The sequence below is a fragment of the Marinobacter sp. L-13 genome, assembly GCF_056857715.1.
This window is the reverse complement of the sequence record NZ_JBSXNQ010000042.1, coordinates 56,921-112,582: the sequence shown is the minus strand read 5'-3', so window position 1 is coordinate 112,582 and position 55,662 is coordinate 56,921. Positions and strand designations below refer to the sequence as shown.

The 55,662-nt window shown below is 56.9% G+C and carries 56 protein-coding genes, 1 tRNA gene and 1 pseudogene (1 of these 58 running past the window's edge); 24 read left to right on the top strand and 34 right to left on the bottom strand.

Going from position 1 to position 55,662, the window contains the following annotated elements; translation table 11 throughout:
• The first annotated feature begins 474 nt into the window (after positions 1-474).
• A complete protein-coding gene (gene ltrA / locus AC13DD_RS05055) occupies positions 475-1,866 on the top strand; it encodes a group II intron reverse transcriptase/maturase (protein ID WP_127401912.1) in 1,392 nt (463 codons plus the stop codon).
• Between the two features lie 87 nt (positions 1,867-1,953).
• Here ltrA and AC13DD_RS05050 read toward each other — a convergent pair whose 3' ends face one another.
• The 7 genes from AC13DD_RS05050 to gloB form a co-directional block, all read right to left on the bottom strand.
• Positions 1,954-2,739: an enoyl-ACP reductase FabI gene (locus tag AC13DD_RS05050; RefSeq protein ID WP_008171720.1), complete on the bottom strand. Its 786-nt coding sequence runs from the start codon at positions 2,737-2,739 to the stop codon at positions 1,954-1,956.
• 65 nt (positions 2,740-2,804) lie between these two features.
• On the bottom strand, positions 2,805-4,409 hold the full coding sequence (locus tag AC13DD_RS05045) for an ABC transporter ATP-binding protein (protein WP_482930929.1): 1,605 nt from the start codon (positions 4,407-4,409) through the stop codon (positions 2,805-2,807).
• A 1-nt stretch (position 4,410) separates the two neighbouring features.
• A complete protein-coding gene (locus AC13DD_RS05040; protein WP_008171717.1) occupies positions 4,411-5,439 on the bottom strand; it encodes an ABC transporter permease in 1,029 nt (342 codons plus the stop codon).
• Positions 5,436-6,521 carry a microcin C ABC transporter permease YejB gene (locus AC13DD_RS05035; protein WP_482930928.1) on the bottom strand — a complete coding sequence of 362 codons (1,086 nt, stop codon included), beginning with the start codon at positions 6,519-6,521 and terminating at the stop codon, positions 5,436-5,438. The genes AC13DD_RS05040 and AC13DD_RS05035 overlap by 4 nt, the downstream gene beginning before the upstream one ends.
• Positions 6,522-6,536: 15 nt before the next feature.
• On the bottom strand, positions 6,537-8,360 hold the full coding sequence (locus tag AC13DD_RS05030) for an extracellular solute-binding protein (RefSeq protein ID WP_482930927.1): 1,824 nt from the start codon (positions 8,358-8,360) through the stop codon (positions 6,537-6,539).
• 12 nt (positions 8,361-8,372) lie between these two features.
• On the bottom strand, positions 8,373-10,073 hold the full coding sequence (locus tag AC13DD_RS05025) for a LysM peptidoglycan-binding domain-containing protein (RefSeq protein WP_482930926.1): 1,701 nt from the start codon (positions 10,071-10,073) through the stop codon (positions 8,373-8,375).
• 168 nt (positions 10,074-10,241) lie between these two features.
• Positions 10,242-11,036, bottom strand: coding sequence for a hydroxyacylglutathione hydrolase (gene gloB, locus AC13DD_RS05020; protein WP_482930925.1), 795 nt, complete (start codon positions 11,034-11,036; stop codon positions 10,242-10,244).
• A 96-nt stretch (positions 11,037-11,132) separates the two neighbouring features.
• On the opposite strand from gloB, the gene AC13DD_RS05015 reads away from it, so the two are divergent.
• From AC13DD_RS05015 to AC13DD_RS04995, 5 genes are all read left to right on the top strand, one after another.
• Positions 11,133-11,927 carry a class I SAM-dependent methyltransferase gene (locus AC13DD_RS05015; protein WP_014577168.1) on the top strand — a complete coding sequence of 265 codons (795 nt, stop codon included), beginning with the start codon at positions 11,133-11,135 and terminating at the stop codon, positions 11,925-11,927.
• Positions 11,928-11,955: 28 nt separating this feature from the next.
• Entirely contained in the window at positions 11,956-12,399 is a 444-nt protein-coding gene (gene rnhA / locus AC13DD_RS05010) for a ribonuclease HI (protein ID WP_008171705.1), read from the top strand.
• Between the two features lie 38 nt (positions 12,400-12,437).
• Complete coding sequence (gene dnaQ / locus AC13DD_RS05005; protein ID WP_482930924.1) at positions 12,438-13,148, top strand: DNA polymerase III subunit epsilon; 711 nt, start codon at positions 12,438-12,440, stop codon at positions 13,146-13,148.
• A 218-nt stretch (positions 13,149-13,366) separates the two neighbouring features.
• The gene (locus tag AC13DD_RS05000; RefSeq protein WP_008171700.1) at positions 13,367-15,073 is read left to right on the top strand and encodes a FimL-related protein; all 1,707 of its coding nucleotides are present in this window, start codon (positions 13,367-13,369) and stop codon (positions 15,071-15,073) included.
• Between the two features lie 4 nt (positions 15,074-15,077).
• Positions 15,078-15,725, top strand: coding sequence for a multidrug transporter (locus AC13DD_RS04995; RefSeq protein ID WP_405419867.1), 648 nt, complete (start codon positions 15,078-15,080; stop codon positions 15,723-15,725).
• Between the two features lie 63 nt (positions 15,726-15,788).
• Here AC13DD_RS04995 and AC13DD_RS04990 read toward each other — a convergent pair whose 3' ends face one another.
• Positions 15,789-16,103 (bottom strand): SCP2 sterol-binding domain-containing protein, encoded by a 315-nt coding sequence (locus tag AC13DD_RS04990; RefSeq protein WP_008171697.1) that lies wholly within the window; start codon positions 16,101-16,103, stop codon positions 15,789-15,791.
• 231 nt (positions 16,104-16,334) lie between these two features.
• Here AC13DD_RS04990 and sohB point away from each other — a divergent pair, with 231 nt between their 5' ends.
• Positions 16,335-17,396 carry a protease SohB gene (gene sohB / locus AC13DD_RS04985; RefSeq protein ID WP_008171694.1) on the top strand — a complete coding sequence of 354 codons (1,062 nt, stop codon included), beginning with the start codon at positions 16,335-16,337 and terminating at the stop codon, positions 17,394-17,396.
• Positions 17,397-17,419: 23 nt separating this feature from the next.
• The gene (locus tag AC13DD_RS04980; protein ID WP_482930923.1) at positions 17,420-18,418 is read left to right on the top strand and encodes a YhdH/YhfP family quinone oxidoreductase; all 999 of its coding nucleotides are present in this window, start codon (positions 17,420-17,422) and stop codon (positions 18,416-18,418) included.
• Positions 18,419-18,492: 74 nt separating this feature from the next.
• Here the strand turns inward: AC13DD_RS04980 and AC13DD_RS04975 are convergent, their stop codons facing one another.
• The 4 genes from AC13DD_RS04975 to metH all read right to left on the bottom strand — a co-directional run bounded on the left by AC13DD_RS04975 (position 18,493) and on the right by metH (position 24,973).
• A complete protein-coding gene (locus tag AC13DD_RS04975; RefSeq protein ID WP_008171689.1) occupies positions 18,493-18,999 on the bottom strand; it encodes a DUF934 domain-containing protein in 507 nt (168 codons plus the stop codon).
• The gene (locus AC13DD_RS04970; RefSeq protein WP_008171688.1) at positions 18,992-20,644 is read right to left on the bottom strand and encodes a nitrite/sulfite reductase; all 1,653 of its coding nucleotides are present in this window, start codon (positions 20,642-20,644) and stop codon (positions 18,992-18,994) included. Before AC13DD_RS04970 ends, AC13DD_RS04975 begins: the two co-directional genes overlap by 8 nt.
• A gap of 360 nt (positions 20,645-21,004) precedes the next feature.
• Positions 21,005-21,241, bottom strand: a complete 237-nt coding sequence (locus AC13DD_RS04965; RefSeq protein WP_008171686.1) for a DUF2970 domain-containing protein — start codon at positions 21,239-21,241, stop codon at positions 21,005-21,007.
• Positions 21,242-21,274: 33 nt separating this feature from the next.
• Positions 21,275-24,973, bottom strand: a complete 3,699-nt coding sequence (gene metH, locus AC13DD_RS04960; RefSeq protein WP_482930922.1) for a methionine synthase — start codon at positions 24,971-24,973, stop codon at positions 21,275-21,277.
• A 232-nt stretch (positions 24,974-25,205) separates the two neighbouring features.
• Between metH and nfuA the strand changes: the two genes are divergently transcribed.
• A complete protein-coding gene (nfuA, locus tag AC13DD_RS04955; RefSeq protein WP_459424424.1) occupies positions 25,206-25,793 on the top strand; it encodes a Fe-S biogenesis protein NfuA in 588 nt (195 codons plus the stop codon).
• Positions 25,794-26,013: 220 nt separating this feature from the next.
• Positions 26,014-27,207, top strand: a complete 1,194-nt coding sequence (locus AC13DD_RS04950; RefSeq protein ID WP_482930921.1) for a DUF445 domain-containing protein — start codon at positions 26,014-26,016, stop codon at positions 27,205-27,207.
• Between the two features lie 15 nt (positions 27,208-27,222).
• Here the strand turns inward: AC13DD_RS04950 and AC13DD_RS04945 are convergent, their stop codons facing one another.
• From AC13DD_RS04945 to AC13DD_RS04925, 5 genes are all read right to left on the bottom strand, one after another.
• Positions 27,223-27,549 carry a TusE/DsrC/DsvC family sulfur relay protein gene (locus AC13DD_RS04945; protein WP_482930920.1) on the bottom strand — a complete coding sequence of 109 codons (327 nt, stop codon included), beginning with the start codon at positions 27,547-27,549 and terminating at the stop codon, positions 27,223-27,225.
• Positions 27,550-27,552: 3 nt separating this feature from the next.
• Positions 27,553-27,834 (bottom strand): sulfurtransferase complex subunit TusB, encoded by a 282-nt coding sequence (gene tusB, locus AC13DD_RS04940; RefSeq protein WP_482930919.1) that lies wholly within the window; start codon positions 27,832-27,834, stop codon positions 27,553-27,555.
• A 5-nt stretch (positions 27,835-27,839) separates the two neighbouring features.
• Complete coding sequence (locus AC13DD_RS04935) at positions 27,840-28,190, bottom strand: DsrE family protein (protein WP_482930918.1); 351 nt, start codon at positions 28,188-28,190, stop codon at positions 27,840-27,842.
• Positions 28,191-28,192: 2 nt separating this feature from the next.
• Positions 28,193-28,609, bottom strand: a complete 417-nt coding sequence (gene tusD, locus AC13DD_RS04930) for a sulfurtransferase complex subunit TusD (RefSeq protein ID WP_482930917.1) — start codon at positions 28,607-28,609, stop codon at positions 28,193-28,195.
• A gap of 102 nt (positions 28,610-28,711) precedes the next feature.
• Positions 28,712-29,410 carry a Bax inhibitor-1/YccA family protein gene (locus AC13DD_RS04925; protein WP_482930916.1) on the bottom strand — a complete coding sequence of 233 codons (699 nt, stop codon included), beginning with the start codon at positions 29,408-29,410 and terminating at the stop codon, positions 28,712-28,714.
• A gap of 211 nt (positions 29,411-29,621) precedes the next feature.
• Between AC13DD_RS04925 and AC13DD_RS04920 the strand changes: the two genes are divergently transcribed.
• Positions 29,622-29,712, top strand: a tRNA-Ser gene (locus AC13DD_RS04920).
• A gap of 378 nt (positions 29,713-30,090) precedes the next feature.
• Here AC13DD_RS04920 and hemH read toward each other — a convergent pair.
• From hemH to AC13DD_RS04905, 3 genes and pseudogenes are all read right to left on the bottom strand, one after another.
• Complete coding sequence (gene hemH, locus AC13DD_RS04915) at positions 30,091-31,200, bottom strand: ferrochelatase (protein WP_482930915.1); 1,110 nt, start codon at positions 31,198-31,200, stop codon at positions 30,091-30,093.
• Positions 31,201-31,237: 37 nt separating this feature from the next.
• Positions 31,238-31,669, bottom strand: a complete 432-nt coding sequence (locus AC13DD_RS04910; RefSeq protein WP_482930914.1) for a protein tyrosine phosphatase family protein — start codon at positions 31,667-31,669, stop codon at positions 31,238-31,240.
• A gap of 97 nt (positions 31,670-31,766) precedes the next feature.
• A pseudogene (locus tag AC13DD_RS04905) lies at positions 31,767-32,248 on the bottom strand (YeeE/YedE family protein).
• A gap of 344 nt (positions 32,249-32,592) precedes the next feature.
• Here AC13DD_RS04905 and AC13DD_RS04900 point away from each other — a divergent pair.
• Complete coding sequence (locus AC13DD_RS04900) at positions 32,593-33,009, top strand: phasin family protein (protein ID WP_482930913.1); 417 nt, start codon at positions 32,593-32,595, stop codon at positions 33,007-33,009.
• 19 nt (positions 33,010-33,028) lie between these two features.
• Here AC13DD_RS04900 and AC13DD_RS04895 read toward each other — a convergent pair whose 3' ends face one another.
• The 10 genes from AC13DD_RS04895 to AC13DD_RS04850 form a co-directional block, all read right to left on the bottom strand.
• Positions 33,029-33,658 (bottom strand): TetR/AcrR family transcriptional regulator, encoded by a 630-nt coding sequence (locus AC13DD_RS04895; RefSeq protein WP_482930912.1) that lies wholly within the window; start codon positions 33,656-33,658, stop codon positions 33,029-33,031.
• 18 nt (positions 33,659-33,676) lie between these two features.
• Positions 33,677-34,489: an exodeoxyribonuclease III gene (xthA, locus tag AC13DD_RS04890; RefSeq protein WP_202347601.1), complete on the bottom strand. Its 813-nt coding sequence runs from the start codon at positions 34,487-34,489 to the stop codon at positions 33,677-33,679.
• Positions 34,490-34,570: 81 nt separating this feature from the next.
• Positions 34,571-35,311, bottom strand: a complete 741-nt coding sequence (locus AC13DD_RS04885) for a hypothetical protein (protein WP_482930911.1) — start codon at positions 35,309-35,311, stop codon at positions 34,571-34,573.
• On the bottom strand, positions 35,308-35,829 hold the full coding sequence (locus AC13DD_RS04880; protein WP_008171660.1) for a DUF2878 domain-containing protein: 522 nt from the start codon (positions 35,827-35,829) through the stop codon (positions 35,308-35,310). The genes AC13DD_RS04885 and AC13DD_RS04880 overlap by 4 nt, the downstream gene beginning before the upstream one ends.
• Positions 35,826-37,100 carry a class I SAM-dependent methyltransferase gene (locus AC13DD_RS04875; protein WP_482930910.1) on the bottom strand — a complete coding sequence of 425 codons (1,275 nt, stop codon included), beginning with the start codon at positions 37,098-37,100 and terminating at the stop codon, positions 35,826-35,828. Before AC13DD_RS04875 ends, AC13DD_RS04880 begins: the two co-directional genes overlap by 4 nt.
• The gene (locus tag AC13DD_RS04870; protein ID WP_482930909.1) at positions 37,088-37,972 is read right to left on the bottom strand and encodes a DUF1365 domain-containing protein; all 885 of its coding nucleotides are present in this window, start codon (positions 37,970-37,972) and stop codon (positions 37,088-37,090) included. Before AC13DD_RS04870 ends, AC13DD_RS04875 begins: the two co-directional genes overlap by 13 nt.
• A 2-nt stretch (positions 37,973-37,974) precedes the next feature.
• Positions 37,975-39,240: an NAD(P)/FAD-dependent oxidoreductase gene (locus AC13DD_RS04865; protein WP_482930908.1), complete on the bottom strand. Its 1,266-nt coding sequence runs from the start codon at positions 39,238-39,240 to the stop codon at positions 37,975-37,977.
• The gene (locus tag AC13DD_RS04860; protein WP_482930907.1) at positions 39,237-40,037 is read right to left on the bottom strand and encodes an SDR family NAD(P)-dependent oxidoreductase; all 801 of its coding nucleotides are present in this window, start codon (positions 40,035-40,037) and stop codon (positions 39,237-39,239) included. The genes AC13DD_RS04865 and AC13DD_RS04860 overlap by 4 nt, the downstream gene beginning before the upstream one ends.
• Entirely contained in the window at positions 40,034-40,501 is a 468-nt protein-coding gene (locus AC13DD_RS04855) for a nuclear transport factor 2 family protein (RefSeq protein ID WP_482930906.1), read from the bottom strand. The genes AC13DD_RS04860 and AC13DD_RS04855 overlap by 4 nt, the downstream gene beginning before the upstream one ends.
• Positions 40,498-41,454: an acyl-CoA desaturase gene (locus tag AC13DD_RS04850; RefSeq protein WP_008171652.1), complete on the bottom strand. Its 957-nt coding sequence runs from the start codon at positions 41,452-41,454 to the stop codon at positions 40,498-40,500. The genes AC13DD_RS04855 and AC13DD_RS04850 overlap by 4 nt, the downstream gene beginning before the upstream one ends.
• Positions 41,455-41,571: 117 nt before the next feature.
• On the opposite strand from AC13DD_RS04850, the gene AC13DD_RS04845 reads away from it, so the two are divergent.
• Entirely contained in the window at positions 41,572-42,600 is a 1,029-nt protein-coding gene (locus AC13DD_RS04845; RefSeq protein ID WP_482930905.1) for an NAD(P)/FAD-dependent oxidoreductase, read from the top strand.
• On the opposite strand, the gene AC13DD_RS04840 is transcribed toward AC13DD_RS04845, so the two are convergent.
• Complete coding sequence (locus tag AC13DD_RS04840; protein WP_482930904.1) at positions 42,590-44,074, bottom strand: HD domain-containing protein; 1,485 nt, start codon at positions 44,072-44,074, stop codon at positions 42,590-42,592. The genes AC13DD_RS04845 and AC13DD_RS04840 overlap by 11 nt on opposite strands.
• A gap of 114 nt (positions 44,075-44,188) precedes the next feature.
• Here AC13DD_RS04840 and AC13DD_RS04835 point away from each other — a divergent pair, with 114 nt between their 5' ends.
• The 7 genes from AC13DD_RS04835 to AC13DD_RS04805 all read left to right on the top strand — a co-directional run bounded on the left by AC13DD_RS04835 (position 44,189) and on the right by AC13DD_RS04805 (position 49,717).
• Positions 44,189-45,397 (top strand): PP2C family protein-serine/threonine phosphatase, encoded by a 1,209-nt coding sequence (locus tag AC13DD_RS04835; protein WP_482930903.1) that lies wholly within the window; start codon positions 44,189-44,191, stop codon positions 45,395-45,397.
• Between the two features lie 14 nt (positions 45,398-45,411).
• Positions 45,412-45,903 (top strand): STAS domain-containing protein, encoded by a 492-nt coding sequence (locus AC13DD_RS04830; RefSeq protein ID WP_459424450.1) that lies wholly within the window; start codon positions 45,412-45,414, stop codon positions 45,901-45,903.
• 60 nt (positions 45,904-45,963) lie between these two features.
• On the top strand, positions 45,964-47,031 hold the full coding sequence (locus AC13DD_RS04825; protein ID WP_008171642.1) for an NAD(P)H-dependent glycerol-3-phosphate dehydrogenase: 1,068 nt from the start codon (positions 45,964-45,966) through the stop codon (positions 47,029-47,031).
• A 42-nt stretch (positions 47,032-47,073) separates the two neighbouring features.
• Entirely contained in the window at positions 47,074-47,523 is a 450-nt protein-coding gene (locus tag AC13DD_RS04820) for a SixA phosphatase family protein (RefSeq protein ID WP_053115346.1), read from the top strand.
• A gap of 45 nt (positions 47,524-47,568) precedes the next feature.
• Positions 47,569-48,465, top strand: a complete 897-nt coding sequence (locus AC13DD_RS04815; protein WP_014577135.1) for a radical SAM protein — start codon at positions 47,569-47,571, stop codon at positions 48,463-48,465.
• A 24-nt stretch (positions 48,466-48,489) separates the two neighbouring features.
• Positions 48,490-49,056 (top strand): DUF1285 domain-containing protein, encoded by a 567-nt coding sequence (locus AC13DD_RS04810; RefSeq protein WP_008171634.1) that lies wholly within the window; start codon positions 48,490-48,492, stop codon positions 49,054-49,056.
• 199 nt (positions 49,057-49,255) lie between these two features.
• On the top strand, positions 49,256-49,717 hold the full coding sequence (locus AC13DD_RS04805) for an FKBP-type peptidyl-prolyl cis-trans isomerase (protein ID WP_008171631.1): 462 nt from the start codon (positions 49,256-49,258) through the stop codon (positions 49,715-49,717).
• Between the two features lie 99 nt (positions 49,718-49,816).
• Here the strand turns inward: AC13DD_RS04805 and AC13DD_RS04800 are convergent, their stop codons facing one another.
• Positions 49,817-51,469 (bottom strand): 4Fe-4S dicluster domain-containing protein, encoded by a 1,653-nt coding sequence (locus AC13DD_RS04800; RefSeq protein WP_273071141.1) that lies wholly within the window; start codon positions 51,467-51,469, stop codon positions 49,817-49,819.
• 418 nt (positions 51,470-51,887) lie between these two features.
• On the opposite strand from AC13DD_RS04800, the gene AC13DD_RS04795 reads away from it, so the two are divergent.
• The 3 genes from AC13DD_RS04795 to AC13DD_RS04785 all read left to right on the top strand — a co-directional run bounded on the left by AC13DD_RS04795 (position 51,888) and on the right by AC13DD_RS04785 (position 54,529).
• Positions 51,888-52,637 carry an electron transfer flavoprotein subunit beta/FixA family protein gene (locus AC13DD_RS04795; protein WP_008171627.1) on the top strand — a complete coding sequence of 250 codons (750 nt, stop codon included), beginning with the start codon at positions 51,888-51,890 and terminating at the stop codon, positions 52,635-52,637.
• Entirely contained in the window at positions 52,638-53,579 is a 942-nt protein-coding gene (locus tag AC13DD_RS04790) for an electron transfer flavoprotein subunit alpha/FixB family protein (RefSeq protein ID WP_069183602.1), read from the top strand.
• Between the two features lie 110 nt (positions 53,580-53,689).
• A complete protein-coding gene (locus AC13DD_RS04785) occupies positions 53,690-54,529 on the top strand; it encodes a putative RNA methyltransferase (RefSeq protein WP_273071138.1) in 840 nt (279 codons plus the stop codon).
• Positions 54,530-54,539: 10 nt separating this feature from the next.
• Here the strand turns inward: AC13DD_RS04785 and AC13DD_RS04780 are convergent, their stop codons facing one another.
• Positions 54,540-55,013 carry a hypothetical protein gene (locus AC13DD_RS04780; protein WP_273071137.1) on the bottom strand — a complete coding sequence of 158 codons (474 nt, stop codon included), beginning with the start codon at positions 55,011-55,013 and terminating at the stop codon, positions 54,540-54,542.
• Positions 55,014-55,041: 28 nt separating this feature from the next.
• Positions 55,042-55,371, bottom strand: coding sequence for a hypothetical protein (locus tag AC13DD_RS04775; protein WP_041645222.1), 330 nt, complete (start codon positions 55,369-55,371; stop codon positions 55,042-55,044).
• A gap of 208 nt (positions 55,372-55,579) precedes the next feature.
• Between AC13DD_RS04775 and AC13DD_RS04770 the strand changes: the two genes are divergently transcribed.
• Positions 55,580-55,662, top strand: partial view of a hypothetical protein gene (locus tag AC13DD_RS04770; protein WP_014577128.1) — the beginning only. The gene runs 334 nt beyond the window's last position; 83 of the gene's 417 nt are visible here — the first part of the coding sequence; the start codon lies at positions 55,580-55,582; its stop codon lies beyond the right edge, outside the window.

Below are 55,662 nucleotides of genomic sequence, written 5' to 3'. Positions count from 1 at the left end.
TTTTTTGTTGTGCGCCAGGCATGGCGCGTAGCGCCTTGACGGGCGCTGTTCCGGTACAGGTGGTGCTGGCCGGATGACTTGGGGGTGCAAGTCCCCTGTGGACCCGGCAAGGGGAACCACTAGCCGGACGGCAAGGGTGTCCATCGTGAGATGGAATCTGAAGGAAGCCGCAGGCAAAGCACTGGCCTGACGAACAGAAATCGCATATGAGGCGGTCACACCGGGTAAGGCGTCAACTATCGTCAAAGCCCTGTACTTGCACGGAAGGTGTGGACGTAAATGCGGCGGGCATAAGTGTGAAGGTCACGCGTCTTACCCTGGGAAGTCTGGTTCTCTGCCGCTGTGCTACTCACTTCGCGAGAGGTGGGGATGGGGAGCCAGAACTCAGCCGAGGCCATAGTAGGTGCGTCACCGCGTACGGAAGGGCCGAACATGGTTGGCCGTTAGTAGGCGATGAGTTCTCGTAGTGTGCTTATGAAGACAGAAGCGACCCGGATGGGGCAGGGCATTCAGGAAGGCGCTGGACGGTATCCGGCAGAGACTGAAGTCCGTGTCGAGGCAGACGCGGGGGCTCACTCGTGGACGAACGCGGAGCCGAACACGCTGATGGAACAGGTGCTTGAGCGCCCGAACCTGATGCGTGCGTATCAGCGGGTGGTATCCAATAAGGGTGCCGCCGGTGTCGATCAGATGCCGGTGATGGCCCTGAAGGGCCACCTGCAACAGCATTGGCCAACGCTGCGCGAGCGGCTGTTGGCCGGAGACTACCATCCTCAACCGGTCCGCCGGGTCAGTATCCCCAAGCCGCAAGGCGGGGAGCGGACACTGGGTATCCCAACGGTGCAGGACCGCCTGATCCAACAAGCCCTTCACCAGGTGCTGAGCCCGACGCTGGAACCGACCTTCTCGGATCACAGCTATGGGTTCCGCCCCGGTCGAAGTGCCCACCAGGCGGTCAAGGCGATGCAGCAACACATCAACGACGGCCACCGCTGGGTGGTCGATCTGGATCTGGCCCAGTTCTTTGACCGGGTCAACCACGATGTGCTGATGAGCCTGCTGGCTTGTCGCATAGCCGACCGGCGGATACTCACCCTGATCCGGCGTTACCTGCAAGCCGGCATGCTCGAAGGAGGACTGGTAAGCCCGAGACGGGAAGGCACGCCGCAAGGCGGCCCCCTGTCGCCCTTGCTCTCTAACGTGCTCCTGACCGAACTGGATCGGGAGCTGGAGCGGCGGGGACACCGGTTCTGCCGCTATGCGGACGACTGCAACATTTACGTCAGCAGCAAAAGATCCGGCGAACGGGTGATGGCCAGTATTACCCACTTCCTGGAAACGCGCTTGCGCCTGAAGGTGAATACGGTGAAAAGCGCCGTGGACCGCCCCTGGCGTCGGAGCTTTCTGGGTTACAGCGTGAGCTGGCATAAACGTCAGGTCCGGTTGAGAGTCGCGCCCAAAAGCCTGAAGGCCTTCATGGCCAAGCTTCGCCCCCTGCTGAAACGGTCACGGGGACAGTCGTTGACGACCACCATCCGGAACCTGAACCCGGTGCTGAGAGGCTGGGCAAATTACTATCGCCTGACCGCCTCGAAGCGTTCGGTCGAAGCCCTGGATGGCTGGATAAGACGGCGGCTTCGCCTGATCCTGTGGCAGCAGTGGAAGCGGACCCGCACGCGGGCCCGCAACCTGGTACGGCTAGGCTTGACTGAGATAAGGGCTTGGAGGAGCGCGACCAATGGTCGTGGACCCTGGTGGAACAGTGGCGCGACTCATATGAACGCGGCCCTGCCTAAGAGGGTATTCGACCGTCTGTCTCTGGTAAGCTTGCTGGATACGATGACTCGGCTTCAGAGCCGACCATGAACCGCCGTGGTACGGAACCGTATGCCCGGTGGTGTGAGAGGACGGGGGAGGTAACTCCCCCTCCTACTCGATCGGGGAGGGTGAGACTTACTCTTCAAGTTCACCCATTCCGGTAATGTTGAAGCCGCCGTCCACGTACATGATCTCGCCGGTAATACCGGAGGACATATCAGAGCCGAGGAATGCAGCAGCATTACCCACTTCGTCGATGGTGACGTTTCGCCGCAGCGGCGCACGCCTGGCATTTTCGGCCAGCATCTTACGGAAGCTCTTGATGCCAGAGGCGGCCAGGGTCTTGATCGGACCCGCGGAAATGCCATTCACCCGAATGCCGTCCCGGCCCAGGCTGGCGGCCATGTAGCGAACGTTGGCTTCCAGGGAAGCCTTGGCCAGGCCCATCACATTGTAGTTCTGCAGAACCTTCTCGGCGCCGAGGTAGCTCAGGGTAATCAGCGAGCTGCCTTCATGCATCATGCCGCGGGCACCCTTGGCCAGCGCGACAAAGCTGTAGGAGCTGATATCGTGGGCAATGCGGAAGCCATCACGGGTGGTCACGTCGACGTAGTTGCCGTCCAGCTCGTGTCCAGGCGCATAGCCGACAGCATGCACAATGATGTCGATGTTGTCCCAGTGCTTGCCCAGCTCTTTGAAGACGTTTTCAATTTCTTCGTCGCTTGCGACATCGCAGGGGAAAGTCAGCTTGCTTCCCCACTGTTCGGCGAACTTCTCAACCCGTGGCTGAAGTTTTTCATTCTGGTAGGTAAACGCCAGTTCGGCACCCTCGCGGGCGAAGGCCTCGGCGATACCGTAAGCAATGGACAGTTTGCTGGCTACGCCAACGATCAGTGCTTTCTTGCCACTGAGGATTCCCATGGGTCGTTCTCCCTGTGTTCCTGATTTGCGAGCATTATCCCTGAGTGCTCTGGTCGGGGTAACGCTCAAATAGTCGTAGTTGGTTTCTGGTAAAAGAACGCGGCGTTCAGCAGTTCACGGGTGTACTCCGCCTGCGGTGCAGCGAAAATCCTGGCCGCGTCACCATATTCCACGATCCGGCCATGCTGCAGCACCAGTAGCTTATGGCTCAGGGCGCGTACTACAGCCAGGTCATGGCTGATAAAGATATAGCTTAGACCATAACGGGTCTGGATAGCCCTCAACAGCTCAATGACCTGTTTCTGCACGGTGCGGTCCAGGGCGGATGTGGGTTCGTCCAGAATGATCAGATCGGGCTGCAGCACCAGAGCCCGGGCGATGGCAATGCGTTGGCGCTGGCCGCCAGAGAATTCGTGTGGATAACGATGCCGTGCCTCCGGATCAAGGCCAACGTCGGTCAGGGCGCGAATCACTTTGCTGTCGTGTTCGGCTGCGTTTTCCGCGTCGTGGATCTCCAGCCCTTCGCGGACAATTTCGGCAATGGACATTCTGGGACTCAGGCTGCCAAACGGATCCTGAAAGACAATCTGCACGCGCCTTCGCCAGGGCCTGAAATCCTTCTGGTTAAGAAACGCCAGCTCCTCGCCCCCGAGGCGGATACTCCCGGTACTGGCGGTAAGCTTCAGCAGCGCATGGCCGATGGTGGTTTTGCCGCTGCCACTTTCCCCGACGATTCCGAGCGTTTCGCCCCGATTGAGCTGGAAATCGGCGCCCTGCACAGCGTGAAAGGATTCCTTCACCTTGCCCAGAAGGCTCTTTCGTATCGGGAAACGCACGTCCAGTCGCTCAACAGCCAGCAACGGTTCTGCACGTTTATCGAGGGGTAGGGGCGCCTCCGGGGGCTCGGCATCCAGAAGCTTTCGTGTATAGGGGTGTTGTGGGCTGGCAAACAGGGCATCGGTATCAGCCTCTTCCACGAGTTTGCCATGTTCCATGACAGCCACCCGGTCGGCGTACCGCCGAACGATGGTCAGGTCATGGGTAATCAGAAGAATGGCCATACCCAGTTTCTTCTGAAGGTCCCTGAGCAATTCGAGAACCTGTTTCTGGACGGTTACATCCAGTGCCGTCGTGGGTTCGTCCGCGATAAGGAGATCGGGTTCGTTGGCCAGGGCCATGGCGATCATCACCCGCTGCTTTTGCCCCCCCGAAAGTTGGTGGGGATAGGCGCCAAGCTTGCTTTCCGGGTTCTGTATCCCCACGAGTTGCAGCAGCTCCAGACAGCGCTGTTTTGCCTGTGGCCCGCGCATTCCCTTGTGCAGTTCCAGGGTTTCGCCAATCTGCTTTTCCACGGTATGTAGAGGATTAAGGGATGTCATGGGCTCCTGGAATATCATCCCGATCTCCCGGCCGCGGATCTGGCGCATGCGCTTCTCAGTGGCGGCCAGAAGATCTTCGTCACGGTACCGGATCTGCCCGCTGGGGTAGCTGGCGTGCCGCGCATCGAGGAGGCGCAGAATCGACAGTGCCGAAATGGATTTTCCGGAGCCGCTTTCGCCCACCAGTGCGAGGGTCTCGCCTTCACGGATTGCCAGTGACAGGGATTCGACGGCTGGAGGCCCGTGATCAAAACAGATGGAAAGATCGGAAATCTGAAGTAACTGGCTCATATCAGCTCTTCCTCGGATCGAAGGCATCGCGTACGGCTTCACCCACGAACACCAGCAAGGTGAGCATCAGCGACAGCGATACGAAGGCGGATATGCCCAGCCAGGGCGCATGCAGGTTGGCCTTGCCCTGGGCAATCAGTTCCCCCAACGAGGGTGAACCGGAGGGCAGACCAAAGCCCAGGAAATCCAGGGAGGTCAGGCCGGTAATTGCCCCCGTCAGAATGAACGGGAGGAAGGTCAGTGTGGCTACCATGGCATTGGGGAGTATATGCCGGAACATGATTTTGCGGTTGTCCAGACCCAGTGCACGGGCAGCTTTGACGTATTCGAAGTTACGGGCACGCAGGAATTCCGCACGGACCACATCCACCAGCCCCATCCAGCTGAACAGCAGCATGATGCCCAGCAGCCACCAGAAGTTTGGCTGCACAATGCTGGAGAGAATGATCAGCAGATACAGTACCGGCAAGCCGGACCAGACCTCGATAAAGCGCTGGCCCAGCAGATCAATTTTGCCGCCGTAAAAGCCCTGTATGGCGCCGACCACTACGCCGACAATGCAACTGGCGATGGTCAGGGTAAGGCCGAACAGAACCGAAATGCGGAAGCCATAGATCACCCGGGCTGCAACATCCCGGCCCTGATCGTCGGTCCCCAGCCAGTTCTCTGCACTCGGCGGCGCCGGTGACGGAACCTCGAGATCGTAATTGATGGTGTTGTAGCTGAACCGGATCGGTGGCCAGACCATCCACCCGTTGGCGCTTATCTCATCGGCGATAAAGGGATCGCGATAATCGGCTTCCGTGGGCAGGAAACCTCCAAAGGTTTCTTCCGGCACGGATTGGACCACCGGGAAGTAGAGGTCGCCTTTGTAGGACACGACCAGCGGTGAGTCGTTGGCAATGAGCTCGGCGACCAGTGACAGGCCGAACAGGGCGAGAAAGATCCACAAAGACCAGAAACCCCGACGGTTTTTCCGGAAGTTCCGCAGGCGCCGCTGTTGGATCGGAGTCAGAGACCGAAAACTCACGCACCCTCCCGGCTTTCAAAATCGATCCGCGGATCGACCAGGACGTAGGTAATGTCGCTGATCAGCTTCAGGATCAGGCCCATCAAGGTGAATATGTACAGGGTGCCGAAGATCACGGGATAGTCGCGGTTCAGGGCCGCCTCGAAGCCGAGCAGCCCGAGCCCGTCGAGGGAGAAGATCACTTCAATCAGCAGGGAGCCCGTAAAGAACAGAGCGACAAGGACGCCTGGCAGGCTGGCAATCACGATCAGCATGGCATTGCGGAATACGTGGCCATACAGCACTTCTTTCTGGTCCAGACCCTTGGCGCGGGCGGTTACCACGTACTGCTTTCCGATCTCATCCAGGAAGGAATTCTTGGTAAGCAGGGTCAGGGTGGCAAAACCGCCGATCACATTTGCGGTGACGGGCAACGCCAGGTGCCAGAAGTAATCCCCGATTTTCTGGTACCAGGTAAGCTCGTCGAAATTCGAAGAGGTCAGGCCCCGGAGCGGGAACCAGTCAAAATAACTGCCCCCGGCAAACAGCACGATGAGCAGTATCGCGAAGAGGAAGCCCGGAATGGCATAGCCCACCACAATGGCTGAGCTGGTCCAGACATCGAACCTGGAGCCGTCTGTAACGGCTTTCCGGATGCCCAGGGGGATGGAAATAAAATAGATGATCAGCGTCGACCACAGCCCCAGGGAGATCGAAACGGGCATTTTATCGATGATCAGGTCGATGACGCTTTTTTTCCGGAAGAAGGAGTCACCGAAGTTGAAGGTGGCGTAATCGCCAAGCATCTTGAAGAAGCGTTCGTGAGCAGGCTTGTCGAAGCCATACATGACTTCGATTTCTTTCAGAAGCTCATCGGGTATGCCGCGGGAGCCACGCGTGTCGCCGGAAGAGTCGGCTACCTCGCCACCGGTTCCACCACCGGAAGCCCGGGCCAGGGCGCTGCCGCCGTGGCCTTCCATCTCCGCGATAAGCTGCTCAACGGGACCACCGGGGGCCGCCTGCACAATGACAAAGTTGAGCAGCATGATTCCGATCAGCGTGGGGATGATCAGCGCCAGACGCCTGAGTATGTAGATGCCCATTTAGCGGCGTTTTCCTCAGGGCTTCGCCCACCAGTTGTCCAGATCAATGCCGTTTTTCGGCGTCTCGGCTGGACGTTGCAGATGGTTCCAGTAGGCGACACGGTCGCTTCTCAGGTGCCAGTGAGGAATCACATAATAGTGGTGCAGCAGAACCCGGTCCAAGGCGCGAACCCGGTAAACCAGTTCCTCTCGGTTTGGCGCCTGAATGACCATGTTCACAAGCTCGTCGATCACCGGATCGCTCACGCCCATGTAATTCCGTGAGCCTTTGGCATCCACGGTGGATGAATGCCAGTATTCCCGCTGTTCATTGCCCGGGGAATCCGATTGGCCGAACACCTGGGTGATCATATCGAAATCGAATTCCCGCAGGCGCTGGATGTACTGGTTGCTGTCCACGAGGCGTACGGTCACATCGATACCGAGACGGCCGAGGTTGTTCTTGAAAGGCAGAACCACCCGCTCGAAGCTTTTCTGGAACAGCAGGATTTCGAACGCCAGTGGTTCGCCGGTTTCGCCGTGTACCATCTTGCCATCGCGGATGATATACCCGGCGGACTTGAGCAGACCCAGAGCCGTCCTCAGATTCTCGCGGAGGCCCTGCTGGCCTTCGGTGGTGGGTGGCTGGTACTCCTCGGTAAACACATCATCGGGCAACTGATCCCGGTAAGGTTCGAGTATTTCCAGTTCACGGCCGGTGGGGAGACCCGAGGAAGCGAGATCGCTGTTTTCAAAGTAGCTGTCGGTACGGGTGTACTGGTCGAAGAAGAGGTTCTTGTTGGCCCACTGGAAGTCGAAACCATAGGCCAGCGCTTCACGAACCAGCGGGTCGGAAAACACCTTTCTGCGGGTGTTGAAGGCAAAACCCTGCATGCCTGAAGGCCGGTGATGTTCGATGGCTTCCTTGATGATCGTGCCGTCTTCGAACCGCTCCCCAGTGTAGGCTGTGGCCCAGTTCTTTGCAGAAGACTCCAACCGGAAATCGAAACTGCCGGCCTTGAAGCCCTCCAGCGCCACGGTGTCATCGGTGTAGTAGTCGTAGGTGATCTGATCGAAGTTGAAGCGGCCATTCCGGACGCCTAGATCCTGTGCCCAGTAATCGTCAACGCGTTCGTAAGTAATCGACCGGCCTGCTTCGAAGTCACCAATCCGGTAGGGGCCACTGCCCAACGGCGGGTTGAGGCCATTCTTGCCAAATTCTCGATCGGCCCAGTAGTGTTGGGGCAAAATGGGCATCTGGCCGAGGATCAGCGGAAGTTCCCGATTGCTGGTTTCCTTGAAGTCAAAACGTACTCGCTGAGGGCTTTCTATCGTGACTGTTTCGACGTCAGCGTAGTAGTTCCGGAAGAAGGGGTGCCCCTGGGTAGTAAGCGTGTCGAAGGAGAATTTCACATCCTCAGCGGTAATGGCTTCGCCATCGTGGAACCGCGCCTGTTCACGGATATTGAAAACCACATAGCTCCGGTCTTCGGGTGTCTCCAGGGATTCGGCAATCAGGCCGTAGGCCGAAAAGGGCTCATCGTCAGACGACTCAAGGAGTGTGTCATACAGATAGTTGCTGATGCCCGCGGCGGCAACACCCCGGATATCAAAAGGATTGAATGAGTCGAAGCCGTTGGCAACAACCGCCATTTTCAGGGTGCCGCCTTTCGGGGCTTCCGGATTCACGTAATCGAAGTGGCTGAACCCGGCGGGGTATTTGGTGTCCCCGTGCATGGCAATGCCATGGGCTGGCATTGCCTCGTCGGCGACGGAAAAGGGTGAGATAAGCGGTGTGGCAATAAGTGCCAGGGCTGATAAAAACGACGTAAGGGATGAGGCTTTCCGTGTTCTTGTCATAAGTCTCGCACGTCAGGGACTGTTTCGGATATCAACGTAGAGTACCAGACTTTGCCCGGGTTGCAGATAACGGGCGGTATTCAGATCGTTCCAGCTTGCGATGTCCCGCACATTCACGGAAAACCTGCTGGCAATCCGGGCAAGGGAGTCGCCTTTGCGCACCCGGTAGCCTACTTTCCGAACCATAGCCTTGCCACGGCCACTGTTGGCTGCCACAACCGTCGGCTGACTGGTTTTGGACCAGATGACCAGTTCCTTGCCGGGTATCAGCGGATCGCCCGGCGCCATACCGTTCCAGGCAGCAACTTCACGTACGGACACCCGGTGCTCGCGGGCAATGTCCCAGAAGGTGTCGCCCTTGCGCACCGTGTAACGAACCTTGTTACCGTCCCGCTTACGCTCCTGTTTGCGCTCAAGGCGCTGGGAGGCGCTCAGGGCGTAAGCATCGCTGCCCTTGGAAGCAAAGGGAATCATCAGGCGCTGGCCAATTCGTATCAGGTCGCTGTCCAGATTGTTGACCTGCTGCAGCACTGACGGCGTTGTGGAGAACTTGCGGGAGATCGAATTGAGACTGTCTCCGGATTTGACTTCGTAGTTGCGCCAGGACACCCGTTGATTGGCTGGAATTTCAGCCAGGGCGGCACGGAACGTCTCCGCATTCCCAACCGGAACGAGCAACCGGTGAGGTCCATCCGGCGAAGTTGCCCAGCGATTGTAGGAGGGGTTCAGGAGGTAGATCTCGTCGACATCTACTCCGGCCAGTTCTGCCGCCTGGGCAAGGTCGAGCTGGGAGCCGGTATCAACAACTTCGAAGTAGGGTTCGTCTTTCAGCGATGGCAGTTCGATGCCATAGGCCTCGGGATTGTCGAATATTTTCGCCAGAGCAATCAGTTTGGGGACGTAGTGTCTGGTCTCCCGGGGCAGGTGAAGAGACCAGAAGTCTGTCGGCTTGTTGGCGTTCCGGTTGCGGCGCATGGCGCTGGAAACCGTGCCGCCGCCGCTGTTGTAGGCGGCAAGGGCGAGCGTGTGGTCGCCATCAAACCGGTTTGCGAGGCGCTCGAGATAGGTCAGGGCAGCGTCGGTTGCGGCGATGACGTCACGACGGTCATCGTGCCACCAGCTCTGTGTCAGGCCAAAGTATTTGCCCGTGGAGGGAATGAATTGCCAGAGACCGGCCGCGCGCCCATGGGAGTAGGCAAACGGATCGAACGCGCTTTCAACAACGGGGAGCAGAGCATATTCGGCAGGCAAGCCCCGCTTTTCGGTCTCGTTGACGATATAGTGAAGGTAGCGACTGCCGCGTTCCACAACCCGGTCAATGTAGCCGGGATGTCGGGCATACCAGTTCAACTGGTCCCGAACTCGTTCATTGTCGATATCGTGATCCAGAACAAATCCTGAGCGCAGTCTTGCCCACAGATCTTGCTCAACTGCCTCCGCCTCAACGGTTTTCTGAACCGGATTGTCGAGCTTCTCCCGGGCATCCCTGGCAGCATCCTTCAATTCCGGAGCAATAGCTTCGTCCAGCGGCTCGTCGCGGGCAGCGTCACGGTTTTCTCCGGTCTCGACAGCTTTCTTGAGCCCTTCATCGCCCGCGGCGACCGTAACTTCCTGTGTGTTCAGCGGGCTTTGCTCTCCCTGGCTGATCAGGCTGGTGCAGCCACTCGCGAGGGCTCCGGCGAAAAACAAAAACGACAATCGTCTGGCCGACATAACAGCATCCGGGTTCAGGTTGAGGCCGGATTCAGCATCTGAAACTCCGGCATATTGAACAATTTACGGTCACAATTTTGAAATGATTCTATGGGACCGATTAAAAAGGGGTCAAGAAACCTCTCGTTACGGCTCTGAGAGGATTTGTTAAGTGCGTATCACCAGGCGTCAGAAATTATCCTTGCCGTGGCGAATGGCCGCAAAAATGGCATTCTCGGAATCGGCGGGCAGGCCGCGGCTTGAGCAATAGGCCCGTGCCGAGTCCACTACCGCCGGATCATCCCACCGCAGAAACGGATTGAGCCGTTTCTCGTTCTCGAGGATTGAAGGAACCGTCGGTTTTCCTGCATCGCGGGCGGCCTGACATTCCTGCTCGAACGTCCGGAGACCTTCGTCTTCCGGCAACCAGCTGCGGGCAAAGCGCAGGTTCGCGAGGGTGTACTCGTGGGCGCAGTAAACGGCGGTCTTGCCAGGCAGCGCCCGGAGGGTCTGAAGAGACTGACGCATCTGCTCCGGTGAGCCCTCGAACAGACGTCCGCATCCGCAGACAAAAAGGGTATCGCCACAGAAGAGAACCGGCCGACCATTTACCTCGACGTCGGTGAAGTAGGCAATATGATCGAGAGTATGGCCGGGAACGCCCAGGACCTGGAAGGTGATATCTTCCCAGATCACCTCGTCACCGGGATGAACCAGGTTGGTACTGCCTTTGTAGGGCGAATCCGCGGGGCCCGTTACCCTGCAATCCGGAAAACGGGAGAGCAATTCTTTGACACCGCCGACATGGTCCGGATGATGGTGGGTCACCAGAATGGTATCCAGGGTCAGTCCGTTCTCGGCCAGATGGTCCAGGACCGGTTGGGCCTGGCCCGGGTCCACGATCAGCGCCTTGTCGCTGGCGGTGTCGGAAAGGCACCAGATATAGTTGTCACTGAAGGCGGGTATGGCGGAAATGGTCAGCATAGGGCCCCACATGTGCTTATCGAATGTGACTGATATGATAGAGCATTAAATACAAGGCCCCAACCATGGGAAAGGGCTTCCTGGAGTGGCGCATTGGTGAGTGAATCCGAGGCAGTTGATTATTCCGCCAGACATGAGAGCTTTGAGCGCTGGTTCCAGACCCCGCTTGGTCGGGCACTGTTGGCCGACCAGAGACGCTTTGTCGACGCCGAGCTACAGCGTCTGACAGGCGCCAGGCAGTTGCAGGTGGGGATCAGCCATCGGCTGCCATTGGCTACCGGCACGGATTTTTCCCAGAAGATCATGACAGCGCCAAGATGGTATCCCCATATTCCGGATGGAGTCGCCATCTGCGATGCCGACGAGCTGGCCTTTCCCGGTGACTCGATGGATCTTGTCGTGCTGCATCACACGGCCGATTTCTCTCCTTACCCTCACCAGGTGATTCGCGAGGCGGCGCGCGTGCTCCGGGGAGAGGGCACGATGGCGCTGTTTGGTTTTAACCCTCTGAGCCTCTGGGGCGCGCGCAAACTGATCTCCAGGAGCAGCGAGGGCCCGTGGGGCGGTCGCTTCCTCTTGCGCGGACGCATGGAAGACTGGCTGCACTTGCTGGGCTTTAATGTCGAAGCGTCGATTACCCGGTTTTTCAGGCCACCACTGCAGCGCAGTGGTCGCAAGCCGACGAGCCGGATTGACAACCGTTTGTCCGGAAATCGACTCCTGCCAGTAGGCGCCTATTACTGTATCCTTGCCAAAAAACGCGTCCACGCCCGGTTGCCAAGGCGCCCCGTCTGGCGCCAAAGCAAGGTGATTGCCCTGCCGGGCACCGGTACCGTTGGCGCCTCCCGAGGTTGCAGCCGCAGTGGCTCGCCGATTAACAGACCGAAGTGAATCACCGAAAATTAAATCAGGAGGCTGAATGGCCGGCAAGGTAACCCTCTATACGGATGGCGCCTGCAAAGGCAACCCCGGGCCCGGCGGCTGGGGCGTGGTTTTGCGCTATGGCGACAATCGAAAGACCCTGCACGGCGGGGAGGCGAATACCACGAACAACCGCATGGAATTAATGGCAGCCATCCGTGGTCTGGAGGCCCTGAAGCGCCCGTGCGAGGTGGAGCTGTTTACGGATTCGCAGTACGTGCGCAAAGGCATTACGGAATGGATGGCAGGCTGGAAGCGGAACGGCTGGAAGACCTCCGCGAAAAAGCCCGTGAAGAACGAAGATCTCTGGCGCGAGCTGGATGCCGAAGTGGCCCGGCACCAGATTAACTGGCACTGGGTAAAAGGGCACTCTGGTGTTCCTGACAATGAACTGGCGGATGAACTGGCCAATCGCGGTGTCGACGAGCTTTCCGGCGCATAGATTCAGAGCGCATAAATACAGTTAACCAGGTACAGGCAATGAGACAGATCGTACTGGATACAGAAACCACGGGTATCGACCCGGCAGAAGGTCACCGGATCATCGAGATCGGTTGTGTTGAATTGATGGAGCGCCAGCTCACCGGCCGCAACTACCATGTCTATATCAACCCGGACCGGGAAGTAGAGGCTGAGGCGATCACTGTTCACGGCATCACCAACGAGTTCCTTGCCGACAAACCCCGTTTCGCGGAAATCGCCGATGAGTTCTTCGAGTTCATCAAGGGCGCCGAGCTGGTTATCCATAACGCTGCGTTCGACGTCGGCTTCATGGACTCGGAATTCGCCCGTCTCAAGCCGGTACGGAAAACCGCGGACCACTGCGGAATCGTGGACTCGCTCGCTATCGCAAGGGCCCGTCACCCGGGGCAGAAGAACAACCTTGATGCGCTCTGCAAGCGCTACGGTGTGGACAACAGCAACCGTGACCTCCACGGCGCGTTGCTGGATGCGGAGATCCTGGCCGATGTTTACCTCCTGCTTACCGGTGGCCAGACCGCGCTGTCACTGGATGCCGGATCCGAGAACGGTGGCGGTAACGGCGGAATTCGAAGGCTGCCTGCTGACAGAGCGCCCCTGTCGGTGGTTCGTGCCTCTAGTTCAGAGGCCGAAGCCCACGAAGAGTTCATGTCCCTGCTCGAAAAACAGGCGGGCGAAACTGTGTGGGGTAAACTCCGGAGCCCGGAATGAGAACTGGGTCGGGCTGTACCAAATGTTACATTCCGCCTTTCTTGAGGTACTTGAGTTTTATGTTATAAGTAATGATAAGTTCGCCAGTTTTTTGCGAACTGGCTTTGGCCGGAAAAGGGGTTAGCCGGCCCAGAACAAAAAGGCCTGGTACGCGACAGCCGGACCAGTGACCACCAAAGAGGATGCGGTAGTCTCCGCAACATTAACGGGAAGCGTTTATGGTTCAGTCGTCTCTCGCGACGAAATCGCAGTCGTTTGATCTGGTCAAAAGTGAAATAGAGCAGACCATCAAGCAGGCAGAATCCAGCCTTGAACGCTTTCAGGAAAACCGCGAAAGGGGTGAGGATCTCCAGAACTGTGTTGATTTCATCAACCAGTTGCGGGGCATTTTTATTCTGGTGGAGCTGCGGGGCGGAACCCTGCTGTGCCAGGAAGCAGTAACTATGGCCAACGACGTTCCCGTTGGCGCTAATGACGACAAAAACATCCTCCTTACTACCCTCAATAGCGCTCTGTTCATTCTTCGGCGCTATGTCGAGTACTATCATCAGCAGCGGGAAGATCATCCCGAGCTGTTGCTTCCCGTGATCAATGACCTCCGAGAGGCCCGCCGGGAAAAACCCTATCCCGAATCCTGTTTTTTTGATGTCGATGTCAAAGAGAGGCCGGATTTTTGTGCCGGTTTGTCATTGCAGCCGTTTGAAGGCAATGAGGCGGATTACGAAGTCATGGCGCGTCGCATGCGCCTGACCTTCCAGGTTGCGCTTTTGGGAATTCTTCGCGACCGGAACGATGTGGTAAACAAGAAATTGATTGGCCGCGCTTCGAGAGGACTTGCCCGCCTTTGCCAGGGCGCACCTATGGGGCAGATGTGGTGCCTTGTCGGCATTGTTGCGGACACCATGCTTGATCGCGCTATGGTCTTTAACAAGGCCCGCAAGCGCATGTTCATGCGGATCGAGAAGTACGCCCGGGAAGTGGTGTACGTGGGCAAGGTTGCCACGGGTAAAGACGCGCCGGATTCGCTGATTCGGGATCTGGTCTATCTGCTGTACCGCAGCGGGTCTGCTAACCCTGAAGTTACCGAGGTGTTATCCGCTTACCATCTCGCGCCGGCGGATTTTCCGGATTCCATGCTGGAAGCCCATGCGAGCAGGTTGTACGGTCCTGGCAGTGATGTCCTTAAATCCCTTTCGGAAGCCCTTCAGGATGAACTGAACCAGTTGAAGGACAAGCTGGACATCATTGAACGCGGTATCGAGCCGGATCTGGCGGAGCTGTCTTCGATTGCCGATGCCCTCGAACGACTGGCCAACACTTTGGTGATGCTTGACCTGAACAAGCTGGCGGGCGTTTCAAGAGAAGAGGCGAGCAAGCTTCGGGGTTGGGAAGCAGAATCTCGCTTGCCCGGTGATGATGAACTGTATCGACTCGCCGATTCCGTCCTGGGAATCGAAGACGCCGTCATGCAGATCGTGACCCGCGGCATCACGTCGGAAACCGACGCGTTGGCCGGTGGTGAACGCAAGCGGGAGGAGTCTGTCTACCTCCGTGAGGCGCTCTATGTCGTGGCTGACGAAGCCCGTGGGGCATTGACCCTGGCAAAGCGTGCAATCACCGCTTTTATCGAATCCGACTACGACAAACTGCATCTTGCCAATCTGCCTGCAACCCTGCACAGCATCTGGGGTGGCCTGCAAATGGTGAATGATCCCGGAGCCGCCGGGGTTCTTGAGCGGGTTGCGGCTTCAATCCAGGAGCGCTTGCTGGATGCGAAGGAAGCGCCAGCCGCCCAGGTGCTCGAGGCGCTGGCGGACGCTCTGACTTCGCTGGAGTACTACATCGAGAGTATTGGCAAAAGCGAAGACCGCAACGTAGATCTACTGAAACTGGCTGAATCGTCGCTGGACGATGTAGGTTTGTAGTTCCATGTCCCACACGCTCGCTATCATTGTACTGGCCGCTGCCGGCGCTGTGATGGTTATAGCGGGCCTGCTGTTTTTCAGGCACCCCCGATGGTTGCTCACCTGGATTAAAGGAACGGCGGTTTTCGGTGTCATTCTGGCCGGTTTATATGTCCTCGTGATTGCGGTAAATCTGAGCAGCTATCATTCACTGGTAGGCTTGCAGACCGCGGCAAGCATCTCCACCCAGAGACAGGCCGAACAGATCTGGCAGGTTTCCCTCCAGAGTCAGGATGGGTTGTCTGTGGTGAGAACGCTGCAGGGCGATCAATGGCAGATGGACGCCAGGATTCTCCGTTTTACCGGCCCCTTCCGTTGGCTTGATATCGCTCCCGGTTACCGGCTCGAGCAATTGAGCGGGCGTTACACGTCGCTTGAGCAGGAGCGGTCGGCTCCGAGGACTTCCATAGGCCTCGCTGAAGGCATCTGGCCTGATCTCTGGCAGTGGGACCGTCAATTCAACTTGCCGTTTGTGGAGGCCGTGGACGGAAGCATGACGTTCATGCCAATGCGGGATGGGGCTGTTTTCGAGGTAAAGCTATCCTCTTCGGGTCTGGTTGCTGTTCCGGTAAACGAGCAGGCGAGGGAAGCCGTGCAGTTCTGGAATCAATAGATTCTCGGGCATAAAAAAAGCCTGCGTCGAGACGCAGGCTTTTTTGTGCTTGACGGGGGGCAATCAGCCCATCTTGAACAGTTCGCCCAATTTGGTTGCCAGCATCATATCGCCTTCGGCGCGCAGTTGACCTGCCATGAATGCCTGCATGCCGTCGGTCTCGCCTGAAACGATGCCCTGCAGGGTTTCGGAGTTCATGATCAGGGTAACGGATGGATCGTCATGGGCGCCTTCGTGCATTTTGCAGGTGCCGTCATTAATAACGAGGTGGTAGGTCTTGTCGTCCTCGATGTCGAACTGGAATACCAGGTCCAGGCCTTGAGCTGCGTCTGCGTTGAAATTCTGTTCGAGTTGTTCAAATACCTGAGCTACAGACATTGTTTTACCCTTTTGATGGTTGTCTAGTCATGATCACGACGGCTTGATGTCCCTGGCTGCACGAGCCTGATCGGGTGCCCGGGTAGAGCCGACCTCGCAATCCGACTTTATGGTGAGTGGTCGGCCCTGTCAAGATCGATCGAACGCTTGTTTTAATTTTTTTGCTCTCCTTATCACCATAAATTCGGTAAGTTACACTCTTGTTCCCGCACACTGAGTTGGAGAAGCACTTTGGAGTTCCTGACAGAATACGGTTTGTTTTTGGCCAAGATCGTTACTTTCGTGGTGGCGGCCCTGGTAGTGATCTCTGTCATCATGTCCGCGGCCCAGAAGGATCGGGGCGATCATGAGGGCGAGGGAGAACTCAAGATCCGGAAACTCAACGAGAAATACGAAAAGCTGCGTGAATCGATTCAGTCACGGCTGATGTCTGATCACCAAAGAAAGGTGTTCCAGAAGGCCCGGAAAAAGGCTCAGAAGGCGGAGAAGAAAGCGGCCAAGGCCGCGAAGAATACCGATGAGCAGGATGACAGTCGTGGTCGCGTCTATGTTCTGGATTTCGACGGCGATATCAAAGCCAGCGACACAGATCCGCTTCGCAGGGCAATTACTGCGGTGCTGAGTATTGCCGATCCGGAAAAAGACGAAGTGGTTATCCGCCTCGAAAGCGGTGGTGGGCTGGTTCATTCCTATGGCCTTGCGGCCGCCCAGCTGGACCGGATTCGCAGCAAGGGTCTTCGCCTCACCGCCTGCGTTGACAAGGTGGCGGCCAGTGGAGGCTACATGATGGCCTGCGTCGCAGACAGGATCGTTGCTTCGCCCTTTGCCATCCTGGGCTCGATCGGTGTGGTTGCCCAGCTTCCGAATTTCCATCGTTTCCTCAAGAAGAACGACGTGGACTTCGAGGTGCTCACCGCTGGAGAGCACAAACGCACCATGACTATATTTGGTGAAAACACCGATAAAGGCCGACAGAAATTTCTGGAAGATCTTGAAGACACTCACGGTCTTTTCAAAGAGTATGTCAGCGAACGCCGGCCGGACCTGGACATTGCAGCCGTTGCCAATGGAGATATCTGGTTCGGCAAGCGAGCGCTCGAAGTGAAACTGATCGACGAGATCAAGACCTCCGACGAATATCTCATTGAAGCCTGCGACCGGGCAGACGTAGTCTCAGTGGCATATCAGCGCAAGCGGACCCTTCCGGAAAAACTCGGATTGGCCACCAGTTCGGCGCTTGAACACACTGTCTGGAAAGTCCTGGGCGCCTTCCGCAACCAGAAGTTCCAGTAGACCACCGAAAGCGGAGAAGAATGATGACCACCAATTCCGAATTCAAGGCCTGGCGCGTTGAAGAGCAGAACGGCGAGTATGTCGGTGCGGAGAAATCTTTGAGTACTGCCGACCTTCCTGATGGTGACGTCCTGATACGGGTAAGCCACTCTTCTCTCAACTACAAGGATGCGCTGTCGGCTTCCGGCAATAAGGGCGTTACCCGTTCCTTTCCCCATACCCCGGGTATTGATGCAGCAGGAGAGGTCGTCGATTCCGCCACTGGCAACCCCTCGAACGGCAGTCCGGTTATCGTGACCGGGTACGACCTGGGCATGAATACAGACGGCGGTTTTGGCGAATACATCCGCGTACCTGCCGCCTGGTGTGTTCCCATGCCGGAAGGATGGAACGCTCGTACCGCTATGATCTATGGCACCGCCGGCCTCACCGCCGGTCTCTGTGTTCAGAAGCTTCTGACTATGGGCGCCAAGCCGGAGCAGGGCAAAGTCGCTGTTTCAGGAGCCTCCGGTGCCGTTGGCACCGTTGCGGTGGAACTGCTTGCCAAACTTGGGTTCGACGTCGTCGCCATAAGCGGCAAGGCCGACCATGCAGACGATCTCAAAGCTCTTGGGGCTAAAGAAGTTGTGGGTCGTGAAACCCTGGCCGAGGATAAGAAACCCCTCGTTAAACCGGCAGTTGCGAACGCTGTCGATACGGTGGGTGGTAGCCCATTGGCCGAACTGCTCAAGCAGATCAAGCCTGGTGGCTCAGTATCCTGTTGTGGTCTCGTAGCCGGTCCGGGCCTTCAGACCACCGTGCTGCCGTTTATCCTGCGAGGCGTGAATCTGCTGGGTGTCGATTCGGTAGAGATTCCCCTGCCAGAGAAAGAAGCGGTATGGAAGAAATTCGCCGGGGAGTGGGCGTGTCCGAAGACCGAAGCGTCTGCCCGGGATATCGGTCGCAGTGAGCTGGATGGGGCGCTGAAGGCGTTCTTGAAAGGTGAATCAGCCGGCAAGATTGTCCTGGATCACTCTAAATAAGAAGCGACTCCAACCGATAAGATGGAATAGAAGAGAGGGAAAAGCCCCTCTCTTCGTACTCTAAAGCTTCATAACTAGGAGGCCCGACGCCGGAACAGCGGGATCTCCGTATCGGTCGCGGCCTGGTAGCCCTGGCTGAAGAAGTTCAGGCACCGCGCAGCTTTGTTGATGTCCTTGTCAGCCCGAAGGACATAAGCATCGAATCCGCAGCGCTTCATGAACTGCAGCTGATCCAGCAACACGTCTCCAATCGCCCGAAGCTCATTCTTGTAGCCGAAACGTTCACGCAGTAGCCGGCCAATGCTGTAACCACGCCCGTCACTGAACTTCGGAAAATTCACAGCAATTACCGGCAGTTCGTTCACCCGACCGTCCAGAATCTCCGGCTCGTCGTGGCTGTCGAACCACACGCCAATCTCCTGCCGTCCGGTAAAATGCTCATAGCCTGCCAGCCAGAGATCCGCAGGGATTAACGCCGGCTGGTCGGCCGGAATATCCAGCGATTCGCCCTCGGCGGGGCGGGGCACCACTACCCAGTTGTCCTGGCGGATGCTGCCATCCGGAGAAATAACGTTAGGCATAAACCCGCTCCTTGAATGGATCAATTCCTACGCGGCGATAGGTGTCGAGGAAGGTTTCCTCTTCCGTGCGCTTGTCCACGTAGACATCAATGATCTTTGAAATCACCTTGGGCATCTCATCCCGTGCAAAGGAAGGCCCCAGAATCTTGCCGATTGAGGCATCATGATGGGACGACCCGCCCAGACTGATTTGATAGAACTCCTGGCCTTTCTTGTCGACACCGAGAACACCAATGTTGCCGACGTGGTGGTGGCCGCAGGCATTCATGCAGCCGGAAATGTTCAGATCGATATTGCCCAGGTCGTACAGATAATCCAGATCATCGAACTGCCGCTGGATGGCCTCGGCCACCGGGATGGACTTGGCATTGGCCAGGGCGCAGTAATCACCGCCGGGGCAGCAGATAACATCAGTCAGGGTGTTCAGGTTCGCGGTACCGAAACCCATGGGCGTAATCGCCTGCCACAGTTCAAACAGCCGATCCTGGCGCACATCGGCCAGCACCACGTTCTGTTGGTGAGTGACCCGGATTTCACCGAAGCTGAACTCGTCTGCCAGATCGGCAATCTGTTCAAGCTGCTTGTCACTGACATCGCCAGGAGGAGTGCCGGTTTTCTTCATCGTCAGGGAGACGATGGCATAGCCTGCCTTCTTGTGGGTGTCCACGTTGTGGGTCAGCCACTGGTCAAAGCCCCGGTTCTCAAACCGCTGGCTGGCCAGCAGGTCCGTGGCATTGTCGATAGCTGCGTAATCCGGTTCGGTAAAGTAGCCCTGGATACGTTGAATCGCCTCGGGCGTCAGCCGGGTCGGGGATTCCTTGATATGCTGCCACTCTGCTTCCACCTTTTCAGCAAAGCCCTCAGGGGTCAGAGCCTTCACCAGAATCTTGATCCGGGCCTTGAACTTGTTGTCGCGCCGACCGTATCGGTTATAGACGCGAAGCACGGCCTCCAGGTAGGTCAACAGATCCAGTTCCGGCAGGAAATCGCGAATTACCGGCCCGACCATGGGCGTACGGCCAAGACCACCGCCCACGTGTACCCGGAAACCGAGATCGCCGGCCTCGTTGCGTACCATCTGAAGCCCGATGTCGTGCACCTGGATGGCGGCTCGATCGGTTTGCTCGGACGCGTTTACGGCAACCTTGAATTTCCGCGGCAGGAAGGCAAATTCCGGATGGAACGTGGACCACTGGCGAATGATTTCGCAGTAGGGCCGCGGATCCGCAATCTCGTCCGACTGAACACCGGAGAACTGGTCTGTGGTGGTATTACGAATGCAGTTGCCGCTGGTCTGGTTGGCGTGCATTTCCACTTCAGCGAGTTCTGCAAGAATGTCGGGAACGTCTTCCAGCGCCGGCCAGTTAAGCTGCACATTTTGGCGAGTGGTGAAGTGCGCATAGCCTTTGTCGTAGTCCCGGGTGATTCGCGCAAGCCGGCGAAGCTGGTCTGAGCGCATCATGCCGTAAGGAACACAGATCCTGAGCATGGGGGCAAGACGCTGAACGTACAGGCCGTTCTGCAGGCGAAGGGGAAGAAACTCGTCTTCAGCCAATTCTCCGGCCAGCGCTCTTTCTGTCTGGTCACGGAACTGGGCAACCCTCTCGGCAGCCATTTGCCGATCGTGTTCATCATATACGTACATAGTGGGAAGATCCTGCTTGAAAGCGACATATCCAGGCCGACGGCCTTATATCTGACGGGAAGGATAACAGCGGGTTTTTATTCTTAAAATGATTATTTCAAAATATGTTTATCGACTCAGGCGATAAGCAGAAGGAACAAGGGACTGGACGAATATCAATTAACTGCTTAACTTGGAGGATGACGTTAGCAGTGTGCGCTGCTGCCGTGATAACAAGAAAAACACGAGACAAAAACTCGGAAAGAGGAACAGACATGAAAAAGACCGCACGTTCTGACAGTCAGGCCGATGCCGTTGCCGCAGTTCTGCTGGTGGTTCTTGCCGTGGCTTTCGCGGTGGTCTGGGTAGCTGGCCAGTAGTCTACTGGCTCGCCAGGACCAGATTTACAATAACGATCAGGCCTACAACAAAGCTGGCTGTGAACAGAATGCCGGCAATGATGTAAGGCCAGGGGCTATGGCTTGAAAAGTCCTCTTCCCGGCGCTTGTCGGACTGAACTCCGAACGCGCCTGCGAGTATGCTTTGCATGACTTTCAATACGCCAGGTCCACGCGGCTTTTTTTCGTCCCGTTTTTCCGCTTCTGAAGATTCAGTCATACATCCGCCCCTGATCTGTGCTTCACCCGAAGCTTACTCTGCCGGATCGTACGCCAGGCTTGGCGCAAGCCAGCGTTCTGCCTCGGCCTTGGAAATGCCTTTGCGTTCAGCATAGTCCTCAACCTGGTCAGCGCCAATTTTCCCTACCGCAAAATACTTGGATTCCGGATGCGCAAAGTACCAGCCGGAGACGGCAGCGGTCGGGAACATGGCAAAGTGCTCGGTCAACTCAATGCCTGCAGTATCAGTGGCCTCAAGCAAATTGAACAAGGTTGCCTTCTCCGTGTGGTCCGGGCACGCCGGGTAGCCGGGTGCCGGACGTATTCCGCGGTACCTTTCCTTGATCAGGTCATCGTTGGCCAGCTTTTCATCAGCGGCATAGCCCCAGAACTCCTGGCGAACCCGCTCGTGCATCCGCTCGGCGAAAGCTTCTGCCAGGCGGTCGGCCAACGCCTTCACCATAATCGCGTTATAGTCGTCGTTGGCATCTTTGAACTCTACCGAGAATTCTTCTGCACCAATGCCGGTGGTGACCGCGAAACCGCCCACGTAGTCCACCGTCCCGGAGCCTTCAGGCGCGACAAAATCCGACAGCGCCATCATGGGTTTGCCCGGTGCCTTTTCATCCTGCTGACGGAGGTGGTGCAGAGTAGTCAGCTCCTCGGTGCAGGATTCGTCCGTGTAAAGCACAACATCGTCACCGCGGCGGTTGGCTGGCCAGAAACCGATGACGCCACGGGCAGAGACCCGCTTTTCATCAATCATCCGGTGCAGAATCTTCTGGGCATCGTCAAAGAGGTGGCGGGCAGCCTCGCCACGCTTCGGGTCATCAAAAATGGCCGGGTACTTGCCAGAAATATCCCAGGACATGAAGAACGGCGTCCAGTCGATGTAGTCCACCAGCTCGTTGAGGTCATATTCCTCGAACACCCGGATGCCGGTGAAAGCCGGCTTTGGAGGCTGGTAGCCTTCGAAGGAGATGTCGGGGGCGCGATCACGAGCTTCCTTCAGGGAAACCAGCTTGGTGCGGTCACCCCGGTTCTTGCGGCGCTCGCGGATTTCGTCATATTCAGTTCGGGCGGCTTCCACAAACTCGGGCTTCGCATTCTTGCTCAGAAGCTGGGATGCGACGTTCACGCAGCGGGATGCGTCCGACACGTACAGCGCGATGTCGTTCTTGTACTGGGGCTCGATTTTTACCGCGGTATGCGCCTTGGAAGTTGTTGCGCCACCGATCATCAGCGGAATGTTGAAATCGAGTCGTTGCATCTCGCGAGCCACGTGGACCATTTCGTCCAGAGACGGTGTAATCAGACCGCTCAGACCAATAAGGTCGACATCGTGTTCTTTTGCAGCAGCGAGGATCTTGTCGCAGGGCACCATCACACCCAGGTCAATCACCTCATAGTTGTTGCATTGCAGGACCACTCCCACGATGTTCTTGCCGATATCATGGACATCGCCCTTTACCGTGGCCATCAGGATCTTGCCCTTGGCTTTCTGGTCTTCCGTTTTCTCCGCTTCGATGTAGGGAATCAGGTGTGCAACAGCCTGTTTCATGACGCGGGCGCTTTTGACCACCTGGGGCAGGAACATCTTGCCATCGCCGAAGAGGTCTCCGACCACGTTCATGCCATCCATCAATGGGCCTTCAATGACCTCAATGGGATGTGTGGCTCTCTGGCGGCAGGCTTCGGTATCGTCCACGATATAGGTGGTAATGCCTTTGACCAGTGCATGTTCCAGGCGCTTCTCCACCGGCCATTCACGCCAGGCCAGGTCTTCCTCCTGGGTTTTGCCGCCTTTGCCTTTGTAGCGTTCGGCGATCTCAAGGAGCCGGTCGGTGGAATCATCACGGCGGTTCAGGACAACGTCTTCGACCAGCTCTTTCAGTTCCGGTTCGATCTCGTCGTAGATCACCAGCTGGCCGGGGTTCACGATCCCCATGTTCATGCCAGCCTTGATGGCGTGGTAGAGGAAGACCGAATGAATGGCCTCCCGGACCACGTCATTGCCCCGGAACGAGAAGGATACGTTGCTCACACCACCGGAAATGGAGGCATGGGGCAGGTTTTCGCGAATCCAGCGAGTGGCGTTAATGAAGTCCACTGCGTAGTTGTTGTGCTCTTCGATGCCGGTGGCAATGGCGAAGATGTTCGGGTCGAAGATGATATCGGCCGGGTTGAAGCCAATTCCGGTCAGAACATCGTAGGAGCGTTTGCAGATTTCGGTTTTGCGCTCATAGGTATCGGCCTGACCCTGTTCATCGAACGCCATGACCACCACGGCCGCGCCGTAGCGCATGCAGTCTCTGGCGCGCTTGATGAACTCCTCTTCGCCCTCCTTGAGACTGATGGAGTTCACCACCGCCTTGCCCTGGATGCAGCGCAGGCCGGCTTCGATGACATCCCACTTGGAGGAGTCGATCATGATCGGCACCCGGGAGATATCCGGCTCGGAGGCTACAAGATTCAGGAAGGTGACCATCACCTCCTTCGACTCCAGCATGCCCTCATCCATGTTGATGTCGATAATCTGGGCACCGTTTTCAACCTGGTCCCGGGCAACGCTGAGGGCTTCTTCGTACTGCTCTTCCTTGATAAGACGCAGGAAGCGCTTGGAGCCGGTAACGTTGGTTCGCTCGCCCACGTTAATGAACAGAACGTTGTCGTCACCGGTGAACGGCTCGAGGCCGGACAGGCGCAATGCCTTCGGGCGCTCGGGGATCTTCCGGGGTGGGTACTTGGCGACTGCCTGGGCAATGGCTTCGATGTGATCCGGGCGGGAGCCACAGCAGCCACCGATGATGTTGAGGAAGCCGTCACGGGCGAAGCCCTCGATAATCTCGGCCATTTCCTCGGGCGTCTGGTCGTATTCGCCGAACTCGTTGGGCAGGCCGGCGTTCGGGTGGGCGCTGACATAGGTTTCTGCCTTGGCCGACAGCTCTTCTACATAAGGGCGCAGGGCATCCGCACCCAGCGCACAGTTCAGGCCAACGGAAATGGGTTTGGCGTGCGCCACGGAGTTCCAGAAGGCTTCGGTGGTCTGGCCGGAGAGTGTGCGCCCGGATGCATCAGTAATGGTGCCGGAAATCATGATCGGCAGGGTGATACCACTGTCTTCAAAATACTGCTGGGTCGCGTAGATTGCCGCCTTGGCGTTGAGGGTGTCGAAAATGGTTTCGATCAGGATCAGGTCGCAACCGCCTTCAACGAGGCCTTCGACCGCCTCGTAATAGTTGTCGACCAGGGTCTGGAAGTCGACGTTCCGGTAACCCGGGTTGTTCACATCCGGGGAAATGGAGGCCGTGCGGGAGGTAGGGCCAACGGCACCGGCCACAAAGCGGGGCTTTTCCGGGTTCTTCGCGGTGTATTCATCAGCGATCTGCCGGGCCAACTGGGCGGCAGCCACGTTGAGCTCTTTGGCAATCGCCTCCAGCCCGTAATCCGCCTGGGAGAGCTGGGTGGAGTTAAAGGTATTGGTCTCGATAATATCCGCGCCAGCGTCCAGGTAGTCCGCGTGGATATTGCGGAGCAGTGCGGGTTGGGTCAGGTTCAGCAGGTCGTTGTTGCCCTGGACCTCCCGCTCGTAGTCTGCAAACCGATCACCCCGGAACGCTTGCTCGTCCAGCTTCAAATTCTGGATCATGGTGCCCATGCCGCCATCAAGGATCACAATGCGTTCTTGCAGGGCCTTCTGGAGCTGGTCGAGACGGGTGGTGCGATCGGTCATAGGATTACTTCCGGATGTCGTTATTAACGCTGTATTAATTTCAATGGCGCGGGATCATAGCAAAAATGCCTGAGCCAGTCTTAGTACGAATGACGATTATCAATTGCCTTGCGCAGATGCCCGCCAATACGGGAAACTCATTACCCTGGTAAAGCCCGACTATTTTACTTGGTCTTTCATGTTCCCGCGAACTCCCTTAAAATGAACTCAAACTTTCAAACGGGTTGAAAACATGGCTCAGGTTACTGTGACAGATCCCGCACGGGATTATCTTGCACAACTTATCGAGAAACAGGACGTGGAAGGGATGGGGGTGCGTATCTTCGTTACCCAGCCCGGCACCAAAAATGCCGAGACCTGTCTGGCCTACTGCCCGCCCAATGAAGTGGTTCCGACGGACGAGCAGGTCGATCTGGACAAGTTCATCCTGTATCTAGACCACAACTCGGTGCCCTTCCTTGAGGAAGCGTACGTGGATTACTCGAAAGACCAGATGGGTGGTCAGCTGACGATCAAGGCGCCCAACGCGAAAGTGCCGAAGATTGATGACGATGCGCCCCTCCCGGACCGGGTAAATTATATTCTGGCGTCGGAGATCAATCCGAACCTGGCGGCCCACGGTGGCGATGTTTCCCTGGTGGAGATTGTCGATGAATCCGTGGCTGTGCTGCGTTTCGGCGGTGGTTGTCAGGGCTGCTCTGCGGTGAGCCTGACACTCAAGCAGGGCGTTGAATCCACACTGAAAGAGCGCGTACCGGAAATCACTGCCGTACGTGACGTAACCGACCACTCCTACACTGAAAACGCCTACTACCAGTAAGGCAGTCAGTCCCCCGTTTACCGCGTCCTAGGGGGCGCGGTATCTGCTCCCGTCTGCCGCACTACCGGCATCACCATGGCTGCACGGCCAATGTTGTGACATTTCAATTACTTCATCATTCGTCGCATACACAGAAACATCAGGCAGGTACTATCCTGTTTGCCTGATGACGGGACTATTACCGGCTTAACCGGATTACATTCTCATACCGGGGTCAAACTTGTTCGACGTTGCGCTTCTGTCCGTGCCTCTCATGGCGGCCGTGGTTGGCTGGCTGACCAACTGGCTTGCCATCCAGATGTCCTTCTATCCGGTCCAGTTCATCGGCGTGGGTCTGGTGGGCTGGCAGGGGGTCATCCCCCGCAAGGCAGAGAAAATGGCGCACATCTGCATCGACAGGACTCTTCAACAGTTCGGCGATCTGAACGCCGTTTACCAGGAGCTTGAACCTGAGCGCATCGTTGAGCAGGTTATCTCCCAGGTGACTCCCCGGATGGATGAGTACATCGATGAAGTCATGTACGAGATTCAGCCCGTTCTCTGGGACAACCTGCCTTTGTTTGTCAGAAACCGGATTTACCAGTGGGCGAGGGAACAGTTGCCGTCCAGGATAGAGGAGCTGGTTGAGGATTTCGGCGACGATCTGGATGAACTGGTGGACCTCAAGGCCCTGCTCAGCCGGGAACTGCAGACGCATCCGGATATGATGAACCGGATCTTCCAGCAAGCCGGTGCCGTGGAATTGCAGTCCGTGATAAACCGCGGCGCGATTATCGGCGGCATCCTGGGAGCGCTCCTGGTGCCATTATGGACCCGCTACCCGGAGCCCTGGCTGCTGCCGCTGGGGGGCTTTGTGGTTGGCTTTGTTACCAACTGGATTGCAATCAACCTGATCTTTGCTCCGCTGAGGCCCCGGCGGTTTCTGTTCTGGAAAATCCAGGGGCTGTTTCTGCGCAGGCAACCGGAGATCAGCGATGTCTGGGCAAAGCTGGTGGCGGAGGAGCTGATTACGGTCGAAAAAGTTGCCGATGCCATGATTAACGGTAGCCATGGCGACCGGACACGCGCAATCATCCAGAAACACCTTCGGCCATTGCTGGACAACTCTGTCATCATGAAGCTGACTGCTCAGGTGACCATGGGCATGACGGGTTACACCGAGCTGCAACGGGTAATGAACCAGAAGGCGGTGTTGGCGACCGGCGATGTGTTCAGTGATCCCGCGTTCAACCGGGAGCGGGCACCGGTAGTAGCAGAAGTGCTTTCCGACCAGATGAAAGCGCTGAAACCCGATGAGTTCCAGGACATTCTTCGTCCGGCGTTCCGGGAAGAGGAAGTACAGTTGATGCTCGTGGGTGGACTTTTCGGCGCCCTCGCAGGCCTGCTTCAGTTTCTGTCCCTTGCAGGCTTTTGAGATTGCCTCAAGGCGTTAAAGGCAGTTAGTGGGGCGTGGTAGCCCGGCAATCCGGCAGGCGGTTTTTGCAGGCGTGCCGGGGAAAAGCTGCATCAGATAAATGCTGTTGCCCTTGTCCTCGCCCAGCGCCTCTTTAACAGCCTTCACGAACAACCGGTTGGACGGTGGCGACATTTCATGTTCCTTATAAAAAGACCGAAGGAACTGGATGATTTCCCAGTGTTTTTCGGTTAGCTCCAACTCGTCCTCGGCCGCAATGGTTGCCGCGACAGTCTCCGTCCAGTCCTGGGCGTTTTCAAGAAAGCCTTCGTTGTTTCGTTCTGGCATTGCGTTACTGACCATGGTCTACCAACTGATTACCCGTTGTGCCTGCAGGGAAAGAGCGACCATCCCGTGGAAATCCACAGCGCTGGCGTTGCCTGTCAGGTGACCGAGCCCGCGGGCATCAGCGTCCGGTGAAAGGGCAAATAGTTTGCCGGCGTTAGGCAGCTTTGCGGTTGCAAGGAACAGCACGGCACCGCCGATAAGCAAGAGGCCATCCTCCTCCGAGACCATTTCAAGACACTGGGCCGCGCGGGGATGATCGGGGGATTTGTTCAGGATGTGTAATGTGTTGATGGCAGTCATGGTGGCTAACCTGCGAAAGCAGTGTGGTCATAAGTGGTGAGCAAAGCGGCATCGGCGTCCACCAGGGTCACGCCCTCAATCAACGAGTTTTCATCCAGTCCGTAGGTGTTGCATGCAGAACGATCGGCCAGGATCGCTTCAATACCGAAAATGGGTGCCGCTGACAGATTCTTTTCCACAGACTTCTGCCCAATACCGCCGGCTTCCTGAGCCTGTCTCAGCCAGTTAACGCCCGCCCCGGTGAACAGCAGTGATGCCGGCTGGTCAAAGGCTGCAAGCGAGAACGCCATATCCAGGGCTTCCCGCCCGGTCCATGCGCCGTAGGGTGGCTGGTCAATCATAATCAATGTGCTCACGGTCAGTCTCCAGCGTGAAAGTAGAGTGTTCGTGTGGACTTGATCCGTCCTTCGACCCACTCTCCGAGACCGGCAATTTCAAACGGAGCGCGCAGATTGGCCGCTGGCAACTCATAGCGTTTCTGCTCGGTTTCGTTTACCAGGCCACGACGCAGAGCCGAGGCAATACAGGCAACGCCGGGAACGCTGTGGTCGGCCAGAAATTGAGACCACGCCTCAGACCAGTTGGTCTCGTCAGACGGCGGTGCGCAGAGTGCCGAGGCCAGGTGCACACCGTCACCGTAGAGGAAAACCCGGTCAATGCGGTGGCCGGCGTCTACGGCAGCCTGTGCAAAGCCAAGGGCGGTCTGGGGCGCCTGGGACGAGTAGGGCGCGCCAGTAATTACCAGGGTGAAGGTTACAGAAGCAGTTTCGGCCATGATTCCTGTTGGTTCCTGATCTGCCGTGTACGGGCTTTCAGTTTACCGAAAGCAAAACCCCGGCAACTGCCGGGGTTTTCAAGCGGCTAATTCAGCCTGGTATCAATCTTCGCCACTGAACGCAGACAGCAGGTGCAGCAGGCTGACGAACAGGTTGTAGATGGACACATACAGGCCCACGGTGGCAATCACGTAATTGCGCTCACCACCCTTGATGATCTGACTGGTCTCAAACAGGATCATGATGGACGCAAAGATAGTGAAGCCAGCGGACACCGCCAGATGCAGGATCGAACTCTCCATCAGGAACGCCAGCAGCATGGCACCGATCAGCACGAAGGCACCAGCGGTCAGGAAGCTGGACATGAAGCTGAAGTCTTTCTTGGTGATGATCGCAGTGGCAGACAGGCCGACAAAGGCGACAGCGGTCAGCGTCAGTGCCTGGGCGACAATCGAGGAGGCGCCGGCAGCCACGAACGCACCGATGATCGGGCCCAGGGTGTAACCCATGAAACCGGTCAGGGCGAAGGTGGTTACGATGCCCCAGGGGCTGTTCTTCAGCTTATAGGTCGCGAACAGAAGACCAATGTATCCCACAATGGTGATCAGGAAGCCCGGGTGGGTCCCGTTCATGTTCAGGAATGCTGTGAGCGCCGAGAAGGCGAGGGTCATGCCGAGCAGCATGTAGGTGTTGCGCAACACCTTCATTGCATCATCGCTGATGCCTGTGGTCGCGCGCTCCGTCTGGGGAGCGGAATAGGCTCCCTGAGAGTTCTGAACGCCGAATCGTCTGTCTTCCATTGTCATCTCCGTTTATCACGACTGGATACTGTGTCCCATAATAGTGTCAGATACGCAACTTTCAATCATTTATGACAGGAAACCGCCTCCCGGATTCCATTAAAAACCGTTAATGTTGAAAAGTGCGGCGGGTTTTATGCAGAGCGTTGACAGCACAGGCAATTCCGGTATCATGCTCACCGCTGTCGCAATGGCGGCGAATGGAAAAACCGGTGGGCTGGCAGAGTGGCTGAATGCAGCGGTCTTGAAAACCGCCGAAGGTTAGTAGCCTTCCCGGGGTTCGAATCCCTGGCCCACCGCCATTTTTCCTCTTCTTTCGTTCTTTCCCCCCTTTGTAGTTCCAGACTTCGCTTTATTCTCAGTGGTTTTCACGACTTGGAATTGCGTCACCTTACCCTCATGATCAGACCATCGGCATCGCGAGGGCTTGTTATGACAGACTCAAAAACTACACAGACACCGGAAGCCGGTTCGACTGAACGTCGTGACAGGAAGTTTTCTGTGTCCGCAAATCGGGGAAAGGCCGCTCACAAAGTCCGGTATGTGGAAGCCGGAGGCGCCGCTGTGGATACAGAAGGGTGCACGTTGTGTGAGTCTGTGCCGGATCTGTCTGAGGCTAGTAAGGAGAAGGGAAAAGACCGGAGCAGCTGATGCCGCCCCGGCTTTGAGCCTGGGCCGGATCAGAGATCCCGGCCCGGGTAGACCAGTTCCTTTTGCTCGTCGGCTCTCTGCTGACGTGCAGACAGGCTTTCCGGCTCGTTCCGGGGTACCTGCCAGCCTTGAAGATTTTCCTCGATCAGCTTCACCAGAGCATCGATATGCCCCGGCGTAGCATTCAGCGCGGAGATATAGCTGAATCCCTCGCCACCAGCCTCCATGAAGTACTCACGGTTCTCCTCATCGATTTCCTCAATGGTTTCCAGGCAGTCTGAAGAGAAGCCAGGGCAGAACACGTCTATGGATTTGACGCCTTTGCCGGGGAGCGATTTCAGGGTTTCATCCGTGTAGGGCTTCAGCCACTCTTCCTTGCCAAACCGGGACTGGAAGGTCGTCATGTAGTCTTCTTTGCTCAGGCCAAGCCGTTCGGCCAGCAGCCGTGAGGTTTTATGGCACTCACAGTGGTACGGATCGCCTTTGGTCAGGTACTTCAGTGGCACCCCATGGTAGGAGAACACCAGCTTCTGGTTGCGTCCGTGGTTGGACCAGTGAGCTTCAATATGGCGCGCCATGGCTTCAATGTATGGCGGATAATCCGGGTAGTGGGAAACAAACCGGAAATCCGGCAACCAGCGGCGTTTGGCAAAATCACTGGCGATAGCGTCGAAGCTGGACGCAGAGGTCGATGCGGAGTACTGGGGGTACAGAGGCAGAACCAGCAGCTTCCGCACGCCTTGCTCCTGCATTTCGTCCAGAACCCGGGAAATCGACGGGTTGCCGTAGCGCATGGCGAATCCGACGACAACGTTGGGGCCATATTTGCGCTTGAGCGCCTCCCGAATGCCCTCAGCCTGCTTCGCGGTGTGCAAAAGCAGGGGAGAGCCTTCCGGCTGCCACACGCTCGAATAGGCTTCTGCGCTGCGCTTGGGGCGAATGCGCAGGATAACCCCGTGCAGGATCAGCCACCACAGAGGTCTTGGCAGCTCCACCACCCGCGGGTCCGAGAGAAATTCAGCCAGGTAGCGGCGGAGTGCCGACGTGGTCGGGGCATCCGGGGTACCCAGGTTGGTGACCAGCACGCCCAACCGGTCAGGCTGATTGTGGCTGAAATTCTCTGAACCTTTGTATTGCATGCGGTAGATCCTGAACGTTGGTTAGGCGGTTGGTGCGTCAGCCCTTGTCGGCGGCTTGCTGTGCCATCCGTGGTGCAAGGCCGGAGATGTCGTAACCGGCGTTGCGGGCCTTGGTAAAGATTTCATTGGCTGACGTGTTTCGGGCCGCACTCAGTGCCCAGAGAACGGTGCAGCGGGTTCCGGAGCGGCAGAAGGCCAGTACGGGCTTTTCGGCGTCCCGGATCATTGGTGCAAAGCGGTTTACGTCCTCATCGGTGATATTTCCCGACTCCACCGGCATATAGACCCACTCAAGGCCCTGTTCCCGGGCAGCTGCTTCAATATCCGCCATTGCCGGCTGACCAGGCTCTTCGTGATCGGGGCGGTTCGCCACAATGGTTTTAAAACCCAGCTTTGCGGCTTCAGCCACATCGTCAACGGAAATCTGGGGGGCTACTGAAATGTTGTCGTCAATCTTTCTGATATCCATGGGATGTCGTCTCCGGGTCGGGTAGTGGAGCTGTCGTCATGATCGCACAGCCTCCGGGCTGTGTCAGAGTGACGGCAGGGAAATTAACAGAAAATACTTACGCTCTCGCGCGGTTGCGCTCAATCACTTCAAAAACGGCCATACCGGCAACCATGGCGGCCACAAACACCGCTGCCTTGGTTTCACCGGCACCCATAAAGCTCAGGGTTGCCGCCAGCAAGCGAAGAGACAGTCGCGAAAGACCGCAAACCCCGTGTCCACTGGTGCAGCCGGAACCATAGAGAGTGCCGATACCGACAAGCAGCCCGGCAATGATCAGTGCGGGATAGCCCCCTGGATTTTAATGGGTGGCAGCTCTGCGGCCAGTAACCAGACCGCCGGCGCGCCGATTAGTCCGGCCAGGAAGGCAATACGCCAGGCAATGTCGCCTTTGGCCGGGCTGAGAACCCCGCCAAGAATTTAGCTAATGCCCGCAATACGCCCGTTCAGAAGCAGAAAACTGGCTGCCGCAATGCCCACCAGAATGCCCCCCAGCAGCGCTGACCAGGGGGTGAAGTTACTCCACGCAATTTCAATCATCTGATACTCCGAATGTTACGAGTGTCTATTTTGGAAAAAGCATATACCTTGCGGCAATAATACCAAAAAAAAGCCCGGCAGAGATGCCGGGCAGAGGCGTGCGAGTAGTATCCATGAAAGACTTCCAGACAAACCGACATCAGCAGGGATGTCGGTATTGGAAGTATTGACCATATTTTGAACACTTCAAGTGAGAGTGCCTTTCGTTTGAAAACATTTTTTCATATCGGATACGTCTTTATACTGCGGCCTTTCACCATGCGGTTTCCAGGCCGACTGAAATCCGGCCAAAGCTGTAATACAATGGGCCTGTGAAAGAAATATCTTACCCCCGAGGTTGTTACATGTCTGACGAGCACGACAATAAGCCGGAAGATGATCCGCAACTGGCGGCAAAAATCAAGGATTCCGCCCGCCAGATCTGGCTGGCAGGACTTGGCGCCTATACCAAAGCCGAGGAGGATACCGGACGCCTGTTCGACCGTCTCGTCCAGGAAGGTGAGCAGTTGGAAAATAAAACCCGGGGCGTCGTGGAAAAGCGGATCAAATCGGTCGAGGATCGTGTTGAGGGGGTTCGGGAACGCGCTACTGGTACCTGGGACCGGCTTGAACACATGTTCGATGAGCGGGTCTCCGGAGCGCTCAGACGGCTGGGCATCCATCGACGTGAAGAAATCGAATCCCTGGAGCGCCGCATTGAGATCCTTGAATCGGAGCTGGCCCGCCTGCGCAACCGCGCCGGCGATGATGAGGAAGAATAGTTCCGGCGGTCAGAGGCAGTCAGAGATAGTCCCGGCTCATCAGCCGGGCTTCTTCCCGGTCGTCGGGTGCCAGGTAGGGAATGATCAAATGCATCATCTGGTAAACACCGCGACCAGGATCGACCGACTCCCGGTCTTCCAGATGGGATAGAGTGTCAAAAGCACTCCAGTAACAAGCAGTTAGCGTCAACTGTTCACACAATGAGTCAAGTTCTTCCTGCTCAATCAACATGATTCCCTGGCGCTGGAAGCTCTCGCAGATTGTTCGGAAAGCGAGCATTTTCTTCTTCTGTATCCGCTTGAATCTTACCTGCAGTTGACCGTACCGGGACAGGACATTCACCAGATCCTGATAAAGAAACCGATAGCGCGCTACTGTCTCGAACAGCAGATGCAGAAAAAATCCCTGTTGGTCCAGGCTTATGTCGGCATCTTCCGGAACCGCCAGCAGATCCACCATGTCGTGCTCATACCCGTCGAACAGTTCCTCGACAATGTCGCCCTTGCTCTTGAAATGGTAGTAGAGGTTGCCCGGGCTGATGTCCATTTCATCGGAGATCAGCAGCGTGGTGACATTGGGCTCGCCGACGCTGTTAAACAGCGCCAGGCTTGTCTGCAGAATACGGTCGCGGGTTTTGATTTTTTTCATGTCGCGCCGGGCCAGCCCCTAAAGTTCGAAGCTCGCCCAGACCGGACAATGGTCGGACGGCCGTTCCATGGCGCGAATGTCGTAGGAAACACCCGCTTGCCGGGCTTTGGGCAGCAGGTTGTCACTGGCCATGATCAGGTCGATCCTGAGGCCCCGCTTGGGGTCGCGCTCAAAGCCTTTGCTGCGGTAATCGAACCAGCTGAAGGTGTCCGCTTCGTCGGGATGGAGGTGTCGGAACACGTCGGTGTAACCACGGGCTTCCACCTGGCCAAGCCATTCCCGTTCCTCGGGAAGGAAGGAACATTTGCCGGTGCGCAACCAGCGTTTGGCGTTGTCCGCGCCGATGCCAATGTCCTTGTCGGTTGGGGAGATGTTCATATCACCCATGACCACCACATGGCCGCCGGCCTGCTTTAGCTCATCCAGGTAGCGCATCAGGTCGGCGTAGAACTTTTCCTTGGCAGGGAACTTCACCGGATGGTCACGGCTTTCGCCCTGGGGAAAGTAGCCGTTAATCACCGTCAGTTTCTCACCATTGACCGTGAAATGGCCGGTAATCAGCCTGCGCTGGGAATCCTCGCCGTCCCAGGGGTAGCCTTTGACAACCTCTTCCGGCTCCGCCTTTGAGAGCAGGGCAACGCCGTAGTGGGTTTTCTGGCCGTGGAAATGCACGTGGTAGCCAAGCTCGCGGATCGACTCGACCGGAAAGTCTGCGTCCTGAACCTTGGTCTCCTGAAGACCGATAACATCAGGAGCCAGGGCGTCGATAACGGCCTCAAGCTGGTGCAGGCGGGTACGGATACTGTTGACGTTGAAAGAGACGAACATCATCGCAAAAAACTCTCCGGCGTTGATTCCTGCCGGAGTTTAACATACTGGCCCCCGGGGTCTGCCCTGGCAGGGCCGACAGTTTCAGGGGGTCAGTTCACAATCCGGGTAGGTATCCACGGAATAGCGGATATGAGCGGTATAATTCTCGTCCTGATTCTTCCGGATGTTGGTCAGGCCAAGATAATCGGAAAGGGCGCCGGAATCGTTGTAACCCAATACAATGGGATCTACCAGGAACCTCACCACCATGCCAGTGGGGCGTATCTGCACCACATGGTCAGCGTCCACCCGGTCGCTCTCGACCCGCTCCAGCACAAAGCCATAGTGCTCGCCACGGGTAGGTCCAAGAAAGCGGAACTCAACGGATTCACCCGCCACCACACTCTGCCAGTTCTGGCGGACAAAGTTGTCGAACCCGGAGTCCACCACGGTGTTGGGCGTGTAGTCCACCTCAAACCGCTCTGAGTCGCCGCGGGGCGTCTGCCAGTTAATCACCAGGGTTTCCGGTTCGGGGTAGGTGATCTCCATTTTTTCGTCAAACGTCGGTTGAGAGAAGTCTACGGTCGGGCGAAGCACCGAGGCGCCATATTCGAGCGCCTTTCGGGCAAACGACTCCTCTGCATCCGGCTTATGATAGGCCACCTCATGCTGTTGCGGCCGAAAGATTCCATCCTCACAGGTGCCGTCAACCGCGTGTCGCTCCTCGTAGATCACGCTACCATCATCGGTGGTCGCGGTACCTGTAAAGCGGAAATCCTGCGCCACGGCCGGCAGGGCGGTAGCCATCAGGGCAAATGAAACAGTCACGGTGGTATGTCTCATCGCACCAGCTCCGGGTACAGGGTCTTACGGGCAAACAAGAGCAGTGGAAAAACGACCAGCCAGCCGAAAGCGAGCGCAATCAGCGAGGGTATCAATTCCGGAAGCTCCACTGCGCCGAGCTGGCTTGCGGACCAGTAGGCGAACGGACCAGCAAAGGGCGCAAGCACGAACGGCAGCCAGGCCTTCTTGCTGATCCAGTCCAGAGAATGACTGAGGGTGGTCATGAAAATGGCCCAGATGGCCACCAGCCACGGTGGTGTCAGCATTATCTGGCCGGTGCCGTCGTCCAGAATACCGGTCTGGAACCAGATGCCGTCCAGAACGGAACCAACCACGGTGCCCAGGCCAATGAACTGCAATTCGGTCATCCGGTTCTGGCTGACCAGCACAAAATGCAGGATCAGAAACACCACGACGATCCCGGCACCGATCAGTCCCGGATAGAACACGCAGGCGAACCAGCCTGCCTGGAAAAGCAGGAAGTTCAGTACGTTACGAGCCGTTTCTGAGGCTATCATACGCTCAAGATATTCTCGCGTTTGTTGCCGGGCTTGGCGAACACCAGCTGAGCCACGCCAATGGCGCGTTCGCTGAAGCCCGCCTCACAATAGGCAAAGTAAAAGTGCCACAGCCGTCGGAACGCCTCGTCGTAACCCATTGATTCCAGTTTATCGCGCTGGGCCATGAAGCGGTCACACCAGTCACGAAGTGTACGGGCATAGTGGAAACCGGTGTCTTCGGCATGGGTCAGCACCAGCTTGCTTTCCTTGCGAACCGATTCGAGGATCGCTCCGAACGAAGGAATAAAGCTGCCGGGGAATATGAAGCGCTGAATGAAGTCCACGTTCTTCAGGGCCCTCTGGTAGCGCTGTTCCGGCATGTTGATGGCCTGTACAAGCGCCAGACCATCCGGCTTGAGCAGGGTGTTAATCTGGGAGAAGTAGCTGTCCAGGAACTGCGGGCCAACGGCCTCGATCATCTCGATGGAGACCAGCTTGTCGAACTGGCCCTCAAGATCACGGTAATCGTCGAACAGGAGGGTGATACGGTCTTCCAGACCTTCCTTCTGAACTCGCGCTTGCGCCAACTCCAGCTGCTCTCTGGAAATGGTCGTCGTGGTCACGTGGCAGCCGTAATGCCTGGCAGCGTGGATCGCGAAACCGCCCCAGCCGGTGCCGATTTCAATCACCTTGTCACCCGGTTGGAGATCCAGTTTCTGGCAGATGGTGTCCAGCTTGTGAACAGCGGCTTCTTCGAGCGTGGATTCGGCACTCGGGTAGATGGCCGAGGAATACATCATGGTCGGGTCGAGGAAGGTCTCGAACAGGTCGTTGCCCAGATCATAATGGGCACTGATGTTCTTCCGGGAGCCTTCTTTGGTGTTGCGGTTCAGCCAGTGCAAACCTTTGAGAGCCGGCTTGGTAACCCAGCTAAACCGGTCTTCAAACTCGTTCATGCGGTCGACATTGCGGGTAAAGAACCGGAGCAGGGCCACCAGATCCGGTGTCGACCAGTCACCGGCCACATACGCCTCTGCTGCTCCAACGCTTCCGCCGGTCAGCAGGTCCCGCCAGGTGCTGTGATCATGGACAATCAGTTCGGCAGGCTGATATTGGCTGTTGCCGTCTCCGAAAACCAGGTCATCAAACCCGGATTCCTTGACCGTCAGCTGTCCTTCGCCCAGTAACCGGAGCTGCTGAATCACCAGCGTCCTCGCAAACCGGCTGAGGGCAGGCAGGCTGCCGGAGCCGGATGAGGTGTTTTCAAGCGAAGTATTCAGGTTCTCCATGAGCTTACCCTTCCGCGAATCTTGTCATTGGTCTCGGTGCTGGTGACATCCAGCCCGGAATCATCGTGCCCACGGCGGTAGGCACTGTCGTCTTCGGGAAGTTTGTCCGGATGGCTGTAAAACGGTGCCCCCTTCAGCTTGAGACGGAGCGCATGCCAGTAAATGCCTGCCACAACCTTGAACGCCTCAAGCGGAAACTTTCGAAGACTTCTATGCACATCTTTACGATTGAGAGGGGTGCGTTGGACTACCAGCGTGGCATCAAAATGCTTGCGACCTTCCTCCAGAACATTCATGTGAATTCTCAGCTCCGGGCCCCGGAAACTGAATGTCCACTCGTAATGCTGGTTCATGCCATTGAACGGCGACACATGAAAGCGCTTGCTGAAGCCAAACTGCTCGGTGCGCCAACCGGCCTGGTTGGGTTCCGCGCCTGTGGTCTCCAGACAATAGGCATGGCGATCGTGCCAGGGTGTGTTGGTGATCTGCGCAACGATCACTTTGGGGACCACACCATCAGCGGGACATTCCCCGGACCGGTAGCAGAAATAGAAACTGACCGGATTGAAGACATAGCCGAAGTAGCGGGGGTGGGTAATCAGTTCCACTTCCCCGTCGGGGCGCCAGCCGGTGGCCTCTTCAACGTGATCGCGAACAGCCACCGACAGGTCGTCGGTTTCCGGGCGAAAGTAATCCTTGCGCTTCAGGGAGATCCAGTTGAATCGTTCCAGGGAGAAAAGCGGACTGATCCCGGCAACCTTGCCCCACTCATCTGTGTCCAGGGCCAGCATGCCGGTGCTGTAGCTGAATTCGTGTTGCACCGGGTACTTCCGTCTGTGCCGGACAGTACCCTCCAGCCACTGGCTGTTCATGGTCAAAGCTCCACCCCGAAGGCCTGTGTTACCCGCAGCGCACTGCGGACACCGTCTTCGTGGAATCCGTTAAACCAGTATGCGCCACAGTAATGGGTGCGATTCTGGTTGCCGATTTCATCGTAGCGTTCCTGGGCGGCCACCGCATCCAGGGTAAACACCGGGTGAGCGTACTCAAAGCGCTTGATCACCTTGTCGGGATCGATATCGCGGCTGCGATTGAGGGTCACGCAGAAGGTTTCCGGAGCATCGTGGAAGTTCTGCAGAATGTTCATGTTGTAGGTAACGGAGACAGGTTCCGTGCTGTGGGTCGGGATAAAGTAGTTCCAGGCGGCCCAGGCGCGGCGATTGTCCGGCAACACGCTGCTATCGGTATGAAGCACCACATCGTTGTTCTGGTACGCCATGGCGCCCAGGATATCCCGCTCTTTGTCAGTCGGGTCTCCAAGCATGGCCAGCGCCTGATCGCTGTGGCACGCAAAGATCACCTGGTCGAAGTGATGATCCTGGCCCTTTACCGAGACGGTCACACCGTCTTCATCTCTGACCACCCTCTCGACAGGGCTGTTCAGGTGCGTGGCGTCGCCCAGGCGCTCCATCATCTTTTTCACGTACTGGGCAGACCCTCTGGAAATCACCCGCCACGTGGGTCGGTCATCCACGGACAGCATGCCGTGGTTGTTGAAGAACTGCAGGAAAAACCGAATGGGAAACTGCTCCAGAATGATCTCCGGCGCTGACCAGATGGCCGCACCCATGGGCACGATGTAGTAATTCCGGAAGTAACGGGAATACCCATTCCTGTTCAGATATTCGCCAAGGGTTTCCTCATTGTTGATGTTGCCCGCCTCAAGGTCTGCCCGGGTTTCCTTGTTGAAGCGCAGAATCTCCCGCACCATCTTAAGGAACGGCAGGTTAAGCAGGTTCCGGCGCTGGGCGAACAGGGTGTTCAGGCTGGTGCCGTTGTATTGCAGGCCGGTGCTGCTGCAATCCACGCTGAAGCTCATGTCGCTGACTTCCGATGGCACGCCAAGCCGATCCATCAACTTGATGAAATTGGGATAGGTCCAGTCGTTGAACACGATAAACCCCGTGTTGACCGGCCAGGTCCGGCCACCGGCTTCAACCTGCTCGGTGTTGGTGTGACCGCCGGCATAGTCTCCTGCTTCAAAAACCTGAACCTCGTGTTTCTCGGCCAAAAGCCAGGCAGCCGTGAGGCCGGAAACGCCGGCCCCAATGACAGCAATTCGCTGACGTTCACTACTCATCCATTGTTTTCCTGTTCGGTGTTGCTTTTACGGGCCATGGACGCCGACATGCGGTCAATCAGGGGCCGGGGAAGGGCGCCCAGTACCTTCAGCATCCAGGTGAAGCGCTTGGGGAAGGCAATTTCGTTGTGTCCACGGGCCAGGCCGCTGACAATCCGCTCCGCCGCATCCTCGGCTGAGACCAGAAAGGGCATGGGGAAATCGTTGCGGTCGGTCAGCGGGGTTTTCACGAAGCCCGGTGAGACCACCACAACGTCGATCCCCTCGGCGTCGAGATCTGCCCTGAGGGCATGGGCAAAGTAGGTCAGGGCCGCTTTGGAAGCGCCGTAACCTTCTGCCCGGCCAAAGGGAAACCACCAGGCTGAGGAGCTGACGATCACCAGGGTGGCCGGTTGCCCCTTTGCCCGACTCCGTCGCAGCGCGGGCAGGGCAATATCCAGGCAACGGGCCGTGCCAATCACGTTGGTGTTGATGTTTTTCTCGATCACGTCACTGCTGTAGTGGGCTATCTCGAGATACTCACAGGTGCCGGCGTTGAGAATTACCATGTTCAGATCACCGTGGCTCTCCAGCGTCCCGGCAATCGATTGAAGATCCTCCTTGCTGGTGGTGTCCGCGGCAGCCGGGATAATACGTTCGGGCGCAACGGAGGCAAGCTCTTCGAGCGCCTCCTTACGTCGGCCGGTAATAACAAGCCGGTGGCCACCGCGTGCCAGAGCGCGGGTAACGGATTCGCCAATACCCGAGCTTGCGCCGGTAATCCAGATATTCGAGGTTTCCTGAAGTCGATCACTCATCCTGCCTGATCCTTGATCCAGCGAATGACCCTGCCAACCACGGGCAGGTTTTCGTAGAGCATTTCGCCTGCGTCAAAGTAATCGCGGTGGTAGCACACCATGCCATCACGGATTTCGAGGTGGCTGATGCCCTGAACCTGAACTTCACGGCCCTTGCGAATGCGCTTGTGCCGCAAATGCATCACCCAGGGCACGGCAGCAAATTCGCCCTGGACAACCGCGTCCCCAAACTCGAAGTGACAGGAGATGACGTTCGCATAGGCACCGGCGAAATAGCGGGTCAATTCGTCAAGCCCGCTCACAGCGCTTAAAGGGTCCTGAAAACGGATATCTTCGCTGTACACCTGGGACAGCTTGTTAAGATTGCCTTTATCAAGCTCGTTGAACAGCGCCCGGAAACTATCGAGCGTTGCCGGCACCGCCGAGTTACGCGTACCTACTTCGATCTTTGAGGCGGTTGTCATTGCCTGCTCCTCCTCATTCTATCCAGTTCGCGTGTTTCTTCCTGAATATGTTTGGGTATCGGGTTCAGCTCCCAGATGATGCCGAGCTTGGACATCAGCCAGAGGCCGTACCAGGTGATGTCTATCTCATACCACCGGAAGCCCTGGCGCACTGACTGGGGCCACCGGTGATGGTTGTTGTGCCAGCCCTCGCCAAGCGTAAGCAGGGCCAGCCAGAAGTTGTTACGGCTGTCGTCCGATGTCTCGAACCGGCGCTTGCCCCAGACGTGGGAGAGTGAATTAATGGAGACAGTGGCATGGAACAGCACCACCGTCGAAATAAAGAAGCCCCAGACCAGCAATTGCAGGCCATTGGTTCCCAGGCCCGGCGCCCAGGCCGCCAGGGCTTCACCCAGCGCATAGATGCCGACAGCCGCCAGAGCAGGCACCAGGGAATCGAACCGGTTAATCAGCTTGAGCTCGGGGAATTTCAGCCAGTCCCGGATTCGCCGTTCGTCGGTCGCGAATCCGGCGTCACAGGTGAACCAGCCCATGTGCGACCACCAGAACCCGCCCTGATGGGGCGAGTGAAGATCCTGCTCGTCATCGGAATGCTGATGATGATGGCGGTGATGAGCCGCCCACCAAAGAGGTCCTCGCTGGGCCGCGCTGGCCCCGAGAACGGCAAATACGAACTGGGCCGGGCGGCTGGTTTTGAATGTCTTGTGGGCGAAGTAACGGTGGTAAAATCCGGTAATCGCGAACATGCGCACCAGGAAGAAGGCGATCGCAAACCCCACGGCGAATGCGCTGGCGCCGGTGTAAATGGCCAGAAGGCAGGCCAGATGGAGTGCTATGAACGGAATAACTCGCAGGAAATTGAACGATCTGGAGGTGGTGTCAATGTGATCCGAACCTGCTTCGGAATCGAACCACCTCAAAATATTTGTAAGCAAATGCTGCACTCGGGTCATACCCTGATTGCCCTTTCTTTACTGATGGAATCTCGATCGCACGAACAGCCCAGGGGCCGAACCTGTTTCATGGGAAGTTGTACGATCTCACTACCGGAATTGGATGCACGATAAACCATGTTTAATCAAACCTTTCATTCGCCTCTTATACGCCGTGTTGCCATTGTTGGTTCAGGTCTGGCGGGGCTGACAGCTGCAATCGAACTCAAGGGCCTTGGCCATGACGTCACCGTGTTCGAAAAAAGCCGTGGCCCCGGAGGCAGGCTGGCGGCAAAACGGGTTACCGGCGGATCCGCCGATATGGGCGCCCAGTACTTCACCTCCAGAAACCCGGATTTCCTGCCTTTTCTTCGCAAATTCGCCGGCGACGAGACCTTTGAGATCTGGAAGGGTCGTTTTGGTTTTGAGACAGCGGCCAGGGAGTGGGAGCCGTTTCCCGAGGAAGCGCGTTTTGTAGGTACACCGCGCATGACCGCCATCACCCGGGCGCTCTCTGCCCATGCCCGGTTGGTGGCTGAAACCCGGGTCGGAAAGTTGGCCCGAAACGACCAGTCCTGGAGTGTTTTCGACGACGCCGGCAGTCATCTTGGTGACTTCCATCAGGTCATTATCACTGCGCCGCCGGCACAGGCCCGCGAATTAATGGTCAATAGCGGGCTCAACGAACTGGCTTCGCATCTTGATGATCCGGTGAAGCGGGTTCTGCCATGCTGGGCGGTCGCTGCCCATTTTCCAGTATCGCCGTGGCCACACCATGAGGGCATGCGCTGCCAGCATCCAGCGCTGTTCTGGGTGGCCAACAACTCCAGCAAACCCGGTCGGAACGACGAGGGCGAGTGGTGGGTTCTGCACGCCAGTCCCGCCTGGACGGAAGAGCATGTCGACACGCCGGCAGAGGAGGTTGCCGAAAAACTCCTGGCGGCCTTCCAGGAGTTGACCGGGTTCGAGGCCAGACCGGACGAGGTTGTTACCCATCGCTGGCTCTACGCCCGCTCCGAGGGTGGCGAGCAGCCAGGCCATCTATGGTTCCCGGATTACGGGCTGGGCCTTGCCGGCGACTGGCTCAGCGGTGGCCGGGTTGAGGGCGCATTCGACAGCGCCTGCGGACTGGTCGCCGAACTCAATGCCGTGCCCGCTACTCAGTGAGAGAACCCTGGTTGCCGGTAGTGACATCCGGGCGTGTATAGAAATGGGTGATGGTGCCGTCACTGAACTTGCTGAAGAAGGCGCTCACATCGGTGATCTTCTTCAGTGAGCGGGTGCGGTGAATGGGCTCGCGCACCAGCACCTTGATGCCGTTGAAGTTGTCCTGAATGTTAGAGAAACGCGCCCGCATGGAGCAGGTCACTACCTGCGACGGATTGAGCGCGAGCTCTGCTGCCAACCAGACGCTGTGCCGCTCAATGCCCCGGGCCGAAAGGTCTTCCCGGGTATCCAGGTGGTTCAGCTTCACCCGGTTGACGATGCAAAAGGAGAAACTCTTCGGATGTTTGCGGGCCACTTTCCGGAAGGCCTCCCAGAAGAAGTTATCGGTGAGCTCTGCAAAATAAGCCATATCACTCAGGCAGGTATCCACCCATTCGAAATTCTCGGGGTCATCCAGTACCTCGTTAATGGCTTCCCGAAGCAGCCAGTCAAAGCCCAGCGCGGTCTTGTGGGCATACACCTTCCGGTACATCTGGTGCCGGCTATAAACAAAATCCTCAAGCGCACCCAGGCCTTTCTGGGTGATCGCCAGCCCCAGCCAGGGCTCGGACACATCCCAACCGAAACGCAGGTTACTCAACAGGTGATCCAGATTGAAGCCACCGATGGTGACTGACGAGTGGAATCCGTCACGGAGCATATAATCGGCGCGATCGGCGTCAATCTCCCCGGATACAATGGACGACAGAAGGTCCATCACCAGTCCCGGAATATTGTCGCTCAGGGGCGAGCCCGCGGCCGCATCCTCGCCCGCAATAAAGGCCCAGAAGGTGCGGGCATGGCGGCAGAATGTCTCGCTGGGCCGTACTTTGGTGGTTTCCATGATGCCGATAACATCCCGGGCATAAAGACCAGCGCTCTCCAGATCCACTGCCATGAGCACATCGTGGGCAACGCGCACGGAATAATGCTCGTGTTCAAGTTCATCGGGCTCCTCCGGGTGATAGACGGAATAATCCACACCGTGCCACAAATCCCGGAAACGGCCGGGCCGCGACATCAGCTCCCGGATGCGTCGAGCCTGGGTAAACTGATGGGAAAAGCTGGAATGGCCGCTGTCATGGAGCAGACAACCCAGCCGGATGGTCTTGGCGAGGTAATCAATAGCGTCGAGCTGGCTCAGGCTCAGATCGGTCTGTTCACTAAGCTGTCGCTCCCTGAGGTAGGCGTCGATCATTGACCGGAACATCCGGGTGCCCACATGCATCACACCAATGCTGTGCAGGAATCGGGAGTGGGTTGCTCCCGGGAACACCAGGCTCAGAATGTCGTTCTGGCAGATGTTTCGCAGGCGCTGGAACAGCGGGTGGTCGATCACCTGGATTTCGTGCCGGTAAAGTGGAATACCTCCGTGAACCGGATCCATGATCAGCTTGTCATAGGCTCCGAGAAGATCATTAACGGCACGTCTCATCAGATGGAATCTCCCAATTTCATAAAACTGGCCTTGTTATATCACAGGGGCGTGCCAGAATAGGCTTATTCAAGCCAATTTATCGTTTATCGCTGGTAGTTTAGGGCAGTCGCCATGACCTCGCGCACCGAGCGCATACTTATAATAGATGCCGATGAACAGGCCCGAACGGATCTCGCCCGCTACCTTGAAGCGAGGGGGTTCTACGTGACTGGCTATCCGGATCTCGCCAGCGCCAAAGCACTCTTTGACGATAACATTCCCGACGTCATCTTTGCAGACCTGTCTCCTGAGGCCATTCGGGACCTTGCCAATCGTCTGGAAGAAGCCGAGACCTTTACCCCGATTGTTGCCTGTTCATCGAGTGAGTCCAGCGCCGACGTGGTCAGTGCCCTGCGGGCCGGTGCCGCAGATTTTGTCCTGAAGCCCTGCAACGACGACAAAGGTGCACTGGATGATGTCCTTGGAAAACTGTTTGACCGGGTCCGGGTCAACCGGCTGAACCAGCTTTACCGGCAGGAACTGGAAGAGGCGAACCGGGATCTGCGGGACGGCATCGCCGAATTGCGAGCGGATCAGCGCGCCGGCCGGAAGGTTCAGCTACGGATGCTGCCGGAGCACGAGCAGGTGATGAGTGGCCTGCACGTAGACCATATGATCAAGCCGTCGCTGTACCTCAGCGGTGATTTCCTGGATTACTTCCGTATCTCCGACGACAAGGTGCTGGTCTACATTGCTGACGTCTCCGGCCACGGCGCCAGCTCCGCGTTCGTGACAGTACTGCTCAAGAACCTCACCAACCGCCTTCAGCGCAACCTGCGCCGTGGCTCCAGTGAAGACATCCTGTACCCGGACCGCTTTCTCGAGCGGATTAACTCGGAACTGCTCGATACCGGGCTCGGAAAACACGTAACCGTATTCGTTGGCATCATTTCCCTGAGCGAGCGTAAACTTAATTACGCGGTAGGCGCACATTTCCCGATGCCCATCCTGTCCTTCGAAGGCGGCGAAACGGCTTTTCTGGAAGGCAGCGGCCTGCCGGTAGGGCTGTTCGAAACCCCGGAATGGGAGGTATACGAAGTACCCCTGAACAGACCCTTCCATCTGACGCTGTTTTCAGACGGAATTCTGGAGGTTATCCGGGAAAAAGGACTGGACGAAAAGGAACGGACGCTACTTGAACTCGTATCGGGAGGTCGTCACACTATCGCCTCTCTTAACGGCGCTCTTCATCTCGATGAGATCACAGAGCTGCCGGACGATATCGCTATCGTGTCGGTAACTGATACCATGAACGGATCAGATAACACCTCGTCGAATTAGTGGCAGTGTGAAACATGGCTGGTTACAAGATCCTGCAAGCTGAAAAACAGGGCATTTATGTCCTGAAGTTTATTGGGGAAATCCGGCTGAACCTGTGTTCGACGCTGGACAATCTGGTTGAGTCCATTACCCAGGACCCCCAGTTCAAGACTGTGGTGGTCGATCTGACCGAAACCGAGATCATCGACAGCACCACGCTCGGTCTGCTCGCCAAGATTGCCATGGCGGCCCAGAAACAGAGCCATTTCCTTCCCACGCTGATTTCAACCAATCCTGACATTACCCGCATTATCACTTCCATGGGATTCGACAAGATCTTTATCATTGTCCGGGAACCCGCGTCCCGTATTGAAGAACTTGAGGAAATACCGGTACTCAGGGCCAGCGAACAGCAGGTTCGGGACAAGGTTCTCGACGCCCACAAGGTGCTGATGGGCATGAACAGCCGAAACAGGGAAGAGTTCAAGAATCTGGTGCGCGCTCTGGAATGTGAAGAGCCCGGTTAACTGCGCCGCCCTGGTGCGACATTGCCGGTATCACACCTGATCTGACAGAACGGAAGAACTATGTCTGAACAATCGACGCCCCGGAACACTGAGGCAGCCGCGCCAGTACATGATGTGGCGGTTCTGGGCGGTGGCAGTTTTGGTACTGCCATGGCCAAGGTGCTGGGTGAAAACGGTCACCGTGTTCATTTCTGGATGCGTGGCAAAGCCCAGGCCGAAGAGATCCGCAGCACCCGAATCAATAGCCGCTACATGCCAGGCATTGAGCTGACCGGTGACATTCAGCCCACCACAGACCTGGCGGACGCTGTCAGCAAGGCCGAGATCGTCTTTGTTGCCATTCCGAGCAAAGCCTTTCGGGCCGTTATCCGCGAGAACAGCGACAAATTCCGCGACGAGCAAATTGTCATCAGCCTCACCAAGGGGATTGAAGAGCACGGCTTCAAACTGATGAGCGAGATTCTGCAGGAAGAGATCCCTCGTTGTCGTACTGGCGTGCTCAGTGGCCCCAACCTGGCTGGTGAAATCGTAAACCGGGATCTGACCGCCACTGTTATTGCCGCCAAGGATCCGGATGTACGCCGCTCGGTTCAGGACCTCCTTGGGTGCGAGTATTTTCGCGTTTACGCGAACGTGGATGTGTATGGCGTGGAACTCGCCGGGGCACTGAAGAACATCTATGCGATTGTTGCGGGTCTTGCCTCCGCCCTGGAAATGGGTGAGAACGCCAAGGCCATGCTGATTACCCGCGGTCTTGCAGAGATGAGCCGGTTTGCCGTCAGCCTCGGCGCCAACCCAATGACATTCATGGGGCTGGCGGGTGTCGGTGATCTGATCGTGACCTGCACCTCATCCAAGAGCCGGAACTTTCGAGTGGGTTATGCCGTTGGCCAGGGCCAGAAACTGGACGATGCCGTGGCGGAGCTCGGGCAGGTGGCCGAAGGTATCTATACCCTGAAGCTCGTCAAGCAGAAAGCCGAGGCCATCGGGATCTACATGCCACTGGTTCGTGGGCTTTACGAGATCCTCTATGACAACGCTTCAATCAAGGCGGTCATCAATAGCCTCATGATGTCGGTCCAGAATTCCGACGTAGAATTTATACTGCCGCGGACCATCAGCCAGTAACAGGCCCGCTGCACCGGGACCAGGCCGGAAAGGAGAGAGCCCTTGCAACTGCTCATCATGCGCCATGGGGAAGCTGGCTGGCATACGCTGGATCAGGAACGTGAACTGACAGAGGCCGGGCGGCTTGGCGTGGCTGAGGTTGCCGCTCGCATCGCGGAGTCGCCCTGGCGCCCGAAGCTGGTCTGGAGCAGCCCCTATGTGCGGGCCAGGCAAACGGCGGCGATTGTCTCCGAGATTCTCAATTGTCCCGTTGAAGAAAAGATGTTTATCACTCCGGACGACGACCCGGCAGCCTGCCTTGATGCATTGATTGAGCATCACGAATCACCCCTGTTGATCGTTTCCCACATGCCCCTGGTGGGAGGGCTTGCCACGCTTCTGGTTGACGCACACCGCCGGGGCATTCCGTTCATGACCTCCCAGGCCGTCATGCTGGATATGCCAGTAGTCGGCCCCGGTTGCGCTGACTTGAAAGCCCAGTTTCTGCCCTGATATCGCCAGTAAGTAATTTCTGAATCCTCAAATCCGAGCCCGACTATGTACAGCTTTCCAATCGACTACGTGGAGCCGGTCTTCCGGCCTCCCAGTGAAGCCAAGTCACTGATCCTGCCGGTCACCAACGGCTGCTCCTGGAACAAGTGCACGTTTTGCGAGATGTATACGCAGCCGCAAAAGAAATTCCGGGCCCGCAAGCCTGAAGATGTGCTCCAGGACATCCGTAATGCGGCTCGCAGCCTGGGTGGCGTGCGCCGAGTTTTTCTTGCAGACGGTGATGCCATGGTATTGCCGACCCGTCGCCTGTTGGAAATACTGGGTCAGCTCAGGGAGGCTTTTCCGGATCTTCAGCGGGTTTCCAGCTACTGTCTGCCCCGCAACCTCGCGAAAAAGACCGTAGAAGAACTGGCTCAACTGAAGGATGCAGGCCTTGAAATTCTCTATGTCGGTATGGAATCCGGCGATGATGAAATCCTGCGCCGGGTCAACAAGGGCGAAACCTGGGAATCCACCCGCTCGGCACTGCTGAAAATCCGTGAGGCGGGTCTTACGAGCTCTGTCATGGTGCTGAATGGGCTGGGCGGAGAAAACCTTTCGCGCCAGCACGCGATAAATACCGCAACGCTCTGCAACGAGACACAGCCGGATTATCTTTCCACCCTCGTGGTCAGTTTCCCACAGGGAGAAGAACGTTTCCGGGAGGGCTTCGGAGACGATTTCGTGCCGCTGTCCCAAAAAGGGCTCTTTGAAGAGATACGCCTCTTCCTGGAGCATCTTGAGCTGGATAAGACCATCTTCCGCAGTGATCACGCTTCAAATTACCTCGTGCTGAAAGGCACGCTGGGCCGTGACAAGCAGAAAATGCTGGACCAGGTAAACCTCGCCATTACCAACCCCGGTGCAGCACCGTTGCGCGCGGAGTGGATGCGCGGGTTGTAATTCAGATGGCCGGGAGCCACCGTTATGAGCATGAATCCGGATAATCTTGCAAAGCAGGTGGAGGAAACCGTGAAGAAGGTCGGGAATCCACCCATTGATCAGTGGGACCCCGAGCTTTCCGGGGATATGGATCTTCGCATCAGCCGCGATGGTCAGTGGATCTTCAAAGGCGAGCCGCTGGCTCGAGAAGCGATTGTACGTCTGTTTTCCACCATTCTCCGCCGGGAAAGCGACGGCGAATACTACCTGGTGACGCCCGTTGAAAAGTGGCGCATCCAAGTCGAGGATGCGCCGTTGCTCGCCCATTCCCTGACCGTGACTGGAGAGAGCGACCGTCAGGTCATTTCCCTGACCACCAATGTCGGCGAAACCCTCGAGATTGGCCAGGACCATCCACTGGAAGTGACTACCTATCCGGGCTCCGATGAGCCAAGACCCGTGGTAAAGGTTCGCCATGGGGTCGAAGCGCGACTGGTAACCGCAGCCTATTACGACCTGGCGGAGCATGTTGTGGAACGGAATGAAGACGGACACCCGGTTCTTGGGGTATTCAGCCACGGAATTTTCTACAAAATCGGGCAGGGTGGTTGAAAACCCGTACCACGGCCCCAGAATTACGGTAGAAAACGCATTAGCTCAGTTGTTAAACTGTGTTTTCATACTTGTTATGAGCCTGGCTCTCTAACGAGGCCCGGTGGTCGTTAGTCCCTCTGTTCAGTCTGGCTGTTCACGATCACTTTCGATTGCCTAAATCAATTAAACAGTCATTGCGGACACGCAAGGAGATCACATGGCCCAACCTCGTGTTGTCACCATCCATTACACGCTCACCAACGATCAGGGAGAGCAGCTTGATTCCTCCCGTGTAGAAGGTCGTGAGCCTCTGTCTTACCTGGAAGGTGCACAGAACATTATCGGTGGACTGGAAAGTGCACTGAACGAAAAGAACGCAGGCGATCAGGTTAAGGTTTCTGTAGAACCTGCTGAAGGCTACGGCGAAGTTAACGAAGAGCTGATCCAGCCGGTTCCGCGTTCTGCATTTGAAGGCGTCGATACCATCGAGCCGGGCATGCAGTTCCAGGCGCAGACCCCGGGCGGCCCCCAGGTCGTTCGTGTGGTAGAAGTTGGCGACGAAACCGTCACCATCGACGCCAACCATCCGCTCGCTGGCCAGACTCTGCACTTCGACGTAGAAGTGGTAGAAGCTCGCGACGCGACTGACGAAGAGCAAGAGCACGGCCACGCTCACTAAGCTTTTCTGAAGCGCAACGAAAAACGGTTCCCTCGGGAGCCGTTTTTTTATGCCAAAAAAAACGGCCCGCGAGGGGCCGTTTTCTACCGGAATCCGGACTTACATGTTCGGATAATTCGGGCCACCGCCCCCTTCCGGAGTTACCCAGTTAATGTTCTGTGCAGGATCCTTGATGTCGCAGGTCTTGCAGTGAACACAGTTCTGGGCGTTGATCTGGAAGCGCTTTCCGCTGCCATCGTCTTTCTCGACAACTTCATAAACACCAGCCGGGCAGTAGCGCTGCGCAGGCTCATCGTATTTAGGCAGGTTGTCGCGGATCGGAAGTTCCGGATCGGTCAGTTTAAGGTGAACCGGCTGATCTTCCTCGTGGTTGGTGTTTGAAATGAACACCGAGGACAGACGATCGAAGGTCAGGGTGTTATCCGGCTTGGGATAGGTCACCTTCTTGCACTCGGCTGCCGGCTTCATGGTGGCATAATCCGGAGTGGTATCGTGGAAGGTAATCGGTAGGCTGCCGCGCAGGATGTTCTGCTCAAAGTAGGCGATGGCGCCACCGACTATATTGCCGAACTTGTGCATCGCCGGGCCGAAGTTACGCTCTGCGTATAGCTCCTTGAACAGCCAGCTGTCTTCAAATTTCTTCTGGAAGCTGCTGATCTCTTCGCCGCTCTTGCCGTCCTTCAGCGCTTCGAAAACTGCCTCGGCGCCCAACATGCCGGACTTCATGGCGGTGTGGGAGCCCTTGATCTTGGAACCGTTCAGCGTGCCCGCGTCACAGCCCAGCAGGAGACCACCCGGGAAGCTCATCTTGGGCAGAGCGTTGTAGCCACCCTTGGTAATTGCACGGGCGCCGTAGGAAACGCGCTTGCCGCCTTCGAGGTGTTTCTTGATTTCCGGATGCAGCTTCAGCCGCTGAAATTCCTCAAACGGGCTCAGATGCGGGTTGCTGTAGGACAGATCGGTGATCAGGCCCACATATACCTGGCCATTCTCGAGGTGATACAGGAAGGAACCACCGGTGGAGCCAGTTTCTTTCAGGGGCCAGCCGGTGGTATGAACTACGAGGCCCGGCTCGTGTTTGGCCGGATCAATATCCCACAGTTCCTTGATACCGATACCGTAGTGCTGCGGGTCTTTGCCTTCATCAAGCTTGAACTCGTTGATCAGGCGCTTGCCCAGGTGACCGCGGCAGCCCTCGGTGAACAGGGTGTACTTCGCGCGCAGTTCCATGCCGGGCATGTAGCCGTCTTTTTCGGAACCGTCGCGGGCCACGCCCATATCGCCGGTAATGATGCCTTTTACCTGACCGTCTTCAATGATGGTTTCGGACGCGGCAAAGCCGGGATACACCTCAACGCCAAGCTGTTCGGCCTGTTCGGCGAGCCAGCGGCACAGGTTACCCAGGCTGATAATGTAGTTGCCATGGTTGTGCATGTTCTTGGGCACAAACGCATTCGGGATCTTGGTGGCGCTGTCCTGGTTCTTCAGCAGGAAAATGTCGTCCCGGGTAACGGGCGTGTTGAGCGGAGCGCCTTTCTCTTTCCAGTCCGGGAAGAGTTCGTTGAGGGCAGTGGGCTCGAATACGGTACCGGCCAGAATGTGGGCGCCGATCTCAGAACCTTTCTCTACAACGCATACGGTGAGTTCCTCGCCAGCTTCCTGTGCCAGTTGCATGACACGGCACGCTGCCGACAGGCCCGCCGGGCCGCCGCCGACGATCAGAACATCAAATTCCATCGATTCGCGTTCCACGTTGGTCTCCTCAAACATCTTTAATGGATATTATGTGCCCGCAGGCCAATTATTCTGGGCCGCCATCATACCGGTAAAAGTGCCTATAGACGACTGCCCCAAGCCGTTTGTCCCGACTTGCATAACCAAAAGGATACCGCATTTGAAGAATCAAACAAACGTTTGTTTGAAATTCGCCCTGTCCTTTGGCATTGTAAGAGCACACTGAAACATCGTGTGTTTTGAGTCGAAATCTAGTATCGTCTCATTGCCGTCCCCGGTCAATACCGGGGAATTGGCTGAAAGTTCAGTCCTGGCGCGTCGTTTGAGGCTATTGATTCTGCCGTGTGTTGCCTCCATCATTAGTGCGCATTGAATTTCGGCAGGCTCTGCGCGAGGACTGCAAGTCATAAACCCATCGTAGAAGAACGAGGAATCTATGAAGGTTCTGGTCGCTGTAAAACGAGTAATCGACTACAACGTAAAGGTGCGCGTCAAGCCGGACAACACCGGTGTTGACCTCGCCAACGTCAAGATGGCAATGAACCCGTTCTGCGAAATCGCGGTAGAAGAAGCCGTTCGCCTGAAAGAGAAGGGTGTTGCCAGTGAAATCGTGGTGGTATCCATTGGCCCGAAAGCCTCCCAGGAGCAGATTCGTACTGCGCTGGCGCTGGGTGCTGACCGTGGTATCCACGTCGAAACGGACGAGGAGGTTCAGTCTCTCGAAGCGGCCAAGCTGCTCAAGGCTGTTGTTGAGAAAGAAGAGCCGAAGCTGGTCATTCTTGGCAAGCAGTCCATCGATTCCGATAACAACCAGACTGGCCAGATGCTGGCCGCGCTGACCGGCATGGGTCAGGGTACTTTCGCTTCCGAAGTGGTTGTTGAGGGCGACAAGGTTAACGTAACCCGCGAGGTAGACGGTGGTCTGATGACCGTTGCTCTGAACCTGCCTGCGGTTGTCACTACCGACCTGCGTCTGAACGAGCCGCGCTACGCTTCTCTGCCGAACATCATGAAGGCGAAGAAGAAGCCGCTGGACAACATGAGCCCGGCTGATCTGGGTGTCGACATCGCTCCGCGCCTTTCCACCCTGAAGGTTGAAGCGCCTGCTTCCCGTCAGGCGGGTGTGAAAGTGGCCGACGTTGCCGAGCTGGTCGATAAACTGAAGAACGAAGCGAAGGTGATCTAAATGAGCATCCTTGTAATTGCTGAACATGACAACAGCAGCCTGAAACAGGCTACCCTGAATGTTGTAGCGGCTGCCAAGGCCATCGGCGGAGACATCGACGTACTGGTTGCCGGTGAGAACTGTGGTGCCGTTGCTGAAGCAGCTGCGAAGGCCGAAGGCGTTAACAAGGTGCTGGTTGCCGACAACGCTGCTTATGGTCACTTCCTGGGCGAAAACCTGGGTGAGCTGGTTGCCGAAGTAGGCAAGGGCTACAGCCATATTCTCGCCGCCGCTGGCACCGTGGGCAAAGACTTCATGCCGCGCGTTGCTGCGCTGCTGGACGTTGCCCAGGTTTCCGACATCATGCGCGTGGAGTCCGAAGACACCTTCGTTCGCCCGATCTACGCTGGTAACGCGATTGCCACTGTAAAATCCAGTGACAGCATCAAAGTCGTTACTGTTCGTCCGACTGCGTTCGACCCGGTTGCTGCTGAAGGTGGCTCCGCTGCCGTTGAACAGCTGGACGTTGTAAAAGACGCTGGCCTGTCCCAGTTCGTTAGCGAAGAGCTGGCCAAGTCTGACCGCCCTGATCTGGCAAGCGCCGGTATCGTGGTTTCCGGTGGTCGCGGCATGCAGAACGGTGACAACTTCAAGATGCTGGAGCAGGTAGCCGATCTGATGGGTGCTGCGGTTGGCGCATCCCGTGCTGCTGTCGATGCCGGTTTCGTGCCGAACGACATGCAGGTTGGCCAGACCGGTAAGATTGTTGCTCCGCAGCTGTACATCGCCGTGGGTATTTCCGGTGCCATCCAGCATCTGGCCGGTATGTCCGATTCCAAGGTGATCGTTGCGATCAACAAGGATGAAGAAGCACCGATCTTCCAGGTTGCTGATTATGGTCTGGTAGCGGACCTGTTCGAAGCCGTTCCGCAGCTTGAAGAAGAGCTGAAGAAAGTTCTGTAACTTTCTGCCTGGCTTGAGAAAAGGCACCTTCGGGTGCCTTTTTCTTTTGGGTGAAGCCAGAATACCTGCCATGATATCTGACCCCCACGGTTGAACCGGATATACAAACCATGACCACAATGCCGTTTGATGCCTTAGCCTGCCCACTGGACGGCTGCCCACTGGCGCCCAGCGAAAAGACCTGGCGTTGCGAGAACGGACACAGCTTCGACGTTGCCCGGCAGGGCTACGTGCATCTGTTACCCGTTCAAAAGAAACGTTCCCTGGACCCGGGTGATAGCAAGGAAATGGTCGCAGCCAGACAACGGTTTCTGAATGCAGGGTTCTACACAAAGATCGCCGAGGCTGTGAGCAATCAGGTATTGCAGTGGCTCCCGAGCGAGGGCACTGGATCGATTCTGGACGCAGGCTCTGGTGAAGGTTATTACCTTCGACACCTCGCGAGCTTGGCTGGCGCCAGAGATATCTCCATGATCGGCGTCGACATCTCCAAGTGGGCGGTTCTGGCCGCGGCCAAACAGGACAAACAGACCCGGTGGGTGGTTGGCAGCAATGCCAACCTGCCAATACTGCCAGAATCCCTGGATCTCGTGCTTTGCCTGTTCGGTTTTCCGGTTTACAGCGAGTTCGCCAGAGTGCTCAAGACTGGCGGGAAGGTGATGCAGGTGGATGCCGGTGCAGACCATCTTCGGGAACTGCGTGAAATCATTTATCCCGAACTGAAACCACCCGCAGACACTGAGATAGTTGATCCCGAGGGCTTCCGGACCCTGGATTCGACCGTGCTAAGGTTTCCGTTGAGTCTTCCGGACCAGGACAGCATCGCCGATCTCCTGGCCATGACACCCCATCTTTATCGGGCCAACTCGGAGGGCCTTGAGAAGGCTGCTTCGCTCGAATCACTGGTGGTGACAGTCGACGTGGTTCTGAAATGCCTGGAAAGGCGTTAACCCCCGAATTTCATTGACCGTCGTCGGAACCCTGAGCCTTGCCGCTCTTGCGGGAGGCGAGCCGCCTTTCTGCTTTCCCGATGATCAGGGTATCGGCGAGGATGTGCAGGGCCTTGTTGGTCGTGCGCACGGTCTTGTAGATCTGTTGACTCTTCTGGTCATGGGTGGCCCGAGCTTTGCGGGCAGTCTGCCGGAACTCTTCATCCTTCGAGAACAGATCAATCAGCCCGAAAGTCGTGTTCGAGATTGCTTTGTGCAGCTTTTCTACGGCGCTCGCGCCACCCGAAACCGAGTCCTCCAGCAACCGCGCCCGGTTCCGGACCTCGAGAAGATCCATTCTGCTTTTCTGGATGGCACTGTGCGCCGACACACGATGGGAATTGAGAATCCGTGCTTCACGGCGACAGAGCAGCAGCTGCCAGTAGGCGATGCAGAATCCGCAAAAGGCCAGTAGCAGCAACAATACGATTGCGGCCAGGTTCATGATGGGGCCCTCCAGTCACACATTGCGATCATCGATACTCAATCTGCATATCCACGTCGATTTCGCGCTCTGTCATTTCTTCCTCAAGTTCTTTCATCACTTCCTGGTACACCATTTTGCGAACCATCACGGGGAGTTTGTCGGCAAGCACTCGGGCAGAGCGTGACTCCCGCTTGGCCAGGGCAATCGGATCCAGTACCCGAAGCGTAATAACCAGCTCCGGTTCCTGCTCGGAATCTGCGATATCGTCGTTCTCCATCATTCGGGCGATCACTTTGCGCTGTTCAAGAACCTGCCAGCAGACAAAGCCGCTGAACAGGACAAGCAGGATGCTCAAGACTGTTAAAAAGGTGATCAATTCGAACCTCCGGAAATCGTTTTCTTGCTCTGCCTGCCAGTGTGCCCCAAGCAGTATGACAAACGATTGGCCGTGAAGACGGATTTCCCGGTGTTGCCGGGAAAGTAGAACGAGCGCTCAAAACTGTTAACATTGGTTGCAGTTGTTCAATGAGCTACGCAGAATCAACGGGTTAAGGCCGACTATTCATACCAACAGAGGATTGTTCATGGTTTGGTTCAAGGCGTTTGCAAGTGGTTTTCTCGCAACCCTGGTGTTTCATCAGGGTCTGTTCGCACTGTTCTGGCTAGG

What these genes read in the sequence shown, in the direction of transcription:
- AC13DD_RS04990 (WP_008171697.1), bottom strand. Translation starts at nt 16,103, where the DNA reads ATGTCTGTAGCTCAGGTATTTGAACAACTCGAACAGAATTTCAACGCA.
- tusB (WP_482930919.1), bottom strand. Translation starts at nt 27,834, where the DNA reads ATGACTGCCATCAACACATTACACATCCTGAACAAATCCCCCGATCAT.
- AC13DD_RS04860 (WP_482930907.1), bottom strand. Translation starts at nt 40,037, where the DNA reads ATGAGTGATCGACTTCAGGAAACCTCGAATATCTGGATTACCGGCGCA.
- AC13DD_RS04965 (WP_008171686.1), bottom strand. Translation starts at nt 21,241, where the DNA reads ATGACTGAATCTTCAGAAGCGGAAAAACGGGACGAAAAAAAGCCGCGT.
- AC13DD_RS04790 (WP_069183602.1), top strand. Translation starts at nt 52,638, where the DNA reads ATGAGCATCCTTGTAATTGCTGAACATGACAACAGCAGCCTGAAACAG.
- AC13DD_RS04910 (WP_482930914.1), bottom strand. Translation starts at nt 31,669, where the DNA reads ATGGATATCAGAAAGATTGACGACAACATTTCAGTAGCCCCCCAGATT.
- ltrA (WP_127401912.1), top strand. Translation starts at nt 475, where the DNA reads ATGAAGACAGAAGCGACCCGGATGGGGCAGGGCATTCAGGAAGGCGCT.
- AC13DD_RS04865 (WP_482930908.1), bottom strand. Translation starts at nt 39,240, where the DNA reads ATGAGTAGTGAACGTCAGCGAATTGCTGTCATTGGGGCCGGCGTTTCC.
- AC13DD_RS04845 (WP_482930905.1), top strand. Translation starts at nt 41,572, where the DNA reads ATGTTTAATCAAACCTTTCATTCGCCTCTTATACGCCGTGTTGCCATT.
- AC13DD_RS04780 (WP_273071137.1), bottom strand. Translation starts at nt 55,013, where the DNA reads ATGAACCTGGCCGCAATCGTATTGTTGCTGCTACTGGCCTTTTGCGGA.
- AC13DD_RS04825 (WP_008171642.1), top strand. Translation starts at nt 45,964, where the DNA reads ATGTCTGAACAATCGACGCCCCGGAACACTGAGGCAGCCGCGCCAGTA.
- AC13DD_RS04880 (WP_008171660.1), bottom strand. Translation starts at nt 35,829, where the DNA reads ATGATAGCCTCAGAAACGGCTCGTAACGTACTGAACTTCCTGCTTTTC.
- AC13DD_RS04925 (WP_482930916.1), bottom strand. Translation starts at nt 29,410, where the DNA reads ATGGAAGACAGACGATTCGGCGTTCAGAACTCTCAGGGAGCCTATTCC.
- AC13DD_RS05050 (WP_008171720.1), bottom strand. Translation starts at nt 2,739, where the DNA reads ATGGGAATCCTCAGTGGCAAGAAAGCACTGATCGTTGGCGTAGCCAGC.
- AC13DD_RS04785 (WP_273071138.1), top strand. Translation starts at nt 53,690, where the DNA reads ATGACCACAATGCCGTTTGATGCCTTAGCCTGCCCACTGGACGGCTGC.
- AC13DD_RS04970 (WP_008171688.1), bottom strand. Translation starts at nt 20,644, where the DNA reads ATGTACGTATATGATGAACACGATCGGCAAATGGCTGCCGAGAGGGTT.
- AC13DD_RS05025 (WP_482930926.1), bottom strand. Translation starts at nt 10,073, where the DNA reads ATGTCGGCCAGACGATTGTCGTTTTTGTTTTTCGCCGGAGCCCTCGCG.
- AC13DD_RS05035 (WP_482930928.1), bottom strand. Translation starts at nt 6,521, where the DNA reads ATGGGCATCTACATACTCAGGCGTCTGGCGCTGATCATCCCCACGCTG.
- AC13DD_RS04840 (WP_482930904.1), bottom strand. Translation starts at nt 44,074, where the DNA reads ATGAGACGTGCCGTTAATGATCTTCTCGGAGCCTATGACAAGCTGATC.
- AC13DD_RS04850 (WP_008171652.1), bottom strand. Translation starts at nt 41,454, where the DNA reads ATGACCCGAGTGCAGCATTTGCTTACAAATATTTTGAGGTGGTTCGAT.
- AC13DD_RS04805 (WP_008171631.1), top strand. Translation starts at nt 49,256, where the DNA reads ATGGCCCAACCTCGTGTTGTCACCATCCATTACACGCTCACCAACGAT.
- AC13DD_RS04795 (WP_008171627.1), top strand. Translation starts at nt 51,888, where the DNA reads ATGAAGGTTCTGGTCGCTGTAAAACGAGTAATCGACTACAACGTAAAG.
- dnaQ (WP_482930924.1), top strand. Translation starts at nt 12,438, where the DNA reads ATGAGACAGATCGTACTGGATACAGAAACCACGGGTATCGACCCGGCA.
- AC13DD_RS04975 (WP_008171689.1), bottom strand. Translation starts at nt 18,999, where the DNA reads ATGCCTAACGTTATTTCTCCGGATGGCAGCATCCGCCAGGACAACTGG.
- hemH (WP_482930915.1), bottom strand. Translation starts at nt 31,200, where the DNA reads ATGCAATACAAAGGTTCAGAGAATTTCAGCCACAATCAGCCTGACCGG.
- AC13DD_RS04885 (WP_482930911.1), bottom strand. Translation starts at nt 35,311, where the DNA reads ATGAGACATACCACCGTGACTGTTTCATTTGCCCTGATGGCTACCGCC.
- AC13DD_RS04815 (WP_014577135.1), top strand. Translation starts at nt 47,569, where the DNA reads ATGTACAGCTTTCCAATCGACTACGTGGAGCCGGTCTTCCGGCCTCCC.
- AC13DD_RS04830 (WP_459424450.1), top strand. Translation starts at nt 45,412, where the DNA reads ATGGCTGGTTACAAGATCCTGCAAGCTGAAAAACAGGGCATTTATGTC.
- AC13DD_RS04895 (WP_482930912.1), bottom strand. Translation starts at nt 33,658, where the DNA reads ATGAAAAAAATCAAAACCCGCGACCGTATTCTGCAGACAAGCCTGGCG.
- AC13DD_RS04945 (WP_482930920.1), bottom strand. Translation starts at nt 27,549, where the DNA reads ATGGTCAGTAACGCAATGCCAGAACGAAACAACGAAGGCTTTCTTGAA.
- AC13DD_RS05030 (WP_482930927.1), bottom strand. Translation starts at nt 8,360, where the DNA reads ATGACAAGAACACGGAAAGCCTCATCCCTTACGTCGTTTTTATCAGCC.
- AC13DD_RS05045 (WP_482930929.1), bottom strand. Translation starts at nt 4,409, where the DNA reads ATGAGCCAGTTACTTCAGATTTCCGATCTTTCCATCTGTTTTGATCAC.
- AC13DD_RS04870 (WP_482930909.1), bottom strand. Translation starts at nt 37,972, where the DNA reads ATGAACAGCCAGTGGCTGGAGGGTACTGTCCGGCACAGACGGAAGTAC.
- AC13DD_RS04835 (WP_482930903.1), top strand. Translation starts at nt 44,189, where the DNA reads ATGACCTCGCGCACCGAGCGCATACTTATAATAGATGCCGATGAACAG.
- AC13DD_RS04995 (WP_405419867.1), top strand. Translation starts at nt 15,078, where the DNA reads ATGTCCCACACGCTCGCTATCATTGTACTGGCCGCTGCCGGCGCTGTG.
- xthA (WP_202347601.1), bottom strand. Translation starts at nt 34,489, where the DNA reads ATGATGTTCGTCTCTTTCAACGTCAACAGTATCCGTACCCGCCTGCAC.
- AC13DD_RS04855 (WP_482930906.1), bottom strand. Translation starts at nt 40,501, where the DNA reads ATGACAACCGCCTCAAAGATCGAAGTAGGTACGCGTAACTCGGCGGTG.
- gloB (WP_482930925.1), bottom strand. Translation starts at nt 11,036, where the DNA reads ATGCTGACCATTTCCGCCATACCCGCCTTCAGTGACAACTATATCTGG.
- tusD (WP_482930917.1), bottom strand. Translation starts at nt 28,609, where the DNA reads ATGGCCGAAACTGCTTCTGTAACCTTCACCCTGGTAATTACTGGCGCG.
- AC13DD_RS04980 (WP_482930923.1), top strand. Translation starts at nt 17,420, where the DNA reads ATGACCACCAATTCCGAATTCAAGGCCTGGCGCGTTGAAGAGCAGAAC.
- AC13DD_RS05000 (WP_008171700.1), top strand. Translation starts at nt 13,367, where the DNA reads ATGGTTCAGTCGTCTCTCGCGACGAAATCGCAGTCGTTTGATCTGGTC.
- AC13DD_RS04875 (WP_482930910.1), bottom strand. Translation starts at nt 37,100, where the DNA reads ATGGAGAACCTGAATACTTCGCTTGAAAACACCTCATCCGGCTCCGGC.
- nfuA (WP_459424424.1), top strand. Translation starts at nt 25,206, where the DNA reads ATGGCTCAGGTTACTGTGACAGATCCCGCACGGGATTATCTTGCACAA.
- metH (WP_482930922.1), bottom strand. Translation starts at nt 24,973, where the DNA reads ATGACCGATCGCACCACCCGTCTCGACCAGCTCCAGAAGGCCCTGCAA.
- AC13DD_RS04810 (WP_008171634.1), top strand. Translation starts at nt 48,490, where the DNA reads ATGAGCATGAATCCGGATAATCTTGCAAAGCAGGTGGAGGAAACCGTG.
- AC13DD_RS04900 (WP_482930913.1), top strand. Translation starts at nt 32,593, where the DNA reads ATGTCTGACGAGCACGACAATAAGCCGGAAGATGATCCGCAACTGGCG.
- rnhA (WP_008171705.1), top strand. Translation starts at nt 11,956, where the DNA reads ATGGCCGGCAAGGTAACCCTCTATACGGATGGCGCCTGCAAAGGCAAC.